This window comes from Nocardia sp. NBC_01009 (assembly GCF_045208035.1).
Lineage (GTDB): Bacteria > Actinomycetota > Actinomycetes > Mycobacteriales > Mycobacteriaceae > Nocardia.
Genome location: NZ_CP108695.1, coordinates 7,409,352 through 7,466,767, shown reverse-complemented (window position 1 = coordinate 7,466,767; position 57,416 = coordinate 7,409,352). Strand labels below are relative to the sequence as shown.

Sequence of the window (57,416 nt, the reverse complement as noted above, 5' to 3'; positions counted from 1 at the left end):
GCGCCGCAGGCTCAGGCCGCGCCGCAGGCTCAGGCCGCGCCGCAGGCTCAGGCCGCGCCGCAGGCTCAGGCCGCACCGCAGGCTCAGGCCGCACCGCAGGCTCAGGCCGCACCGCAGGCTCAGGCCGCACCGCAGGCTCAGGCCGCACCGCAGGCTCAGGCCGCACCGCAGGCTCAGGCCGCACCGCAGGCTCAGGCCGCACCGCAGGCTCAGGCCGCGCCGCAGGCTCAGGCCAACCCAAGGGTACGGAAGATACGGCCCGCACTTGTGCCGAACGCACCACAGGCCGTTCCTGATTCGCCGCAGTCGCAGACATCGCCGCAGTCACCGACTGCGCCACAAGCGCAGGGCACCGCGCCCGGCAAGACAGCGCCAGGTGCGACCACCTCGTTGAGAGGGCTCGTCGGCACGGTCATGCAGATGTTGCTCCCGCTGGCCAGGTCGCTCGGTATGGACAACACGGCGGTCACCTCGGAGCTGATCAACCTGGCCTACACCCTGGCCAGCGTGCTGCTCGGCCCGTCCAAATAGTCCGCATACCGCAGCCGAACGCCACCCCCGCCACTTGCCGGGGGTGGCGTTCGGTCGTGCGGTGATGTGTCGCGGGCGCGCACTAAGGTGGGCCGGGTGGCTGACCGGATTCCAGTTCTGATCGTCGCCGGATTCCTCGGATCCGGGAAGACGACGCTGCTCAACCACCTGCTGCGCAACAACCGGGGCACGCGGATCGGCGTGGTGGTCAACGACTTCGGCGCCATCAATATCGATTCGATGTTGGTCGCCGGACAGGTCGACGCGATGGTGTCACTCGGCAACGGATGTGTCTGCTGTGCGGTGGACGTCAGCGAGCTCGACGAACTGTTCACCCGGCTGGCGGAGCCGCGCGCCCGGATCGATGTGATCGTGGTCGAGGCCAGTGGTCTCGCCGAACCGCGCAACCTCATTCGGATGGTGGTCGGCAGTGAGAACCCGCGTATCCGGTACGGCGGGCTCGTCGAGGTCGTCGATGCCGAACAGTTTCCGGCCAGCCGGGCACAACACCCCGAGCTCGCCGCACATCTGCGGCTCGCCGATCTGGTCGTGGTCAACAAAGCCGATCGGGTGCCACGGGCGGACTTGGAGCAGTTGCGGCAGGAGATCGCCGAGCAGATCGGGCACGTGCCGGTGTACGCGACCACCCACGGCCGCATAGATCCCGGGCTGCTGTTCGACGAGCCGATGCGCGAAGCACCGCGCGTCGCCGAGCAATTGAGCTTCGACGAGCTGCTTCTCGACCACGACCACGACCACGACGCGCACGACGACCACCGGCACCTACACGACGACTACACCAGTGTGAGCTTCACCAGCGAACGGGAACTGGACCCCCGCCGCCTCATCGGATTCCTGGAGGACCCGCCACCCGGCCTGTTCCGCGCGAAGGGCTTCGCCGCGTTCGGCGTCGCCGCGGAGCGCCGGAAGTTCGTCCTGCACATGGTGGGCAACCACATCGTGTTCGAACCGGACACCTGGCGCCGCGGCGAGCCGCGCACCACCCAGTTGGTACTCATCGGCGCGGGGCTGCCCACCGAGACGGCGCTGCGGCGATTGCACGAGACGGTGCACACGGCCGCGGAGCCGCTCGATCCACAGACCATGCTCGGCGTCTGGCGCTACACGCCGCACTGAGTTCATGTCTGCGCGCCACCACATCCAGCGATACATTCCGGTCCGCGAGCGCGTCAGCCAGGGCGGACGCGACTCGCTGCGGCCACGCGCTCGCCAGCGGCGGCGGTGGTGGCAGCGCTTCGGCGAGCGGTTGCAATACCGCGGCAAGTATGGGGTCGCTGGTGGTCAGCGGTATTTCCATGTCGGTGGCCCGCAACGTCATCGCCTCCGCCGGGGCATCGAATTCGATGGCGGTGGTGCCGAATACCTCGGTGAAGGTGTCCATCTTGCTCGGCGCCGTTAAATCCGGGACCACTCACCCGCAGGCGTTGACCCATTCCGATAGGCCGTCGGCAAACAACTGGCGCTTCCAGATCGGTACCTCGTGTTTGATCCGGTCCACCAATTCCGCACAGGCGGCGAACGCCTCGGCGCGATGCGGCGCCGCGACCGCGACGACGATCGCGAGATCGCCGACGGCCAGCGCACCGATGCGGTGCACGGCGGCGACCGGAAGGCCGGAGGATGCGGCCAGCTCGGTGCAGCAGTTCCGCAGGAACCGTTCGGCTTCGGGATGGGCCGAGTATTCCAGCGCGGAAACGGCTTGTCCGCCATCGTGATTGCGGACCTTGCCGGTGAACACCACGACGGCCCCGTGCTCGGGTCCCGTGACCGCCGCCTCGACCTCCGCGGGATTCAGCGGCTGATCGCTGATGGCCGCGAGGCGCACGGCCGCGTGTTCACTGGTTGTCATGGCTGCCGCCTCCTGCGACTTGCGCGAGCAGATGATCCAAGAGCGGCTCGAGCACCGCCATACCGTCTTTCACTCCGCCGGGCGAACCGGGCAGGTTCGCGATCACCGAGCGGCCCGCCAATCCCGCGACGCCGCGACTGAGCGCGGCGAGGGGAAATTTCGCCGTGCCGCGCTGCCTGATCGCTTCGGCAACACCGGGTAGTTCGCGATCGATGACGGCCAGCGTCGCCTCCGGCGTCGCATCGGTGGGGGAGGCGCCGGTTCCACCGGTGGTGATCACCAGCGCCGGCGCGAGGCGCAGCGCGTCGGCGAGGCCGACGGCGATCTCGGCGTCGGCGTAGACCAGTGGTCCGCGTACCGCGAAGCCGAGTTCGGTGAGCCATTGCATGAGCACGGGCCCGGTAGAGTCGATTCGGCTACCCGCCGCGACGCCGGTCGAGGCGACCACCACCACGGCCGAGCGGGGCTCGGCATCCGAAATAGCTTGCTGCGCTGTGTCACTCGGAATCTCGGTCGCGTGGGCTGTGTCGGATACCTGCTGCAGGTCGCTTTCAGCGGGCGGGACCGGTCCTGCCGCACGGGATTGCGCCGCTTCGTCATCGGCACGTACCCAATGTCCGTGCTTCCCACCTTCTTTGGTGAGTAGTCGCACGCCGTTGAGGGTCGCGGCGGGGTCGACCGCCTTCACCATGTCGTGCAGGGTGAGCCCGGCGACGGCGACCGCAGTGAGGGCCTCCATCTCGACGCCGGTGGGGCCCTTGGTCTTCGCGGTGGCCTCGATCGTGATGGTGGTGTCGGTGAATGCGAACTCGACCTTGACCGACGAGAGCGCGAGCTGATGGCAGAGCGGGATGAGCTCCGAGGTCTTCTTCGCGCCCGCAATGCCCGCGATCCTGGCCGTGGACAGCACATCGGCCTTCGGCATGTCGTCGGCTCGCACCAGCGCCACCACCTCGGCAGTGGTCTGCAGCTCACCGGCCGCGACCGCGATCCTGGTGGTGTCGGCCTTCGCGCTCACATCGACCATGCGGGCGCGGCCCTCGCGGTCGACATGGGACAACTCACTCATGATGTCCACATTGACACAGCGGTGCCGCGGCGGGCGAAGGGACCTCCGCGCCACCGTCTCGTGACCGGGCGTCGGCGTTCACAGCGATCGGACGAGTACGGTCGCGCCGGCCGGGACCGAGGTCGCCTCCGCCGGGATATCGATCAGTACCTCCGCCCATGCCATTCCGGCGATGAGGTGCGATCCCGGGCCGGAGACGGCCTCGACGCCCGCGTCGGTCACCCGGCCACGCAGGAACTGCCGCCGCCCCGACGGCGATTTCACCGGTTCCAGCAGCGGCAATTCACGGGTGCAGACCTCGGGCAGTCCCGCAAGCCGGCGCAGGATCGGCCTGGCGAACACCTCGAAGGACACCATGGTGCTGACCGGATTGCCGGGGAAGCTCAGTATCGGAACGCCGTCGACGACGGTCAGGCCCTGTGGGCCGCCCGGCTGCACCGCGATCGAGCCGAATTGCCCGCCGAGCGGTTGCAGCACCTCCTTGACCACTTCGAAATCGCCCTTGGACACGCCGCCGGAGGTGAACACGATATCGGCGGATTCCGTTGCGGCAGTAAGCAATCGGCGGAACGCTCCGGGGTCGTCGGTACTGTGCTCGACGGCGGTGACCAGCACACCGTTCGCGGTCAGCGCCGCGGCGAGTGCGATGCCATTGGAGTTGTAGATCTGCCCCGGCTGCAGTGGCGTCCCGGCGGGGACGAGCTCGTCGCCGGTGGTCAGCACCGCCGCGCGGATGGGCCGCAATACCGGCACCGAGGGCAGACCGACGGCGGCAAGTGCCGCGATATGCCTGGGTGCGAGCCTGGTTCCGGCCGCAACCAGCAGCTCGCCGGTGCGCACGTCGGTGCCGGGCTCCCGCACGAATTCGCCTGCGCTGCGGCCGCGTTCGATGGTCACCGTCGCGCCGTCGGCGTGCACGTCCTCCACCGGAACCACGCAGTCCGCGCCGGGCGGAATCGGCGCACCCGTCATCACCTTCATCGCGGCGCCGGGTGGCAACGGCGTCGCACCGGGATTGCCTGCCGCGACGACACCCGCGACCGGCAGTACCACCGGGGCGACCACGACGGACTCCGACCGCACCGCGTACCCGTCCATAGCGGAGTTGCGGAAGACCGGCAGGTCGACCGGCGAGTGGACATCCGCGGCCAGCTGCCTGCCCAGCGCCGCGGGCACTGGGGCGGATTCGGCCGTGCGCGCCGCCAGCGGTCGCAGCAGCTGTTCGATGGCGTCCCGGTAGTCGTCGACGGACCGGACCTGGGACGTGGCGGGCCGAGAGGTCATGCGGTCAGCCTAATCGCCGACCCCATCGAGTTCTCTTGTCGCTTCGCACGAACGCTCACGCGCTGATCTCGGTGTTTGTGAGGTCGAGTTGGTGTGGTCCGGCCCTAGGCGACGCTGGTAGAGCGGTCATAATAGAGAGGTGACGTTGGTCCAGATGGGGATTCCCGCCGTGCGGTCTGGGCGGCCCTCGCTCGATGGACGCCCCGACACGCCGTTCCTGGTGGACCGATTCGGTCGTACCGCCCGCGATCTGCGGGTGTCTATCACCGAGAAATGTTCACTGCGCTGCACATATTGCATGCCCGAGGAGGGGCTGCCGGCGATTCCGCACGAGGAGTTGCTGACCGTCGAGGAGATCGTGCGGCTGGTCGCGCTGGCCGTGCGGGAACTCGGGGTGCGCGAGGTGCGCTTCACCGGCGGCGAGCCGCTGCTGCGGCGCGACCTCGAACGGATCATCGCCGGGTGTCATGAACGCTTACCCGGGACCCCGCTGGCCATGACGACCAACGGTGTCGGTCTCGCCCATCGCGCGCGCGGTCTGGCGGCGGCCGGGCTGAGTCGGGTGAATGTTTCGCTGGATACCGTCGACCGGCTCGGCTTCGCCAAGCTGACTCGCCGCGACCGCCTCGAGTCGGTCTTCGCAGGCATTCGCGCGGCACGGGACGCGGGCCTGGCACCGATGAAAGTGAACGCTGTTCTGATGCGCGAAACCCTGCCCGGTGCGGCCGATCTGCTGCGCTGGTGTCTGGACGAGGAGTGTGAGCTGCGCTTCATCGAGGAGATGCCGCTCGACGCCGACCACGAGTGGGCGCGCGCCAATATGGTGACCGCCGCCGAACTCCTCGATGTGCTCGGCGCCCGCTTCGACCTCACCGCGGCAGGCCGGTCGGACCCGTCGGCCCCCGCCGAAACCTGGCTGGTCGACGGCGGCCCCGCGACAGTCGGCATCATTGCCACCGTCACCCGCAAGTTCTGCGACACCTGTGACCGCACCCGCCTCACCGCCGACGGCATGCTCCGTTCCTGCCTGTTCAGCGACCAGGAATTCGATCTGCGCCAGGCATTGCGCTCCGGCGCCGACGATATCGAGATCGCCACCATCTGGCGCGGTGCCATGTGGAACAAATGGGCAGGCCACGGCATCGACGCCGACGACTTCGTCCCCCCGGAACGCACGATGGGAGCCATCGGTGGTTGAGATCCGCTATTTCGCCGCAATCGCCGACGCCGTCGGCAAAGACAAGGAAACCCTCGACTTCCCCGCTGACGCAACCATCGCGGACCTGCGCACCACCCTGGCCGAGTCCTACGGCCCCAACCTGGACAAAATGCTCGCCGTCTGCGCCTACCTGATAGGCGACGAACTAACCCGCGACCCCTCCACCCCCCTCACGCCCCGCGTGGATGTCCTGCCCCCCTTCGCAGGCGGCTGAAAGCCCGCCCCCCACTCTCACCCCAGCACGAGCCACCAACCGGCCCCGCCCCCACCCGCATCATTCCCCGCTGATGGCAGTCACAACATTCACAAGCCGCGCGAGCGCAGTGAAATGGCGGCTCCCACCCCCCGAACCAACCACCATTCGACTACCCTCGCCACCGAAAATGCTTGGAACGCAACCACAGCCAGTCCTCGGCTTCCAGCGTGAGGACTGGCTGTGGTTGCGTTCTCGGACCTTCCTGACCCGGCAACCATCAGCCATTCCCCGATCTCGGCGGCCGCCGCGTCCGTGTCGGAGCTGTGGAATGCGGTGTGGTTGTCAGCGCCACCAGGTGTCGAGGGGGGTGACCGGGACGGTGCGCTTGTGGTGGGTGTTCTGGAAGATCGTTTCCAGTTTGGCGGCGACCTCGGGGGTGACGTCTTTGCCTTCGAGGTAGTCGTCGATCTCGGTGTAGCGCAGGCCGAGCGCTTCCTCGTCGGGGAGGGCGGGGCGGTCGTCTTCCAGATCGGCCGTGGGGACCTTGGACCAGATGCTGGCGGGTGCGCCGAGCTCTTGGAGGAGGGCGGCGCCCTGGCGTTTGGTGAGGCCGGTGAGTGGGGTGATATCGACACCGCCGTCGCCGTATTTGGTGAAGAAGCCGGTGACCGCTTCCGCGGCGTGGTCGGTGCCGACGACAAGCAGGTTCTGCTGGCCCGCGATGGCGTACTGGATGACCATGCGTTCGCGCGCCTTGATGTTGCCGCGGACGAAATCGCGCAGGTCGGGCACACCGAGACTGCGCGCGGTCTCGGCGGCGACCGCATTCGCGCCGGGTCGGACATTGACCGCCACCGAGCGGTCGGGCTGCACGAACTTCATCGAGATCCTGGCGTCGGCCTCGTCGGCCTGCACACCGTAGGGCAGCCGCACCGCGACGAAAGTGGCCTCGACGCCATCGGCGCGCAGCTCCTCGGCGGCCAGCTGGCACAGCCGCCCGGCCAGCGCGCTGTCCTGGCCGCCACTGATGCCGAGCACGAAACCTGTTGCGGGGGTAACACGCAAGTAGTCCTTGAGGAAATCGATGCGGCGACGCACCTCGATCTTCGGTTCGATGCTCGGTTGGACGCCTAGTTCAGAGATGATCTGTTCACGCAAGGACTGCATGGCAGCTCACTCTACTGGTGATTGCGGTGTGACAACCCGCCGAACGAGCGCTGCCCAGTTGTCGCCGATCTGTTCGCGCGAGTAGCCGAGGGCGTGCATCTGGTGCATCACCAATGCCGCGCTGAGCGCACCGAGTAGCGCGTCGGCGAGCAGTGGGATGTCGCCGGTGACCTCGGCCTGCCGCAGCAGCATCGACACGTGGGCCTTGAGCAACAGGTAGGGCGGTCCGGAGAACCGTTCGCCGGTCTCGGCCGCGCGATACAGCTCGCCCTCGACCTCGATGTCGAGTAGTCGAGCCCGGCCGAAGGCGATCAGCCGGTCCTGCGGTGGTGCGCCGGGCCCGAGGGGCGGGGGCCCGTACATGAACCCCTGCTGATACTTGACCTCGGAATGGTCGAGCAGGGCCGTCATGAGCCCCGCCCGGTTGCCGAACCGGCGGAAAACGGTGCCCTTTCCGACGCCCGCCCGTTTGGCGAGCGCGTCCATGGTGAGGCTGTCCACCCCTTGTTCGCGCACCAGTTCTTGTGCCGCGTCCAGCAGTAGTCGCCGGTTACGGGCGGCATCGGCGCGTTCGGTCGGCTCGAGCGTGCCGAGCAGGGGCGCGCCGACGCCGAGCAGCGGACGCTCGGGCATCGACCCGCTCGGCGGGTGTGTGCTGTAGCTCACAAAACCCTCATCGTCTCCAAGGAATGAAATCGGACCGTGGTCCGGTTAGTGTCTCATGAAAGCCCGGACACCAACATTCAGTACACCAGGAGTCGTCATGAGTCAGACCCGGATCCTTACTCTGGTCGGCAGCCTTCGTGCCGCATCCATCAATCGGCAGGTTGCCGAAGCTGCGGTGCAGACCGCGCCTGAGGGTGTCGAGGTCGCCATCTATGAGGGCCTCGCCGACATCCCCTTCTACAACGAAGATCTCGATGTTCCCGGTTCGGTGCCCGCCGCTGCCCAGGCGTTGCGTGACGCGGTCGCCGCATCCAACGGCCTGCTGCTGGTGACGCCCGAGTACAACGGCACACTGTCGGCCGTGTTGAAGAACGCGATCGACTGGGCTTCCCGTCCATACGGCGCGGGTGCACTGAAGGATCGGCCGGTGGCCGTGGTGAGTGGATCGATCAGCCCGAACGCGGGGCAGTGGGCGCACGCTGACGCGGTCAAGGCGCTCGGCGTCGCGGGCGCCAAGGTCGTGGAATCCGCACACCTGCACTTCGGCACCTTCGGCCAGCGGTTCGGCGATGCGCACCCGCGCGAGGATGCCGAGGCGCTCACCCAGCTGGCCGGCACGGTGCGCGAGCTCGTTGTCGCCGCACGCGAAGCGCTGGTTTCCGCCTGAGCTGCGGTAAGTCCGCAAGCTTTCCGAAAGGCCACCCTCCACTCGGTGGAGGGTGGCCTTTCGGTGTGTAAAGAAATGTTTGCTGAAAGAGAGCTACGGTACAAAATTGTGATCTGCGCCACGGTCGTGTCGGGTTGTGAATCGAGTGTCCTGGTACTTACCGCGTAGGAATTTCATCAATGTGGTTCGCAACATGTCGTGTTGTATGAATCTGTCGGCCACTAGGTGTAGTGTCTTCCGTACTGGAGAACGGCGCGAGGCCCGAGGCGAAAAGCATCGGTGCGAACCGGCTGAGCAGGGCTTTCGAAATCGGATCCAGGAGTTTGCGCAGCGTACGTCGGATCATGCACTGCATACGGATCACAGGCTGTGGATCAGGCATAGGAGAGAGGGACACCATTGACCATCACCGTGTACACCAAGCCCGCTTGCGTCCAGTGCAACGCGACCTACAAGGCCCTCGACAAGGTCGGGGTCGACTACGAGGTCATCGACATCTCCGAGAACGACGAGGCGCGTGACTACGTCATGGCCCTCGGCTACCTGCAGGCGCCGGTCGTCGTTGCCGGTGAGGATCACTGGTCGGGCTTCCGGCCGGATCGCATCAAGTCGCTCGCCACTGTCGCGGCCTGACGCTACCGATCGTTTTCCGTTCATCCGAATGATGGAAGAAGGGAGTCGGCCATGTCCGAAGGGACAGCGCTCGTCTACTTCTCCAGCGCTTCGGAGAACACACATCGTTTCGTCGAGAAGCTGGGTATCCCGGCAACTCGTATACCACTGCACACCGCCGATTCGCTGCGCGTAGACGAACCCTACGTGCTGATCGTCCCCACCTATGGGGGCGGTCGGCACGTACTGGGGGGAAACAGATCCGACAAGGATTTCGTGCCTCGGCAAGTCGCCAAGTTCCTCAACGATCCGCACAACCGCGCCCTGCTGCGCGGTGTCGTCGCGGCGGGAAACACGAACTTCGGCGATACGTACTGCTATGCGGGAGAGGTGATCTCACGCAAGTGCGGGGTGCCGTATCTGTATCGCTTCGAACTCATGGGAACCGCTGAGGACGTCGAGCGCGTCCGCGAGGGATTGGGATTGTTTTGGCAACAGCAACGACAGCACCGGCCGGAAAAACGGCTCGCTTAGAGCAGCCCCCGGTACGGGGCACGGAAGCCGGCGAGGTCATGGACTACCACGCCCTCAACGCGATGCTGAACTTGTACGGCCCGAACGGCGAGATCCAGTTCGACAAGGACCGCGAGGCCGCACACCAGTACTTCCTGCAGCATGTCAACCAGAACACCGTCTTCTTCCACAACTTGGACGAGAAGCTGGACTACCTGGTCGAGGAGAACTACTACGAGGCAGAGGTTCTCGACCAGTACAGCCGCCCGTTCATCAAGTCGCTGTTCCAGCAGGCCTACGCCAAGAAGTTCCGGTTCCCGACCTTCCTTGGCGCGTTCAAGTACTACACCTCGTACACGCTGAAGACCTTCGACGGCAAGCGCTACCTGGAGCGGTTCGAGGACCGCGTCTGTATGGTCGCGCTCACCCTCGCCGCCGGTGACGAGGTGCTCGCGGGCAAGCTGGTCGACGAGATCATCGACGGCCGCTTCCAGCCCGCCACCCCGACCTTCCTCAACTCGGGCAAGAAGCAGCGCGGCGAGCCGGTGTCCTGCTTCTTGCTGCGCATCGAGGACAACATGGAGTCCATCGGGCGCTCCATCAACTCCGCGCTGCAGCTGTCCAAGCGCGGCGGCGGTGTCGCCTTGCTGCTGAGCAATATTCGCGAGCACGGCGCGCCGATCAAGAAGATCGAGAACCAGAGTTCGGGTGTCATCCCGATCATGAAGCTGCTCGAGGACTCCTTCTCCTACGCCAACCAGCTCGGTGCGCGTCAGGGTGCGGGCGCGGTGTACCTGCACGCGCATCACCCCGACATCTACCGGTTCCTGGACACCAAGCGCGAGAACGCGGACGAGAAGATCCGCATCAAGACCCTCTCGCTCGGTGTGGTGATTCCGGACATCACCTTCGAGCTGGCGAAGAAGAACGAGGACATGTACCTCTTCTCGCCGTACGACGTGGAGCGCATCTACGGCAAACCGTTCGCCGATATCGATGTCACCGAGAAGTACTACGAGATGGTCGACGACAAGCGGATCCGCAAGTCGAAGATCAAGGCGCGCGAGTTCTTCCAGACCATCGCCGAGCTGCAGTTCGAATCCGGTTACCCCTACATCATGTTCGAGGACACGGTGAACAGGGCCAACCCGATCGCGGGCAAGATCACCCACTCGAACCTGTGCTCGGAGATCCTGCAGGTCTCCACGCCGTCGGTGTTCAACGACGACCTGTCCTACGCCGTGGTGGGCAAGGACATTTCGTGCAACCTCGGGTCGCTGAACATCGCCAAGACGATGGACTCACCCGACTTCGCGCAGACCATCGAGACCTCGATCCGGGCGCTGACCGCCGTGTCGGATCAGACGCACATCTATTCGGTGCCCTCGATCGAGCAGGGCAACAACCAGTCCCACGCCATCGGCCTCGGCCAGATGAACCTGCACGGGTACCTGGCTCGCGAGCGGGTTCACTACGGTTCCGACCAGGGCATCGACTTCACCAACATCTACTTCTACACCGTGGTCTACCACGCGATTCGGGCGTCGAACCTGATCGCCAAGGAGCGCGGGACATACTTCGGCGGGTTCCCCGAGTCCAAGTACGCGTCGGGCGAGTACTTCGACAAGTACACCGATCAGGTGTGGGAGCCGAAAACCGAACGCGTGGCACAGATCTTCGCCGACGCGGGCGTGCACATCCCGACCCAGGACGACTGGCGTGAGCTGAAGTCCTCGGTCATGGAGCACGGCATCTACAACCAGAATCTGCAGGCGGTCCCGCCGACCGGCTCGATTTCCTACATCAACCACTCGACCAGCTCCATCCACCCGGTGGCTTCGAAGATCGAGATCCGCAAGGAAGGCAAGATCGGCCGCGTCTACTACCCGGCGCCCTATCTCGACAACGACAACCTCGAGTACTACGACGACGCTTACGAGATCGGCTACGAGAAGATCATCGACACCTACGCCGCGGCCACCCAGCACGTGGACCAGGGCCTGTCGCTGACGCTCTTCTTCAAGGACACCGCAACCACCCGTGACCTCAACCGCGCCCAGATCTACGCCTGGCGCAAGGGCATCAAAACCCTCTACTACATCCGCCTGCGCCAAATGGCCCTGGAGGGAACCGAAGTAGAGGGCTGCGTTTCCTGCATGCTGTAGTCGCGCTGCCGAAAGGGCGGTCTCCATGGGAGACCGCCCTTTTGCGTTCTTCGGGTCGGCCGTCGCTTCGCGTTCGAATCCCTTGTCTCGTGGTTAGAGTGGTCGCACTACGGTGAGTGCGGGGCGACTGGAGGGGCAGTGATGAGTGACGTTGTGCTGGTGATCAATTCCGAGCGGCGTCGAGATCCTGAGTGGCTGGACCAACTGGCCGACGAGCTACAGGAGGATCTGCGCCAGATCAGGGGACTGGCCGTTCGAAAGGCGACCACGTCGGCCGCAACGGGCGCGAAGTCCGGTGCGCTGGAGCAGATCGGCCAGCTCGTTGCCTCCGGCGGGGCGATCGGAACCACGGCGTGGGCAATCCGGGACATAGTCATCAAGTTCCTCGATCGGACCAGGGCGACGTCGGTCACCGTCAAACGCGGTGACCGGGAGGTCACTATCCTTCGACCGAAGGACGGCCAGGTCGACGAGATCGTCGATCGAATCCGCGCCGTGCTCGACGATGAATAGTCCGACCGGTCGGCGGTTGGCACTGTTCATTGCCAACGACACCTACCATTTCGAGGGTCTGCCTCGGCTGTACGCGCCGGTCTCCGATGCCGAACAGCTGCGAGAGTTGCTGCGCGACCCCGAAATCGGCGGCTTCCGGCCGACCGAAATACTGACCAACGAATCCAAGGCCGAGATCGAACGCAGTATCGAGCGACTGTTCCGCGGTGCGGAGCCGGAGGATGTTGTCCTGCTCTACTTCTCCGGCCACGGTCTGCGGACCAGACAGAACCTGTATCTGGCGACCAGCAACACCGACCCGCAGTTGTTGAGCAGCACCGCGGTGTCCTCGACATTCATTCGAGAACTGATCAGGGAGTCCGCCGCCGCGGCGAAGATCATTCTGCTGGACTGCTGCTACAGCGGCGCGTTCCTCGGCGCGGACGTGGTCAAGTCCGCACCGAACATCGACGACGTCGGCCGGGAACTCGCCGCGGGCGACGGTATCTGCGTGCTGACCGCCTCCAGCGCCGTCGAGACGGCCGAGGACGGGCGCGCCGGCTCGGATAAGTCTGCACCGCTTTCGGTGTTCACTTCGGCCTTGGTGAAGGGCATCGGCACCGGACTTGCCGACAACGGCAGCGGCCTGATCGGCACGCACGACTTGTGGACCTATGTCAGCGCCGATGTGCGCAGCCGGACGAGTAGACAGACCCCGAACCACTACGGCGTCTTCAAGGACGAGGTCTACGTCGCCCGGGTCCGGCGGAAGTACTCCGCCGTTCTCGAGGTAGGTGACCGAGTGCAGCTCGGTGCTCTGCTCGGTCGGCTCGAACGCGATCCGGCCACCGGCCTGCGCGCGGAGAACTGGTGGGGGACAGGAAGACTCAAGGTTCCGATCGGTCAGGAGCGGCGCGCGGACGGCGCTCCAGGCGAGACGGTGTGGCTGGACCTGGCCGGCGCAGACGGCAATCTTCTCGTCGTCGGCCGCGCGGGCTCAGGAAAGAGCACGCTGCTGCGTACGCTTGCCGGATCGCTTGCCCTGACCCACACCTCGACCGAGGCGCAGATCTACGTGCTGGAGTCGAGTAACCGCCTGGGCTCGATGAGCGCGCTGCCGCACGTCGCGGATGTGGCGGGCGACGATGAACCCGAGCAGGTGCGGATGCTGCTGGAAACGATCACCGGCGCCATCCGCAGTCGCAAGAAGCTGTACCGGGACAACAGCATCGATTCCCCGGCCAGCTTGCGCGCCGCGCGGTCGCTGCTGACCGATGGTCCGGTCGCCGATGTGTTCCTGCTGATCGATCGGTGGGGCGACTTCCGCGAGCACATACCGGAATTCGACAACACGATCCGGCAGGTGGCCAGCGCGGGACCGGAGTACGGCGTGCACGTGGTCGCGACGGTCCGCGATTGGAGTGAAGCTCCGGACTGGCTGGGCGATCTGCTGCCCGCACATGTCGAACTGCGGTTGCACCGCCCGGCCGAGTCGCGGATCAACACCGAGCGTGCCGCGCGGCTGCCCGACGGTCCCGGCTGGGCGCTATACGGCCAGCGGCCATTTCGCATTGCCATGCCGGATCTGCGTGAACTGCAACCCGATTCGGTAGGCATGTCGGATATGACCGATGGCGCGGCCGAGTTGGTGAGTCGAGTGGTCGGCGCGTGGCCGACTCCGGCCGGCGCGTCCGGTCCGCAGCGTTCGCCGCTGGACGGCGAGGTCGACTTCGCTGCCCTCTTCGGCATCGGCCAGGACGACCGGATCGTCCTCGATGAGGCGTGGCGTTCCAGGACCGGTCGCGACCGGCTCAGAATTCCCATCGGGGTCACGCACACCGGTGAAACCGTGGAGCTGGATCTCAAGCAGGCCGCTGAAAGCGGCATGGGCCCACACGGTTTGGTGGTCGGCGCCGTCGGATCGGGCAAGTCGACGCTGCTGAAGAATATCGTCGCCGGACTCGCGGTGCGCCACTCACCGGATATCGTCAACTTCCTGCTGATTTCATTCAAGGGCGCGGAGACGTTCGAGGGCTTGGCCGACCTGCCACATGTTTCGGCGATGGTCGACGATCTCGAAGCAGATCTCTCACTGGTCGATCGGCTCGGCGAAGCGATCACCGGCGAGGTGCAACGCCGACAGCAGTTGATCCGGTCGGCGGGAAACTTCAATAATGTCGATGATTACGAACGAGTACGGGCGACGGGCTCGCTACCGGACCTGGTGCCGCAGGAGCCGCTGCCCGCTCTCATCATCATTGTCGACGAGGTCGCCGAACTCCTTTTGCAGAAGTCGGGATTCGGCGATGCCCTCGGTATGGTTGCCCGACTGGGCCGGAGGTTGCGGATGCATCTGCTGCTGGCGACCCAACGTCTGGACGGGTATCGGCTCGGGGCGATCGAGAACCACCTGTCGTATCGGATCGCCTTGCGAACCTTCTCGGCCAATGAATCCCGTTCCGTGCTGGGCACACTGGATGCGTACCAATTGCCGAGCACGCCGGGGCTCGGCTACCTGAAATACGATTCTTCCGACCCTGTCCGCTTCAAGGCGCCGTACGTGGCGCGGCCGGAACGTGATGTACACGGTGCGGGCACCGGTGCGACCGTACAGCGTACGTTGCTCGACGCTCTGGTCGAATACTTGCGCACGAGAGCGCCACGTGCGCACCAGGTATGGCTGCCGCCGTTGACAGTACCGGCTACGATCGGCACGCTGGTGCAGAACTCCGGCGTTCCGCACGGCCGACTTCGCGTGCCGGTCGCCGTCATCGACGATCCGTCCGCCCAGCGGCAGGACGTGCTGACGTTGTCCTTGGACGGCGAGCACGGCAACGTCGCGGTGTTCGGTGGTCAGGGGGCCGGCAAGTCGACCGCGCTGGCGGCCGTTGTCATCGCGGCGGCCGCGACGCATACTCCGGAGCAGGCCCAGTTCTATGTGCTCGATTTCGGTGGTGGGTTGTTCGCCGGTCTCGCGGGCATACCACATGTGGGATCCGTCGCGAGCCGGACGGACGCGGATCGAGTACGGCGCACGATAGCGGAGCTGACCGCACTGCTGCATCGGCGTGAGGAGTTCTTCGCCGCACACAACATCGAGTCGATGGTCGAGTTCCGTAGTCGCAGAGCCGATGTCGATGTGCTGCCCGTCGGGCATCAGGCCGCCTACCCGATTCTGCGGGAACCGTTCGGGGACGTGTTCCTGGTGATCGATGGCTGGCGAGAACTGCTCCAGCAGTTCGAGGCATTGGAACCCGAGTTGAATCTCCTTGCTGTTGTTGGCCTCCAATACGGCATTCACGTGATCCTGTCGGCCGCCAGGTGGGTGGACATCCGCCCGGCTGTCAAGGAGCGAATCGGTATGGAGGTGGAGTTACGGCTCAGCGACTCGAACGATTCCGGTATCAGCAGGCGCGCGGCCGCGCTCGTGCCGCACGTGCCCGGGCGCGCGTTGATTCGAGGGCCCGCTGGAGCTCAGCACATTCTGATGGCGCTGCCACGCCTTGGCTCGAGTACGGACGCCCAGACATTGTCTCTCGGTATCGGTTCGGCAGGCCGGAAACTCAGCGACGCCTATCCCGGCCGACGCGCACCGGAAATTCGGATGCTTCCGGCGCTGATCGATCGATCCGAGATGCTGGCGGCTGCCGACGCACTGGGGATCGAACAGAGCGGGAGCCGCGTCGTCGTCGGCGTGCGGGAGTCCGACCTCCAGCCGCTGGTGCTGGACTTCCAGAGCCAACCGCTGTTGTTGATCTTCGCCGACGCCGGAGCGGGCAAGACGACACTGCTGCGGAACATCGTCGCCGGGCTAACCGAACGGGCCGCCGCAGGACAGGTGCGCATTGTCCTCATCGACCCGCGGCGAACGATGCTGGATGCCGTCGACACCGAATTCCGGTCGGGGTACTCGAATTCGTCTCTGGAAGTGGCCGACATGGCGGCTCAGCTCGCCGATGTCATTGATCGTCGGCTGCCGGGGCCGGGGGTGACGGCACAGCAACTTCGTGAGCGCAGCTGGTGGACTGGTCCCGAAATATTCGTTGTCGTCGACGACTACGACATCGTGGTGACCAGTTCCGCGAATCCGCTGACGCCGCTGGTCGATGTGCTCGCGCAGGCCGGCGACTGTGGTGTCCGTGTGATCGTGGCTCGGCGCACGGCAGGCGCCAGCCGGGCAATGTATGACCCGGTGATCAGCCGAATGCGCGAGCTCGGCGCGGACGCGTTGCTCATGAGCGGGTCCAGAGACGAGGGCAAATTGATCGGTGACGTTCGCCCCTCCCCGATGCCGCCCGGTCGCGGCACTTTCATCACTCGGACCCGCGAGCCGGAGCTGGTCCAGATCTGCGAACTGCCCCGAGAGTGACGGCAGGAGAGGGGATGGTCTCCGCGTTGGAGACCACCCCTTCGAGCGCTCACGCCAGCGCGGGCGCGACCTCGCGCTCGAACAGTTCGATGCCCGAGGTGTCGTAGGCGGCTTCGGGGAAGTTGAAGATGGCGTACCCGAGCCCGAGATCGCGGACCTTGGTGAGGTTCTCGATGATCTGCTCGGGCGTGCCGACCGCGGCGGTGCCCCGGTAGAGGTCGTCGACATGAGTGGCGGCTTGATCGGCGCCGACGAAGGGGCTCAGGCGGGCCTGCAAGGTGGCGAGGCGTGCTTCGACCTCGGCCTCGGTGGACCCGATGGCGACATTGAAGTTGGAGCTCCGCACGATGGCGTCGAAATCGGTGCCGACGTCCGCGCAATGGGCGCGCAGGATTTCCGACTTGTGGGTGAACTCCTCGGGATTGCCGCTGAAATTGGTGTAGTCGGCGTACTTCGCCGCGATCCGCAGCGTTTTCTTCTCGCCACCGCCTGCGATCCAGAGCGGAATCCCGCCCTCCTGCAACGGCAGCGGACGCACGATGGCGCCGTCGACCTGGTAGTGCTTGCCGTCGAGGGTGGCCGTGCCCTCGGTCCACGCCTGCCGGAAGATCCGCACCCCTTCATCGAGGCGTCCGAGACGCTCACCCGCCGACGGGAATCCGTAGCCGTAAGCGCGCCATTCGTGTTCGTACCAGCCGCCGCCGATGCCCATCTCGACCCGGCCGCCGGAGATCAGATCTGTCGTGGCGGCGACCTTGGCCAGATAGGCCGGATTGCGGTAGCTGATCGCAGTACACATCTGCCCCAACCGAATCCGCGACGTCGAGGCCGCGAACGCCGCCATCAACGTCCACGCCTCATGGGTGGCCTCGTCGGTCGGCGTCGGCACGGTGTGAAAATGGTCGTACACCCACAGCGACTCCCAGACGTCACCGACGTCGACTCGTTGGGCGAGATCGCGCATCACCCCCCACTGTGCCGCAGGGTCGATACCGACCAGGTCCAGTCGCCAACCCTGCGGGATGAAGATGCCGAAGCGCACAGATATCTCCTTCATGTGTTTACCCGAAAATCTAGCCGCGATCGGTCACCAGCCGTCGGACACCGGCCGACGGTGTGGCGGCCGCACCAGTCCGCCGACGCCAACGCAACGCGCGCCGGACCCGGCCCACTGTCCCGGGTTACCGGCGGCCGAGCAAGAGTTCGACGCCGCGTGCGTCCAACGTCGGTGCGGTCACAGCGCGGAGCCGGCCGAGTGCCCCTGCAGCACTCGACCGGCTCCGCTGACCGTCGTCGGCTCAGGCGCCGGTGAACTGTGCGCCCGAGATGGACGTCGAGGCCACCCCGTCGACGCCGACCGGGATGTCACCCTCGAGCGTCGTGCGGTACAGCACCCTGGTGACATCGAGATGATCCAGGTCGCTCGGCGCGAGATGCGCGGTGGCCCGGTTGTCCCAGAACGCGATGCTGCCCTGCTCCCAGCGGAATCGCACGGTGTAGGCAGGCTGCGCTATCTCGTCGAAGAGCAGCTTCAGCAGCGCGTCGCTCTGGTTGGGGCTCAGCCCGATGATGCGGGTGGTGAAGCCCGGGTTGACGAACAGCGCCCGTTCCCCGGTTACCGGATGCACTCGAACCACGGGATGTTCGGTGACCAGCGGCGCAGCGGCCACCTTCTTCGCGTAGTCGCTGTCGGTGTTCCACGCCGGCCTGCTACCACCGAACCGGTGCTCGGCGCGCAGGCCCTCGACGAAATGCCGCAGCGATTCCGGCAGGTTCTCGTAAGCGGCGACGAGGTTCGTCCACTGGGTGTCACCACCGTGCACGGGTGCGATGTCGGCGCGCAGGATCGAAGCCGCGGGCGGGTTGATCAGCGGGGACACATCGGTGTGCCAGAAGTTCGTGTAGCTGAATTTCCGCACGCCGAAACGCTTTTCGTACAGCCGGCTATCGACGGCGAGGATCTCCGGGTACTCGGTCGGCGCGTCGTCGTCGTAGGGATGTGAGGGGGTGACCGCGCCGAATCGCCGGGAGAAGGCGATCTGCTCGGCGTGGCCGATGTGCTGGTCACGGAAGAACAGCACCTTGTACTTGTGCAGCGCGGCGGTGATGTCCTCGACCTGCTGGTCGGTGAGGGTCTCGCGCAGGTCGACGCCGGAGATTTCGGCGCCGATGTGTCCGGCGACCGGGGCGATCTGCACGGTGGCGGTGGTTGTGGTGTCGTGTACGGCAGTCATGGGAACTCGCTCTGTGAGTCGGGATGGGGGATGGCTCGGGTCGATCTCCCGTGCAACAGGCGCTGCGGCACACACGCATGAAGTCGATGACGCGCCGTTTCGTCAAGGGCGTCACGGCAATTCCGGTCCGATCGCATAGCGGGCGCCGAGGCGTCCACCACCCCAGCCGAGCGCCTTGCGGTAGCTGCCCAAGAGCTCGCGTTCGATCAGATACGTCTCGTCGCGCTGGATATCGTCGGGCGGCAGTGGCTCGGTGCGCGCCGCGACGAACAACGCGTCCACGGGGCAGTAGGCCTCGCACATGAAGCAGGTCTGGCAATCGGATTGCCGTGCGAGCACCGGGATCCCGTCCGCACCTCGGTCGAAGACGTTGGTGGGGCACACCTCGATGCACTTGTCGCATCCGATGCACCGGTCGACCGAAACCACCTCGATCATGCCGATACCAACTGTGCTCGGGACCTGGCGAGGAAGGCGGGCTCGGGCGCGGTCCACACCTCGTCGAGCCCGCCGGTGATCAGTCGATGGTGCTGGGCCGGATCGAGGTCGGGGAACTCCTGGCGGCGCGCCATGCCCCGGGATTCGGTGCGCGCGAGTGCCGCGGTATACATCCACCGCGCATGCGCGGTCATCGCCGCTGCCGAGCGGATCTTGGCGGTATCGGCGCCGGTCAGGCCCGTGCGCGCCTGCTGCCACAGCTCGTGCAGCGCCGCGAGCGCGGGCCGCAGCCGGTTGCCGTGGCGCAGGTAGTTCTTGTCGTAGGGCAGCACCTCCCGCTGCACCGCGGCGACGAGCTCGGCCGGTCGGAGTCCGGCATCGGGTCGGCCGGTGGGCCGCAGCCCGACACCGCCGGCGCCGAACCGGCGCCGATCGTCGACCGAATTACCGTGGTGCAGTGCGTAGTTCGCCGATGCGGCACCAGCCCAACTGCCCGAGGACATCGCCCACGCGGCGTTGTGGCTGCCGCCGCCGGTGAACCCGCCGCAGATCAGCTCGCGGGTCGCGACATCGCCTGCCACGTAGAGACCGGGAACGCTGCTCGAGCAATCGTGGTCGGCGACGCGCACCCCGCCGGTGCCGCGCACCGTGCCCTCGAGCAGCAGCGTGATCGGGAAGCGGTCGGTGAACGGATCGATGCCGAGCCGGTCGAAGGTGAGGAAGAAGTTCGGCTGCCCGAGTCGCATCGCCCGGCGTTGAGCTTGGTCGGCCTGGTCCAATGTGCAGTACACCGGCTCGCTCAACAGTGCTCGCGCGATCGCGGAGCGACCGCCCTTGCTCGACGCACCCGCCAGCGGCTCTCCGTTGCCCAGATAGAAGGTCGCGAAGGAGTAGTACGCAGTCTTGGTCACCGAGGTGAATTCCGGGGCGATGGCGTAGGCATTGGAGAATTCCATGCCGGAGAGCTCGGCGCCCGCCTCGACGGCCATCAAGGTGCCGTCGCCGGTATTGACGTTGCAGCCCAGCGTTTTCGACAGGAAGGCGCACCCGCCGGTGGCCAGCACGACGGCGCGGGCGGCGATATCGATGTGCGCGCCGTCCGACAGCCGTTGAAGGCGGGCTCCGGCCACTGCGCCGTCGGCGTCGGTCAGCAGTTCGATTGCAGGTGTGTGGTCGAGGATCGTCACCCCGGCACGCCGCACCCGAAGCCGTTGGCGCTTCATGTATTCCGGGCCCTGCACGCCTGTCCGCAGCGGCTGTCCATCGCGGTCGACCGGGAACGGGTAGCGGCCGATCTCGGCGAGTTCGTTCACTCGAGAGTATGTTTCGTCGAGCACCCGTGCCATCCAGCCCCGGTCGGCAAGATAACCGCCGAGAGCCTCGCGGCTGGCCATCGCCTGCTCGCGCAGCTCCGGCTGCGGCCGGACATACCAGATTCCGGTCCCCGCGGCAGCCGTCGCGCCGCTGCTACCACAGAATCCCTTGTCCGCCAGTGTGACCGAGGCGCCTGCGGCCGCGGCCTTCAGTGCCGCCCAGGTGCCTGCCGGTCCGCCACCGAGGACGAGAACATCGAGTTCGGTCATGATGTCACCTTCTGCTGCAGGAGATCCGATTGCCGGAGCCCGGGTTGTTCCGAAGAGTTGTGGCTGCGGTGCAGGTCCCGGTCCACGGCGGGACGAGGCCACGGGACATACTGCGGGATATACCGGCCCATCACCGTCGCGCCGAGCGCGGAAATCCCGCCGATCGTGAGGACCGAGACCGCCAGTGGGGCAGCGGTCGCCAGTGTGGCGATCAGCAGCGGCCCCGCGAAGGCACCGGCATCGTGATTGAGACGCCATGCTGCGAGGAACTCGGCGCGGATCGCGGGGGGCGCGACATCCGCGCCGAGGACCATGATCAGCCCGTTGCTGATCCCGTTGCCGATTCCCATCACCACCGCGACAATCCCCAGTGACGGTGCCGAATGTGTCAGTGGCACAGCGAAATAGGCGATTGCCAGGATCGTGAGCGAGGGAACCGCAATGAAGCCGCGGCCGAAGCGGTCCATCACATGCCCGGCGGGATAGGCGAAGACCACCTCCAGTGCCGCACCGATGCCGAAGATCAAACTGGCTGTCGCCGCGCTCATCCCGATGTGATCGGCCCACAGCGGCAAGATCGCATCGCGGGATGTCCGCGCCACCCCGAGCAGCAGCACACCCGCGCCCAAGGTCGACAGCACTCGCCGATGCAGGCGTGCGACTCCGACGAGTGACAGCGGCGGCTCCTTCTCCTGCACAATGGTTCCCGGCACCGGCCGCACCATCAGCGCGCCCGCGACGGCGAAGGCGACCAGCTCGACCACGAATCCGCCCCTGGCGCCGAGGCCGAGGATGGCCACCGCGCCGAGGAATGGTCCGACGAAAAAACCGAGCCGCATCGAGCCGCCGAACAGCGACATCACGCGCGCGCGGCGCTCGAACGGAATGGCCTCGGCCAGGTAGGTCATCCGCGCCAGACCCCAGACGGCATTGGAGAGTCCGACGATGAGCAACCCCGCGCACAACATCGGAATGTTCTGCGCGAGCAGGCACACCAGCACGCCGACGATTCCGACCGCGGTGCCGCCGATGATCGAGGTTCGCTCGCCGACCTTGGCCACCAACTGACCTGCGGGAAGATCGCCGAGCACCTGACCGAGCCCGACCAGCGCCACCGCCAGTCCCGCGACGGCCGTGGAGGCGCCGAGGTCGAGCGCGGTCAGCGTCATGACCGGTGCGCCCGCCCCCATGCCGATGCCGCGTGCCAGGGTCGGCAGGTAGACCGAGAACATCAGGGGCCGAAGAGAATCCGCGGCGGACGGCCCCGATTCCGGATCGGAGGTCATGCGCTCGCTTCGGTCTGCACCTCGGCGAACTGGCTTTCCACCGATTCGAGTCCGTAGTGCCCGCGCAACGTGTCCGCCTCGTAGTCGGAGCGGAAGAGGCCGCGCTCCTGCAGGATCGGCACCACCCGCTCGACGAAGACCTCGAGTCCACCTGGCAGATACGGCGGCATGATGTTGAAGCCGTCCGCCGCGCCGTTCTCGAACCAGGTCTGCAGCTCGTCGGCGATCTGCGTCGGCGTGCCCGCGAACGAGCGGTGGCCACGACCACCGCCCAATTTGCCGATCAGCTGGCGCACCGTGAGGTTCTCGTTCTCGGCCAATTCCTTCACCAGGGTGAACCGGCTCTTGCCGCCCTCGATTTCGGTCACCGACGGCAGCGGTGGCAGCGGTGCGTCGAGTGCGTGCTCGGTGAGATCGATGCCGAGCAGCCGTGACAGCTGACCGAGCGCGTAATCGGGTGAGATCAGGTCGGTGAATTCCCGCTCCAGCGCCTGGGCCTCCGCCGTGGTGTCGGCAATATAGGGCACTAGTCCCGGCAGCACCTTCAGCTCGTCGGCGGAGCGTCCGTATTTCGGCAGCCGAGACTTGAGATCGCGGTAGAAGGTCTGTCCCTCGGCCAGTGTCCGCTGCGCGGTGAACACCGCCTCGGCGTATTGCGCGGCGAATTCCTTACCGCTCTCCGATGATCCGGCCTGCACAAGCAGAGGCCGCCCCTGTGGGCTGCGCGGCGAGTTCAGCGGCCCGCGGACCTTGAAGCGGGGACCGTCGTAGTCGACGGTGTGCACCTTGTCGGGATCGGCGAAGACCCCTTCCGCTGGGTCGAGGACGATCGCCGAGGATTCCCAGCTGTCCCACAGTTGGATCGTGACGTCGACGAATTCCTGCGCCCGTTCATAGCGGCGGGCATGCTCGGGGATGGCTTCGAAGCCGAAGTTGAACGCCTCCTCCTCGCTGCCCGAGGTGACAATGTTCCAGCCCGCCCTTCCGCTGCTGATGTGGTCGAGCGAGGCGAACTTGCGGGCCAGATTGAACGGTTCGTTGTAGGTGGTGGAAGCCGTGGCGATCAGCCCGACCCGCGAGGTGGCCGCGGCGATGGCGGCCAGCAGCGTCACCGGCTCGAAGACCGCCAGCGTATTGCGCTTGATCCGCGGCCCGACCGCGAGGCTGTCGGCGAAGAACACCGAATCGAGCTTGCCGCGCTCGGCGATCCGCCCCAGCTCTTGGAAGTGCTCCACGTCGAGCACCCGGTGCTCTTCGGTGCGCGGGTGTCGCCACGCCGCCTCGTGGTGCCCGACTCCCATCAGAAAGGCGTTGAGGTGGAATTGTTTACGAGATGCCGACATCGGTGATTGTTCCTTTGGTACGGGTTCGGATGGCTGGGTCAGGCGTTCGATTCGATACGCCAGCGCGAGAAATGGCGTTCGAGGGCGACAAGGACACCGTTGAAGACGAGGCCTAGCAAGGAAATGGCGAGGATTCCCGCGTACATGTCGGGGATCTGGAAGTTCTGCTGCGCCGCGGTAATCAGATAGCCGAGTCCGGCTCGGGCGCCGACCATTTCGGCGGCGAGCAGCACGAGAATCGAGCCTGCCGCGGCCATGCGCAGGCCGGTGAAGATGGAGGGAAGCGCGGCGGGCAGGATCACCTTCTGGAACAGCCGCAGCGGCGACAGCCCCAGCGATACTGCGGATTTGATGAGCAGCGGGTCCACGGTGCGCACACCGGTGATGGTGTTGAGCAGGATCGGGAAGGAGCTCGCATAGACGACGAGCGCTACCTTCGAGGTTTCTCCGATACCGAGGATCAGCACGAACACCGGAAGCAACGCCAGCGCAGCGGTGTTGCGGAACAGCTCCAGTATCGGGTTCAGGAAGTCGGAAACCGGCTTGTACCAGGCGATCGCGACCCCGAGCGGCACCGCGAAGGTCAGCGCGATCGAGTAGCCCGTCAGCGAGCGACCGAGGCTGGTCGACACGTGCGTCCACATCTCGCCGCTCTGCACCAGGTCGATGAATGCCTGCGCGACCGTGGTGAACGGTGGCAGGAATATTTCGTCTACCAGCCCCCAAGCCGGTGCGAACTGCCATATCAGCAGCAATGCGGCAAACGCGGTGGTCGGCTTCAGCACGCGCCAGCCGAGCTTGCCCGTTGCGGCGAGCGCCCGCCAGCCGATCGAGGGCCCGGCCCCGGCCGCGTGGGCCGGGGCGAGCTGGGGTGGCACGGCCACCTGGAGCCGAGCCGGGGGAGCGATGAGTTCCACTGCGCTAGACATGGGCCAGCCTCTCGGTGTCGGATACGACGGGGGTGTGCTCGGGCGCGATCTCGCTCTGTAGCAGCGACCAGATCTGGTGCCGATACCCGCGGAAGAGCTCGGTCGACCGGATGTCTGCGGCGGCGTTCCTGTCGATGTCGACATCGAGCACCGCTTTGATGCGACCCGGTCGCGCGGTCAGCACCGCGACCCGCTGGCCGAGGTACACCGCCTCATCGATGCCGTGGGTGATGAACAGGATGGTCTTGCCGGTTGCTTGCCAGATACGTAAAAGCTCGTCCTGCAACGACTCCCGGGTCTGCGCGTCGAGCGCGGCAAATGGCTCGTCCATCAGCAGTACCTCCGGATCGAAGGCAAGGCTGCGGGCGATGGCGACGCGTTGCTTCATGCCACCGGACAGTTCGTGTGGGAAGCGATCACCGAACCCGCCGAGTCCGACCAAATCCAGATACTCCTCGGCGCGTTCGCGCCGGGCTCTACGCCGTAAACCCTTTGCCTCGAGGCCGAATTCGATATTCGCCCGCGCCGTGCGCCAGGGAAACAGTGCGTATTGCTGGAATACGATGCCCCGGTCGAGTCCTGGGCCGTCGATCGGTCTGCCGTCCAACAGGATTTCACCGGACGTGGGCTTGCTCAATCCACCGAGCAGATCCAGCAGCGTCGATTTGCCGGAGCCGCTCGGCCCGACCAGGACGAGGAACTCGCCCTCGCGCAGGTCCAGCGAGATGTCCTCGATGGCGGTGAATTTCTCGTGTGAACCACGGATCGGAAATTGCTTGTTGACGTGAGTGAGCGAGAGTTTCGCAGTGGCTGTCGTCATTTCGCTGCCACCGCTTCACCGGTCGGTCCGCTCTCCGCCGGGAAGGCGCCATTGGAGTACGGGTTGTACTTATTGGTGAACAGATCGGTGACCTTCAGCTGTCCTTCTTTGAGCTCGCCATTGCGCACCAGCCAGTCGATCCAGATCTGCAGTTCCTTTTCGGCGATCACGCCACCGGGAACGGGAATTCCCGAGCTCTTCCAGTACTTCAGCAGGTCGGTGTTCTCATTGCGGCCGCGCTTCTCGATGATCGTCCTGAATCGCGCGACCACCTCGTCGCGCGGAGTGACCTGCAGCCAGCGGGTTGCCCGCGCGGTCCCCTGGACGAAGTCCGCTACCGCCTCGGTGTTTTTGGCGATGTAGTCGTTTCGGAAAATGTAGGTGCCGTAGTCGAACTGTCCGAAAAGCGCTTTGTCGGTGTAGAGCGGGTGGATGCCGCCGCGTTCGACGGCGGTTTCCCGGAAAACGCCACCCAGGGTGCCGACCTCTACCTGGCCCTTGCGCAGTGCGTCCTCGGTGTTGGCGGGCGGCAGCACAACCAGTTGGACCTGCTTGATCTCGCTGTCGGTGAGGCCCTGCTGATGCAGCCACTCCCGCGTGATGAACTCGTGGTGCGCGCCGAGAGTATTGACGCCGACCTTCTTGCCGATGAGATCGCGTGCCGATGTGATACCGGAATCGTCGCGGACGAAATATCCACTGAACGACTTCTCGTCCGCGCCATAGGAACTGAGCACCGAGGTGACCTTGGCGCCACCCGAGATCAGCTTCACGACGGCGCCGTTGAACGCGCTGCCCACCTCGACCTGGTTGGTCGCCGTCGCCTGAATATTGGCGGGCCCGCTGGTGGTGTCGCCCTCCCAGTGCAGTGCGATCTTGCTGAAGTAGCCGAGGTCCTCCGCCAGCTCGTACGCGGTGACCTGACCGGTGGTGCCCTGATAGCGGATGACGGCCTTGCCGTCGGCAGTTGTGCCCGGTTCGGACTTGCTGCACCCAGTGAGAACGGAAATACCGGTGAGCAGGGTGAGGGCAGCGGCGAACGCTCGGGTTCGGCGGCGCGGGGGTGCGGAGGACGGCATGGTGTTTCCTTCGATGAAAATGCGCTGCGCGGAATGAAATAGGCATGCGGCAGCGACAGTGGAGTCGCTGATATCGCGACTCGAGGATGTGTCGGAATCTCTGAAAGCGCGAGCCGGACCGGTGCGGAACATGTTCCGCCGGGCTCGTCGCTGCGTCAGGGGCGACAGATCCCGTGCGGAACCCGCATGAGGTCGATCGCGCGGCGGCGGATCAGCGCTGTGGGTATCAACACGTCGAGACTTTCTCGAATTCTGGTGTGGGTCGGGCGGTGGCTGTGACTTTCAATGGTGTTGCCCTGCGGACGGGGAAACAACGGCCATTCCACATTGTGAAAATCGGCGTGAGTTTATCTCCGGCACAGTGGTATTCCCGCTGCTCGGGTTTTCGGTGCTCAGCTCGTCGAGCCGGCGCCGTTCTGCACGACCCCGCCGATGCGCACGGCGATCTGACGCATGGCGGGCAGGATTTCGCGGACCAGTTCGTCATTGAGTCGCGCCGAGCGCGCCTGCACGCTCAGCGCGCCCCAGACCTGCTTGTCGGCCCCGAACACCGGCACCGCGATCGAGCGCACCGGATCATCGCTCTCGAGCTCCTCGAGCGCGAAACCCTTGCGCCGCACCAGATCCAAGTCCTCGGCGAGACGTCGGTCCGCAGACGTGTAGGCGAGCAAGGCGCGCCCGGCCGCGCTGGATCGCAGCGGCTGCCGCAGGCGCGGCAGCTGATGGGAACAGAAGAGTACCGGCGGACGCGCGTGGAAGACGGTGACGGCGTCGCTCGAATCGGCGACGCTGAGACTCGCGGTGATCTTGATCCCGGCGGCGAGGGCGTACATATGTGGTGCGGCCGAATCGATGCCGAGCCGAGTCAGCGCCGGCCGCGCCAGCGTGGCAAGGCCCTGCCCGACCCGGTAGCGGTCGTTGGCCGGGTCCTGCTCCAGCAGCCTGCCGCGCACCAGAGCCTGGGCGAGGCGGTGCGCGGTGCTGACCGGAACACCGGCCAGATGCGCCAATTCGCTGATCGAGAGCTCGGGATCGTCACCTTCGAAGCAGTTCAGCAGATGGATGGCCCGCTCGACGGCCTGAGACCCCGAACGCGGCTGATCGGTGGTGCCCATGGTGATTCCTCGCGGTCTGGATGCCGGTCCGGCGGCGGGTGCGGACCTGGCACACACTGTCCTCGGCCGGCTGTGGTCGAGCAATAGTTCGGCGCCGGGTGCGTCTAATGGCGGCTGCGGTGGCGGCGATCACTCGTGGTGAGTTGTTCCACCCCGGCATGTATTCTGCACAAGGACGTAATCGTGTCCTTTCGGTGTTTTCGGTAGATGGCGTGGACGCAGAGATCCGCGGCAACGACTAGAAGGAGGTGGGGTTGCCATGCGCAGCGAACCTCCGAGTCGAAGGCCGCGCGGCGCCGCCCTCTCGCACTCATAGCTCGTACGCGACAGCAGGGACCGGCGCCCGCGGTGTGAATCACACGCGTCTCATTCACCTCCCGCTCTGCTGAGGACTTCCCCATGTCGCAGACCGAACTCATCGATGCACGCTCGACGCTGTCCGAATCGCTGCCCGACGTCGCGTTGCCCGACGTTTCGTTGCAGGATGCCGTCGCCACCCACCGCGTCGACGCCGCGCTCGAATGGCTCGACAACCACCCACCGCACGTCATCGCCGACCAGCTCGCCCGCATGGACGCCGTCCAGGCGGGCATGGCGTTCCGGCTGCTGGACAAGGATCTGGCGCTCGCGGTGTTCGAGGAACTCGAACCGGTGGACCAGCAGCAGATCCTGCAGGGCCTGCGCGACCAGACCTTCCGCGAGCTCGTCGAGGGCATGGACCCCGACGACCGGGCCAGGATGTTGCGTGAGGCGCCGGCCAAGGTCGCCAAGAAGGTGCTCGCGGGGCTGAGCCAGCGCGAGCGCCGGATGACCGCCGCGCTGCTGGGCTACCCCGAGGGCTCGGTCGGGCTGTACATGACGCCGGAAGTTGTTGCGCTGCCGCGCAATCTGAGCGTCGCCGATGCGTTGCAGACGGTGCGGATCAAGGGCATCAACGCCGAGACGGTGTACACGCTGCCGGTGGTGGACTCCGGCCGCCGCCTCACCGGCATCGTGGAGCTGCGTGAGCTCGTGCTGAGCCGGCCGGACACGATGGTCTCCGAACTCGTCGTCACCGAGCCCGCCTTCGTGCGTGCCACCGACTCCGCCGAGAAGGCGGCGCGGCTGATGCGCGAGACCAACGACATCAACTTGCCGGTCGTCGACAGCGAGGACCGGCTCGTCGGTCTGCTCACCATCGACGACGCGGTCGAGGTCATCGAGGCGGCCGACAGCGAGGACGTGGCCAAGCAGGCCGGATCCGCGCCGTGGGAAGGCCACTACATGGCGGCGGGGGTGTTCCAGCTCGCGCGCTATCGCGCGCTATGGCTGCTGCTGTTGCTGCTCGCGGCGACGTTGACCGTGAGCGTCACCGACTTCTTCTCCGGAACTCTGGAGCAGGCCGCGCACCTGGCGCTGTTCATTCCGCTGCTCATCGGTGCGGGCGGGAATGCCGGCGCGCAAGCGGCCACCTCATGCGTGCGCGCGCTCGCCGTCGGTGAGGTACGCGGTTCGGACTTGCTCGAGGTGATCTGGCGGGAATGCCGGGTCGGCCTGGTGCTCGGCGGCATGCTCGCCGGCGCCGGCGTGATCATCGGGGCATTGTTCGTCGGCGCGAAGGTCGCGCTCGTCGTGGGCATCACCCTGATCCTGATCTGCGGCTGGGCCGCCACCATCGGCGGCACTATGCCGCTGCTGGCCAAGCGCCTGCGCATCGACCCGGCCGTGGTCTCCGCCCCCATGGTGACCACTTTGGTCGATGCCACCGGTCTGATCATCTACTTCACGACGGCCAAAATCGTTCTGGGCATCTGACCGAATTGTGAAGGGGCTCTGGGGGTCTCGTCATGGTGCACCCGGCGGCAGCTGTTTTGGTTCGCATCGGCAAAACACTGGCATATGCCAGTGTTGTCGACTAGTGTCGAACACGTTTTCGATGCCGTAGCGAAGAAGGGGAGGGCTCGACCCATGAGTAGCAGCGGGAAACCACTTGAACAGCGTGTGTACGAACTAGAACTATGGCGTGATCACCAGATCACCCGGGATACTGTGACGGTGACGCAAATTCACGAGCAGCTAGCCGCGATCCACACCGGCATCGCCGACATCCACACCGATATCGGTGATCTGGATGGACGCTCGGTCGCCTCGCGGCTTATTTCGATGGGCGTCGACATCGGCAGTATCGCATCTCGTCAGGATGAGATGGCGTCGCGTCAGGATGAGATGGCTTCCGGTTTGGAAGTGATGGCGTCACGTCAGGATGTGATGGCGTCGGGCTTGGAAGTGATGGCGTCGCGTCAGGATGAGATGGCTTCCGGTTTGGAAGTGATGGCGTTGCGTCAGGATGTGATGGCTTCCGGTTTGGAGGCGATGGCGTCGCGTCAGGATGAGATGGCTTCCGGTTTGGAAGTGATGGCGTCACGTCAGGATGAGATGGCTTCCGGTTTGGAGGCGATGGCGTTGCGTCAGGATGTGATGGCTTCCGGTTTGGAAGTGATGGCGTTGCGTCAAGACGCGATGGATCGCAGGCTGATATCGGTAGAGGCAGATGTCAGCATTATCAAGGTTGATGTCGGTGGGTTGAAGACCGACGTTGCTCAAATTCTGCGAATTCTGCAGAAACCCAACGGCGACACGTAATTCAGGGATCGAGAGTGCCGGTACCCTGCCGCTGCTGGAATCGCAGCGGCAGGGTGCGCGGTCAGAACTCCCAGTCGGCGTCTTCGGTGTTGACCGCCTTGCCGATGACGTAGCTGGAACCGGAGCCGGAGAAGAAGTCGTGGTTCTCGTCGGCATTGGGCGAAAGTGCCGACAGGATAGCGGGATTCACGTCCGTCTCGTCCTTGGGGAACAGACCTTCGTAGCCCAGGTTCATCAGGGCCTTGTTGGCGTTGTAGCGCAGGAACTTCTTGACGTCCTCGGTGAGCCCCACCTCGTCGTAGAGGTCCTGGGTGTACTCGACCTCGTTGTCGTACAGCTCGAAGAGCAGCTCGAAGGTGTAATTCTTCAGCTCGTCGCGCTCGGCCTGCCCGACGAGCTCGAGGCCCTTCTGGTACTTGTAGCCGATGTAGTAGCCGTGCACGGCCTCATCGCGGATGATGAGCCGGATCAGGTCGGCGGTGTTGGTGAGCTTGGCCCGCGAGGACCAGTACATCGGCAGGTAGAAGCCGGAGTAGAACAGGAAGCTCTCCAGCAGAGTGGAGGCCACCTTGCGCTTGAGCGGATCGTCGCCGTTGTAGTACTCCAGCACGATCTCGGCCTTGCGCTGCAGGTTTCGGTTCTCCTCCGACCAGCGGAACGCGTCGTCGATCTCACGCGTGGAGCACAGCGTGGAGAAGATGGAGCTGTAGCTCTTGGCGTGCACCGACTCCATGAACGCGATATTTGTGTACACCGCCTCCTCGTGCGGGGTCAGTGCGTCCGGAATCAGGCTCACCGCGCCGACGGTGCCCTGAATGGTGTCCAGCAGCGTGAGACCGGTGAATACGCGCATGGTCAATTGCTTCTCATCGGCGGTGAGGGTGTTCCACGACGGAATGTCGTTGGACACCGGCACCTTTTCGGGCAGCCAGAAGTTGCCGGTCAGTCGATCCCAGACCTCGGCATCCTTCTCGTCGGGCACCCGATTCCAGTTGATCGCCGACACCCGATCGATCAGTTTCATCCTGCCTCCACACCCTTCCCGAGCACGCTGCCGTCACAGAATTGCTACCCACTGAACACTACTCCTAGTGGGTGACAAGTCCATACAGCACAACACCTTGTGTCGCAGCGGTGCATGTCACTGTGGCGCAGATACGCCCATGACCACCGCATGCGCGACCCATTCTCCGTCATGACTCGTGATTCGAGCGCATCGGACCCGGCGCGTTCCGATCGATCGCCGGTGGTTTGCCTACCGCAGTGTTCCGGTGCCGAGTCGTGACGGATCGCATGGTCTGCGCCCCGGTCGTGCCGTTAGCTGTCCTTCGATCGGCGAACGCCGGTGCCGCATTCGCCGATCACGCCCGGCGCCATGGACTCCGGAATACCCCGGCAGTAGCATCGGTGCCAATGTGTGGTGACCGAGGGGGCCCGATGTCCGCACCGACAATGTCTGCACCGACCGATCCCGATATGACCGACCTGGTCGGGAAGCTTGCGCGAATACCGAGCGGTCGCCGCAGCAAGTGGGTGGTCCTCGGGGTCTGGATCATCGCACTGATCGCGCTGGGCTCCTTCGCGGGAAAGCTCACCGGCGCGCAGAAGAACGACAGCGTCGCCTGGCTGCCCGACAGCGCCGAATCGACACAGGCATTCAAGCTGGCCGAGAAATTCGGCAACAGCGAGCATGTTCCAGTCGTGCTGGTCTATGAACGGACCAGCGGTATCACCGATGCGGACCGGGTCGCGGTCGGCGCAGACGCGGCACGATTCAAGCAACTCGAGCACGTCGTCGTCGATAATGTGCTCGGCCCGATCCCCTCCGGAGACGGCCAGGCCGTGGAGATCCTGCTGCCGATCGACATGGGCACCGAAGGCTGGCCCCGGCTGGCCGACGTGGTCACCGAGATCAAGGATGGCGCGGGTGATCGGCCGGAGGGATTGTCCTTCTACGTCACCGGGCCCGCCGGATACGCGGCGGAATTCGGTGCGGTGTTCAAGGGCATCGACGGCCTGCTGCTGTACTCTGCCGCAGCGGTCGTCATCGTCATTCTGCTGCTGACCTACGGGCCGATGCTGTGGGCGCTGCCGCTGATCGCCGCGGGGTTCGCGCTGACGATCGCGCAGAGCGCCGTGTACGGCGCGACCCAACTCGGCCTGACCGTCAATGCGCAGAGCCAGGGCATCCTCACCGTCCTGGTATTCGGCGCGGGCACCGACTACGCCCTATTACTGGTCGCGCGCTATCGCGAGGAACTGCGCAGGCACGCGGACAAACACGCGGCGATGGCCGTCGCGCTGCATCGGGCCGGGCCCGCCGTGCTCGCCAGCGGTTCCACCGTGATCATCGCGATGCTGGCGCTGCTGGTCGCGGAAATGAACTCCACCAAGGGCATCGGTCCGGTCTGCGCGATCGGCGTCGCGGTCGCGCTCGCGGCGATGCTGACGCTGTTGCCCGCACTGCTGGTCATCGCGGGCCGGTGGATCTTCTGGCCGCGCCACCCCGATTTCGGCACCGCCGACCACACCGAATCCGGTCTCTGGGCGCGCATCGGGCTGTTCATCGCGGATCGACCGCGTCCGGTCTGGATTGTCACCGCGCTGGCGCTCGTCGGGCTCGCATTCGGTGTCGTAGGACTGCAGTCCAACGGCATCACGAACAAGGATTCGTTCGTCGGCTCGTCCAACGCGGTCACCGGAACCGCTGTCTTGGAACGCCATTTCGACGCGGGCACCGGTCAGCCGGTCATTGTCATCGCGCAATCCGCACGGGCCGACGCCGTCGCCGCCGCTGTGCGCGCTACACCGGGCATCGCCGCGCCGACGCCGCCGATGATCAAGGACGATCTGGTCTATCTGGAAGGCACGCTGTCCGACCCGCCGGACAGCAAGGCCGCCGACGCGACGGTCGACCGCGTGCGCGCCGCCGTGCACGCGGCGGACGACCAAGCCAAGATCGGCGGTGGCACCGCAGTGGTGCTGGACATCAAACGTGCAGTGGCCCATGATAATCGGGTCATCGTGCCGGTGGTGCTCGCCATCGTGATGGTGATCTTGATGGTGCTGCTGCGCGCGGTCCTGGCACCGATCGTGCTGACCGCGACCGTGGTGCTGTCGTACTTCGCGGCACTCGGGTTGAGCCGCTGGATCTTCGACCTGGTCGGGTTCGTGGGCACCGATGCCGCGCTGCCATTGCTCGCTTTCGTGTTCCTGGTGGCACTCGGCATCGACTACAACATATTTCTGATGTCGCGGGTCCACGAAGAGGCGAAGAAGCACGGCACGCGCCACGGTGCGCTGATCGGTTTGTCGGCGACCGGCGGGGTGATCACCTCGGCCGGGCTCGTGCTGGCCGGCACGTTCGCGGTCTTCGCGACCATGCCGGTGGTGACGTTCGCCGAGATGGGCATCGTCATCGCCGTCGGTGTTCTGCTCGACACGGTGATCGTCCGCTCGATCCTGGTGACCGCGCTGGCCCTGGATATCGGCGACCGCATCTGGTGGCCGAGCGCCCTGGCACGTCCGCGAACAGAAGCAGTGGCCGAATCGGTGGTCAGCGTCGGCAAGTAGCCGCACCGCTGGTGGCTCGCACCGAACTCGCCTCATGGCCTGCGCCGATTTCGGCCGCGCACCGGATACGTTGTGGCGGATAGGCGATTGCCACGCGTTTCGGAAGGAGTGTGTGTTATGACCAGTCCCGCCTCGACCCCGATACGTCCGGTGCTCAATGACATGACGATTTTCGCTGGCACCCTGATCCTGATCACCGGCTTGCTGCACCTGCTGACAGCGATCGCTGCCATCGCCGGGCGCGGCATCTTCGTGGTGACCGAAGACCAAGTGTTCCTGGTCGACGTCTCCACATGGGGATGGGTCCACCTGGTGATCGCGGCGCTGATCATCGTCGCGGGCGTCGGCGTGGTCACCGGTAAGACCTGGGGTTACCTCGCAGGCATCGGGATGGCGTCGGTCAGCATTCTGGACAACTTCCTGTTCGCCCCTATCTACCCGTTCTGGGCATTGGTGATCATCGCCATCGACATCCTGGTGATCTGGGCGCTGGCCCGCCAGCTCGGCGCCGACTAGCGCAGACGCCATCGAATTTCGCGCCTCGGCCCCTGGATGCCGTCGAGTACGGGACCCAGGGGCCGAGTCGTCTGCTCACCTACCTTGTGGCGGTGGGCCACCGGGTCCGCCGGGTGGCCTACCGGGGCCGCCATCGGACCGAGTGTTCGCCGATTTCTCGGCGACACCGACGGTGAGCGCGACCGACATCCCCGACGCGGGCGCGCCTGACACACTGGCAAGTTCGGCATCCCAGCCGTCACCGAAGACGTTATCCGAGGCCAGTGAGGTGGTGGCAAGGTTGGGAATGCTCTTCGCGTAGCCGGAGTCGTAGGCGTACACCGCAGCGCAGGCGTCCTGGGGGAGGGCGATCTGCGAGGTGAGGCGGGCGTTATCACCCGCGACGGCCACCGCGAGCGAGTCGTAGACCTCGAAATGAATATGGGTCCACCGGCCGGAATAGCAACCGGGGAAGACGGATTCGAAGGTGACCTTGCCGGTAGCGTCCGCCACCTGGACACCGCGCAGATAGTTCTGCGTGGTGACTCCGTCGCTGTACAACGAGTACTTGCCGTCCCGGTCGCAGTGCCACAGATACACGGCCATGCCGGAGCCTGCCGCGCCGCTCTTGGCCAGATCTTGCAGCATCAACTCGATCTTCATCGGAACACCATGGGCGACACCGGAATACGACCCGAAACTGCCGGTGATGTCGCGGCGCACAACGCCGGACTCGATGAGCACATTGGGCCCGTTGGATCCGTCGCCCGGATACGGGCCGGCAGTCTCCTGCGCAATCGCGGCGGCTGTCGCGGCCGCCGCGGTGGTGGTGGACGCACCGCTTGTCGCTGTTGTCCCGTTGGTTGCCGCCGCACAGCCCGCCGCGACCGTCGCCGCTCCCGCGACACCGAGGAAGGTCAGTGCTCTGCGCCGCGACAGCATCACCGTCATGTCGTGCGCGAGCCCGAGATCGTGTTCGTGCACTTCGCCGCCGCCGCCGCGGCGCGCGTGGTGTGCGCTCACTGCGTATCCTTCCATCGTCGCAAACTGTTGTCTTGTGCGACGTTATGGCGGAGGGCTCGGTGGTGTCTGGGTTCCCGCTGGGAGACCCCTGTGAGTGCGAGACGAGCCGGGGTCAGTCGGTGACGAATCCGTTGAGCGTGCCGCGGATGTCGGTAAGCAGCGCGCGGGCGGCGCTCAGGCCCCTGCCGTACCAGACGGAGTCCTCGACAGCGAAGACACGGTGGTCGGTGGCGGCGCCGAGTTCTTTCCACGCGTCGCTGCGCAACACGGTTTCCCCGTGCTTCTTGCCTGCTTCACCCGCGAAGATCACGTAGATGAGATCGCCTTCGACCTTGTCGAGATCGGCGGCGCCGATGTCGAAGGAGGGGCCGTGCTGCACGGTCGGGCGCTGCACACCCGCGTCGGCGAGGACTCCGCCCGCGAAGCTGTTGGCGCCCTGGACCTGGTCCGGGTCGGCGGTGAACCGGACGACCGAGGCCTGAGTCTGGTTGGCGATGACCGCTTTACCGGTGTCGACGGCCTCGGTGCGGTAGTTCTCCAACGCAATGTTCGCGGCGTTACTACGGCCGAGACCCGCTGCGAGCCCGGTGAATTCGGCCTGCCAGCCGCTGGTGGTGCCGGCCAGGACGGTGGGTGCGATGGCCTGCAATGCCTCGAAACCGGCTGTGCCCGAAGGCAGGTCGCCGATGATCACGTCGGGGCGCAGCTCGGCGACCTTGGCGAGATCTGGCTGCGCGGCGGTGCCGACGCTGGGAATCTTGTTGACGCCGTAGCCGAGATAGGCCGGGTGCGGGGTCGGTCCGTCATCCGTGGTCGCACCGACGACGCGCTCCCACAGACCGAGCGCGCAGGTCGCGTCCAGGGCCGAGGTGGTGAGCACCACGATGCGTTGCGGGTCCGCGGGCACCTCGGAGATGCCCGCGGCATGGGTGACGGTGCGGGTACCGCTCGCCGCATCCGGCGCGCTCGGCAGGGGGCAGGCCGTGGTGGTGTCGCGCTCCAGCCCCACCACACCCGCGCCTGCAATGTTCGTCGTGGTGCGCACGATCGAGGCGGCATCGTCGGTTTGGCTGCTACAACCTGCCACGAGGACGGCCGTGCACAGCGCGGCGACGGCCGCACTTCGGCGACCGAGCGTGCCGTATCGGGTCGAGTCCATGTGGTTTCGGGTGCGAACAAGGGCGCTCACCGGCATGCGGGTGAGGGTACATGCGTCGGCGTCGGCGCGGTGCGAGGCCACCACGCGACGTGGCCGCAGGACACCGCGGCACGGATTCCTACGGCCGGCGGCCGAGTGTCTCGCGCTCAGGCCGTTTCGCCGCCGATGCTGAATCGAGCGCCGGTCGGATCGGCGACCCCGACCATGCGTCCATAGGGCGAGTCCATGGCCGGGACCAGCACCGCGCCACCCAGTTCGACCACCCTCGCGGCGGCCGCGTCGACGTCATCGGCGCCGAAATACACCTTCCAGCCTGCGGGTGCGCCCTCGGGCAGGAACGCCGACGCGTCCATCACACCGCCGAGCATCGGGCTGGTCGAATGGATGGTGGTGTAGCGGAACTCCGGTGTGTCGGCGATGGTGAACGGGTCCTGCCAGCCGAACACGTCGCGGTAGAAGGCCAGCGAGGTGTCGTAGTCGCGGGTATGCAGCTCGAACCAGGACGGGACGCCCGCATGGTCGCTCCATTTACCGCCGGTGACGAGGCCGAGTGTCTCGAAGCCGCCGAAGGTGCCGGTCTGCCAGATGCCGACGCCTGCGCCGCCGACATCGCCGAGCACCGCCATCACGCCCAAATCGCCCACATCCATGGGCGGTACGACAACGGTGCCGCCATGGGCCACCGCCGCGTCGGCTGTCGCCTTGGCATCCGCGGCGGCGAGGTAGACCGTCCACTGGTCGGGGCCCTCGACGCCGCCCGCCATCTTGCCCATCGCGCCCGCGACAGCCTGGCCGTCTTTGCGGAAAGTGATGTAGCCACCGAATTCTTCGCCTGCCCGCTCGGCGCTCCAACCGAACAGCTCGCCGTAGAAGGCGATCGCGCGGTCGGGATCGGCGGTGTAGAGGTCGACCCAGGTCGGGTCGCCGGGCTTGGTGGTCGCGTTGTCTGTCACGAGTGATCTCCTGGCCAGCGGGTAGGAACACCTGTCACTGATGCAGACGTGTGCCGCATCCGGAATTCATCGGTGCGGCAGTGCGGGTAGAGCGAGATTCCGGCGCAGGGCAGCGGGTGGGCGGATCAACGAAATACGACAGAGAGTAGGACCCGTGCGGACGGCTGCGGCAGCACCGTTTACGATTCCATGAGCGCAAGCGAACCGTCGTCTGTCTCGGCACCGAGATCGGCGCATGAAGCGGAGCCTGCGGAGCGACCTAAAGGCACCTTTCAGGAGGATCAGTGACTGCCGTAGAGCCAAAGCCAGTCCCTCAGTTGGAAGCGACTCGGCCGTATCCGGCTCGGACCGGGCCGAAGGGCTCGTTCCTCTACAAGATGGTCACCACCACTGACCCCAAGGTCCTCGGCACCATGTACTTGGTGACGGCGATGAGCTTCTTCCTCGTCGGCGGTCTGATGGCGCTGATGATGCGCGCCGAGCTGGCGCGTCCGGGCCTGCAGTTCCTCTCGCCGGAGCAGTTCAACCAGCTGTTCACCATGCACGGCACCATCATGCTGCTGTTCTATGCGACCGCGATCGTGTTCGGCTTCGCCAACATCGTGCTGCCGCTGCAGATCGGTGCACCCGACGTCGCCTTCCCGCGGCTGAACGCGTTCAGCTACTGGCTGTACCTGTTCGGCGGCAGCATGGCGACCGCGGGCTTCATCACCCCGGGTGGCGCTGCGGACTTCGGCTGGACCGCCTACACCCCGCTGACCGACATTCTGCATTCGCCGGGTGTCGGCGCCGACCTGTGGATCCTCGGCCTTGCGGTGTCGGGCCTCGGCACCATCCTCGGTGGCGTCAACATGCTGACCACCGTCGTCTGCCTGCGTGCCCCCGGTATGACCATGTTCCGGATGCCGATCTTCACCTGGAACATCGCCGTCACCAGCGTGCTCGTCCTGCTCGCTTTCCCCCTGCTGACCGCAGCGCTGTTCGGCCTCGCCTACGACCGGCATCTCGGCGGGCACATCTACGACCCCGCCACCGGCGGCATCCTGCTCTACCAGCACCTGTTCTGGTTCTTCGGCCATCCCGAGGTGTACATCATCGCGCTGCCGTTCTTCGGCATCGTGTCGGAAATCTTCCCGGTGTTCTCACGTAAGCCGATCTTCGGTTACACCACGCTGGTCTACGCAACGCTGGGCATCGCCGCGCTGTCGATCGCGGTGTGGGCCCACCACATGTACGCGACCGGCGCCGTGCTGCTGCCGTACTTCTCGTTCATGACCTTCCTGATCGCGGTTCCGACCGGGGTGAAGTTCTTCAACTGGATCGGCACCATGTGGCGCGGTCAACTGACCTTCGAGTCACCGATGCTGTGGTCGATCGGCTTCCTGGTGACCTTCCTCTTCGGTGGTCTCTCGGGTGTCATCCTGGCCAGCCCGCCGCTGGACTTCCACGTCACCGACTCGTACTTCGTGGTCGCGCACTTCCACTACGTGCTCTTCGGCACCATCGTTTTCGCGACCTTCGCGGGCATCTACTTCTGGTTCCCCAAGATCACCGGTCGCATGATGGACGAGCGTCTCGGCAAGTGGCATTTCTGGACCACCTTCGTCGGGTTCCACACCACGTTCCTGGTGCAGCACTGGCTGGGCGCCGAGGGCATGCCACGTCGCTATGCCGACTACCTGCCCAGCGACGGTTTCACCACACTGAACACGATCTCGACCATCGGTGCGTTCATCCTCGGCGCTTCGATGCTGCCGTTCGTGTGGAACGTCTTCAAGAGCTTCCGCTACGGCGAAGTGGTCACGGTGGACGATCCGTGGGGCTATGGCAATTCGCTGGAGTGGGCGACGACCTGCCCGCCGCCGCGGCACAACTTCTACGAGCTGCCGCGTATCCGGTCGGAGCGTCCCGCGTTCGAACTGCACTACCCGCACATGGTCGAGCGAATGCGCGCCGAAGCCCACGTGGGCTGGGGCTCGGGCAAGCACGCCACCGAGGTGCACGAAGGCGCCCTGGCCAAGAACTAGCCGCTGCATTGGCATAGCAGCAACGAAGTAGCATTCTCGAGTGTGCACCTGCTGGTGACCAGCGGGTGCACACTCGTTTGTGGAGCGCGTCCCGCTTCGGCGGCGATGTATACGGCAAGCGACAATGCGGTCGGCGCAGCGACAACGAGGTCGAGCACAGCGACGGCAAACACTCGAACTTGGAGCACATCAGTTGGCCGACACCACAGTTCTCGTCACCGTCACCGGGCCAGACCGGCCCGGCGTGACCTCCGTGCTGCTCGCGGCGATGTCGCGGCACCAGGTCAGCCTGCTGGACGTGGAGCAGGTGGTGATCCGTGGCCGCCTGACGCTCGGGGTACTGGTCACCTGCCCGAATGACCCCGAGGCATTGCAGGACGAGCTCGAAGAGGCGATGAACACCGTCGGCATGCATGTCGATGTGGAGGTCGACGCCGAGATCGGCAGGCAGCCGATGTCCACGCACGCGGTGGTGATTCTCGGTAGCCCGGTGACCGCGCGCGCGTTCAGCTCGGTGTCGCGCCAGCTCGCGGCGCTCGGCGCCAATATCGACACCATCCGTGGCATTGCCGACTACCCGGTGACCGGCATGGAGCTGCTCGTCACCGCGACCGAAACCGATGCCGACGCCGACGCACGGCTGCGCACCGCGCTGGCCGAGGTCGCCGTCGCCGAACAGGTCGACGTCGCGGTGGAGCGCGCGGGCCTTGCGCGTCGCGCCAAGCGGCTCATCGTGTTCGACGTCGACTCGACCCTCATCCAGGGCGAGGTCATCGAGATGCTCGCCGCGCACGCGGGGGTCGAGGAAGAAGTCCGCAAGGTCACCGAGGCCGCCATGCGCGGTGAGATCGACTTCGGCGAATCGCTGCGGCAGCGGGTGGCGACGTTGGAGGGGCTGGATGCCTCGGTGATCGATGAGGTAGCCGACCGGATCGAGCTGACGCCGGGCGCGCGCACCACCATCAGGACGCTGCGCAGGATCGGTTTCCGCTGCGGCGTGGTGTCGGGTGGCTTCCGTCAGGTGATCGAACCACTCGCCCACGAGCTGGAATTGGACTTCGTGCAGGCCAACACCTTGGAGATCAAGGACGGCAAGCTGACCGGCCGGGTCGTCGGCGAGATCGTCGATCGGGCGTTCAAGGCGACCGCACTGCGCAAGTTCGCCGCGGAGGCCGGAGTGCCGATGGAGCAGACGGTGGCGGTCGGCGATGGCGCCAACGACATCGACATGCTCAATGCGGCGGGCCTCGGCGTCGCCTTCAACGCCAAGCCCGCGCTGCGCGAGGTTGCCGACGCGGCGCTCTCGCATCCCTACCTGGACGCGGTGCTGTTCATCCTCGGCGTCACCCGCGACGAGGTGGAAGCTGCCGATGCTCGCGACGGCGGTGTGCGCCGGGTGCCCCTCATCGGTAGGTGAGCGCTGTCGTCGGTGCCTCGACCGAGACTCCGACGACTCGCTGGATATGTCCAACACTCGCCCGTGCCTGTACACGTGCAGGTGTCAGTGGCCGGGGACAAGCAGCTCGTGTCGGTAGGCTCGCAGAAGTTGATCATTCGTCGATCGGAGGCTGCGGTGCGAAAGTTCCTGCTGGTGCTCGTTCTCGGCGCGACACTCGTCGCGTGCGGTACGAACGACTCCGACCCGGAGACGAAGGGCACGTCCTCGACTCGGCCGACCGAGCACACGGCGCATGACGCACTCGCGATGACCGATTCGAACAACGGCCAGGAGCGGACGCTGCGGATCGGCCAGCAGCTCGTCGTGTCGCTGCCCGCGAATCCGTCCACCGGCTACACGTGGGGGCTGGGGGAGCTCGAGCAGCAAGTGCTACGGCAGGACGGCGAGCCCGACTACCGCCCCGATCCGAATGTTCCGGTGGCACCGGGGTCCGGCGGTACCGCAGTGTGGACCTTTGTCGGAAACAGCGCGGGGGTGGCGCAGCTGACGCTCGACTACACGCGACCGTGGGAGCAGGGCATCGACCCGGCGCAGAAGTTCTCGTTGACGATCAAGGTGGAGTGATGACGGGTTTGCCGGAATGTGGTGCCGATGTCCGGGACGGCAGCGAAACAGACACCGGTGCAGCAGGATTCCATTTCCGGCATGCGGAGCTCGCACAGGGCTACGGTGGCGCGGGCGATCCGGACGATCCGGCCATGGTGCAGGCGATGCAGATGGTGTTGCACATTCCGAAGGCCGATCCGCCGCGCCGCAGCGCGCTGCTCGAGGCGGCCGCCGCCGCGAGCGTGGCACTGTGCCTGGACGAGCGGGTCGGGCCCGGTGGCGAATGGGAGCAGCCCTACCTCGGGTGGAAGCGATCGCGGATCCGCAAGGTGGCCCGCCGTGCCCGCGGCGCGCAGTGGCTGGCCGCCGACGAGGTGCCCGGGGTGACCGTCGAGGTCGACGGCGCTCAGGCGCGAGCGCTGGTGCCGGGACCGGTGGGTGCGGTGGATCCACGGATCAAGCGCCTGCAGATCGGCGGCACCGATCTCGAACACGACGATCCTGGTCCCGCCGATCCCGGACTACCGACGCTGTGGGTGAATTCGGAGCTCGGCATGACTCTGGGTAAGGCCGCCGCGCAGGTCGGGCATGCCAGCATGCTGCTAGCGGGCGCGTTGCCCGAGGCGCAGGCCTATCGATGGTCGCAATGCGGATTCCGGTGCGCGGTAAGGGAAGCAGACAAGGATCGGTGGGTGGCGCTGGTCGACCAGGTGCGACTCGGCACCGCGGTCGCTGTACGCGATGCCGGATTCACCGAGGTCGCGCCGGGTTCTATGACGGTTATCGCGGTACCGGGATCGAAATGAACTGTCCCGGGGCCTGGACGGTACAGCCATCCGAAAGTATTGACGTCGTCCGCAGCCGGGACGACAGTGGGATGGCCCGGTGTCCAGGCGAGCGCCGGGACCTGGTTTGCTCGCTGCTTGCTTCGATGCGGGGCGAAACCGATTTCGGGGCACTACCGATCCCGGTTTTCGGCACAGTGGGGTTCGCATCACGCATATCTGGGTATTGAGACGGAACAGGACCGCCCGCACGTAACTCGCCGGAGGACCGCATGATGACAACGCTGTTGGTGATTCTCGCCGTATGGGTAGTCTGCTCGATTCCGCTAGCACTGATCTTCGCTCGGCTGTTCCGCTCGACGAAGTCCACGCCGCTCGATCCGTCGAAGGCTGCCGCCCGGCAACTCTCGACCGTGCGTCGTCGCAAGATCGCCAGGTCGGCGAATACGCCATGGGTCGGTCGTACGAGCGCAGCACATTTGGTCCAAGATGGAGCCCGTGCCGCAACCGGATCCCGATCTGCTCATTGATTTCACCGACGTGACCATCCGACGCTCGGGTCACACCCTCGTCGGTCCGGTCACCTGGCAGGTCGAGTTAGACGAACGCTGGGTCGTGCTCGGCCCCAACGGCGCCGGCAAGACCTCCCTCCTGCGGATGGCCGCCGCCGAAGTACATCCGACCTCGGGGATTGCCCACTTACTCGGTGAAGTGATCGGCAAGACCAACGTCAGCGAACTACGCCCGCGGATCGGCCTGTCCTCGGCCGCGGTGGCCAGCCGCATTCCGCGCGACGAAAAGGTCAGCGACCTGGTGGTGTCCGCGGGCTACGCCGTGCTGGGTCGCTGGCGAGAGCGCTACGACGACCTGGACACCGACCGCGCCATCGACATGCTGGAAAGCCTCGGCGCCGAACACCTTTCCGATCGCACCTACGGCACCCTTTCCGAAGGTGAACGCAAGCGGGTGCTCATCGCCCGCGCGTTGATGACCGACCCGGAACTGCTGCTACTGGACGAGCCCGCTGCCGGACTCGATCTCGGTGGTCGCGAGGAACTGGTGGAACGCCTCGGCGACTTGGCCGCGGACCCGGACGCACCCGCCATCGTGCTGGTCACCCACCACGTCGAGGAGATCCCGCCCGGCTTCACCCACGGCTTGCTGCTCAACGAGGGTGCGGTGGTCGCACAGGGCCTGCTACCGGAGGTGTTGACCGCCGACAATCTGAGTGCGGCCTTCAGCCAGTCCATCGCCCTCGACCGAGTCGACGGCCGCTACTTCGCCCGCCGCTCGCGCCGCTTGGGGCGGCACCGCTCACGGCAGTAGATCGAGCACTTCGCTGCATCTTCGGCCCGCCGATGTTCGCCGCGTCGGCTGTTGGTTGGCCGCGAACTCTGCGGCGTCGAGCCCGAACTGCTCGGCGCGATCGGCATTCGACCTGCCTGGGAACGTCCTTCGACTCGTGATCAGTGCCGAATGCGAGCTGCGATCGCCGCACACGATCGGCGGCGCGGAGCTGCGCTCGATGAGCTGGCCCGGATGGGCAGGCGACCCAGCACCAAGCAGGCGCTAGGGTGCAAGGGTGAGTGAGACAAACGCGCAGGCTGACTCTCAGCCGCAGGTGCCGTCGCCCAAAGACGCGTCGACGGTCATGGTGGTGCGAGACGGTGCCACGGGACCAGAGGTGTTCCTGCAGCGCCGGGTGGGCGCAATGGCGTTTGCCGCAGGGATGACGGTTTTCCCCGGCGGTGGCGTCGACCCCTCCGACGGGACCGCCGACATCGAGTGGGCCGGGCCCGAACCCGCGTGGTGGGCTGCGAAATTCGGTACCACAGAGGCGCGTGCCAAAGCGCTGGTGGCCGGTGCGGTGCGCGAGACATTCGAAGAATGCGGAGTGCTGCTTGCGGGGCCGACCGCTGACAGCGTCGTCTCGGACACGGCAGGCTACCGCGATGCCAGAGGGCGGCTGGAACGCCGTGACGTGTCGCTCGCCGCCTTCCTCGCCGAGGAAAAACTCGTGCTGCGCGCGGATCTGCTGCGGCCGTGGGCGAATTGGATCACCCCGGTGATCGAGCCACGCCGCTACGACACCAGGTTCTTCGTTGCGGTGCTGCCCGAGGGGCAATTGGCTGACGGAGCCACCTCCGAGGCCGAGGAGGTGCAGTGGCGTACGCCTGCCGAAGCGCTGGATCGCTGGCGGTCGGGCGCCGACATTCTGCTGCCACCCACCTGGGCGCAGCTCGTCGCACTGAGCGAGTTCGCTTCCACCGCAGACATTCTCGCCGCCGAGGTGGTCATCGACCCGATCATGCCGGTGCTGTCGGCAGTCGAAGGACGTCAGGTGCTGAGCTTCCCCGACAATCAGCGCTACTTCGCCGACCTCCCGGATCAGAGTCGACTCAAGGGATCCGTGCGCAAGTGAGGAAACCGACGGCTACCCGGTAGCGTGGCGTTCCATGGCCGAATTCGTGACCCTGGATCTGCCCGAGGGTGATGCCGCGCGTGGCGTGGCCGTGCTCCGGATCGCCCGCCCGCCGATGAACCAGTTCACCGTGCAGTTGGTGCGGGAAGTGGCCGCGGCAGCCGAAACGGTCGCCGCCGACACCCGTGTCGCGGCGCTGGTCGTCTACGGCGACGAGCGGGTGTTCTCGGCGGGCGACGACCTCGCCGAACTGTCCGGGCTCGACCCCGATCAGGCCGCCGCCATGGCAGCCGATCTGCAGACCGCTCTCGGTTGCCTGGCCAAGATCGGGCAACCCACGGTCGCCGCGATCAGCGGCTACGGCCTCGGCAGTGGGCTGGAACTGGCGCTCGGCGCCGACCGGCGCATCATCGGCGACAACGTCAAGCTCGGGTTGCCGCAGATCCAGGCCGGCTTGATTCCGCTCGCGGGCATCCGCAGGCTGTCGCTGTTGATCGGCCCCGGCCCCGCGAAGGACCTCGTCTACACCGGCCGTTTCGTCGAAGCCGAAGAGGCGCTCGCGCTCGGTCTCGTCGACGAGGTGGTCGCCCCCGATGACGTGTACACCGCCGCGCTGCGCTGGGCCGAGCAATTCATCGGCGGCCCGGCTCGTGCGCTGGCGGCCGCCAAGGCGGTCTTCGAGGCGGGTCCGCACGGCCTCGACCGCGCGTGGACGGAGTGGGCCGATCTGTTCACCACCGAGGACCGGGAAATTGGAACGCGTTCCTACCTGGCTGACGGGCCCGGATCCGCGGCGTTCGTCGGCCGCTAGCCCGGCGGATCCCCAGCTCCCTCAGCGCGACAGCCAGTGGCGATTGCACGCAGGTAGCTCGCCGAGCGCCCCCGAAACCGGACCGGGTTCTCGACCGTGGACCCGCACTGCGAATTAGGCGGCACTCACTACTCCGCTGACGACCGGCACCGGCGGGTTAGCTAGGCTAGCCGACCATGACGGTACGTTCCGACGACCCCGCGCCGAACCCGCATGCCACCGAGGCCGAGGTCGAAGCAGCACTCAAGGATACAAAGCTCGCCCAGGTCCTGTACCACGACTGGGAAGCCGAGACCTATGACGACAAATGGTCGATTTCCTATGACGAGCGCTGTATCGAATACGCCCGCGGTCGATTCGACGCCGCCGTGGGTCCCGCCCCGCTGCCGTACGAGCGGGCGCTGGAACTCGGCTGCGGCACCGGCTTCTTCCTGCTGAACCTGATGCAGGGTGGCATCGCGAAGTCCGGTTCGGTCACCGACCTTTCGCCGGGCATGGTGAAGGTCGCGCTGCGCAATGCGCAGAACCTCGGGCTCGATGTCGACGGCCGCGTTGCCGACGCCGAGACCATCCCGTACGACGACGACACCTTCGACCTGGTCTGCGGGCACGCGGTGCTGCACCACATCCCCGATGTGGAGCTGGCGCTGAAGGAATGCCTGCGGGTGCTCAAGCCGGGCGGGCGTTTCGTCTTCGCGGGCGAGCCGACCACGGCGGGCAACTTCTACGCACGCTGGCTGGGCCGGATCACCTGGAAGGCCACCACCACGGTCACCAAGCTGCCCGCGCTGGCGGGCTGGCGGCGGCCGCAGACAGAGCTGGACGAGTCGTCGCGTGCCGCGGCGCTGGAAGCGGTCGTCGATCTGCACACCTTCGACCCGCGCGAGCTGGAGGCCATGGCGTCCTCGGCGGGCGCGGTCGAGGTGAAGGCGACCACCGAGGAATTCGCCGCCGCACTGTGGGGCTGGCCGGTGCGCACCTTCGAGGCCGCGGTGCCCGAGGAGAAGCTCACCATGGGCTACCGCCTGGCGATGTACAAGGCGTGGCTGGGGCTGAGCTGGGTGGACGAGAACGTCATGCGCCGTGTGGTGCCGCGCCAGTTCTTCTACAACGCGATGATCACCGGCGTGAAGCCCGGCGCTTCCGCGAAGTAGTGGGGTACAGCTTCGGCACCGAGGATGTCACCTTCCTCGGCAGTGCGGCGGGTATCGCCGCGCTGGCCGAGGTGGACGGGCTGGAGTTGACCACCACGACGCACCTGCGCGATCTCGAGCGGGTGCGTCGTGCACACGGCGACCGCGCCGCCGCCCTTGTCGAGACCGTGCGGCTGCGCCGAAGAGCCGCAACGAAGCTCTCCGATGCCGGGGCCTGGCTGTTCACCGATGACGCGCTGCAGCAGGCCACTCCGACCTTGGTGGCCAGGCACCGCGCCGCGCGGCTGGCCGATCGGGCCGTGCACGATGTGACCTGCTCCATCGGCGCCGACCTCGCCGAGCTGGCTCGTGCCTGCCCGGCGGTGATCGGCAGCGATCTGGACGATGTTCGACTCTCGATGGCCGCGCACAATCTGGCAGGCGCACGCAATGTGCTGCTGGCCAAGGCGGATGCCCTGGTGTCGTGCAGTGTCGGCACGGTCGTCGTCGCCGACCCCGCCCGGCGGGCCGATGGTCGCCGCACCCACGATCCGGCCAAGCTGCAACCACCGCTGCCCGATCTGCTCGCCGCCTACCCAGGGCGCGATCTCGCCGTGAAGTGTGCGCCCGGACTGGATTTCGATCGACTCGACTGGTCGGGTGAGGTCGAAGTGGTGTCCTTGGACGGGGCGGTGCGCGAGGCCTGCCTGTGGTCGCCGGGGCTGGCCGCGACCGGCACCCGCCGGGCGACGGTGCTGAACTCCACTGGCGAATCCTGGACGCTTACCGACGCTGAGCCCGACGAGATTCCCGAACAGGATCCGGGGGAGTGGATCATCGACCCGGACGGCGCCGTCGTACGCGCCGGCCTGGTGCGTCACTACGCGGCGAAACACGGTCTATGGCAACTGGACCCGCGCATCGCCTACCTCACCGGCGACCAGGTGCCCGACGGGGTGCGCGGCTTTCGGATCATCGATCGGCTCGAATACCGGGAGAAGAGCCTGCGCACCGAACTGCGCAAGCGCGAATGCGGGCCGCTGGAGATTCTGGTGCGCGGTGTCGATGTCGATCCCGATCAGCTGCGCCGCCGACTGAAACCGTCCGGCTCCCAGCCTTATACGTTGGTCATTACGCGAATCGGCCGTACCGCGGCCGCTTTCCTGTGCACCGCGCACGGTGCTCGGCAGGCGACCGCGTCCCCTACTGTTCGGGCTTGAAGACGAACAACTCGCCGATGCGCGTGGCGAGCACGACCTCGCCCTTGGCTCCGATCGAGGTGCCGGTGGTACGGCCCTTGGCGCCCGGAAGCACGTCCGAGTCGACTGTCGTTCCGGTCTTGGTGTCGAAGGTGATGAGGTTCAGGCCGTCGCCGATGGCGGCGGCGGTGTAGCCGGTGCCGCCCGCGGTCTGCACCGGAATGCCGCGCAGGGCGAGATCCTTACGCTCCCAGACGACCTCGGCGGTGCTGCCGGTGTCCCGCAGCGCGACCAGATAGCCGTCGTCGCCCGCGGGGATAATCAGTCCGTCGCCGGAGACCGAGATCCCGCCGCGCGGCGCCCATTCGAGAGCGTGCACCCATTTGGTGCGGCCGTCGGCGGCGTCCATGGCGATGAGCCGGTTGCTGTTGTCACCCACATAGACGGTCGCGCCGTCGGCGGACAGGGCGGGGCTGGTTGCGCTGCCGTCGGTGAGTATGTCCGCGCGCCACTGCTGCTCGATCTTGTTGTTGCCGTAGCGCAATGCCACCAAGGCGGCGGTGGGCGCGCCCGGCTTCCACACCGTGACGAAGAAACGGCCGGTCGACACGTCCATCGCCGAGATATTCGCGACGGGGCACTGCGGGCCGCCGGTGGAGCAGTCGTCGAGACCTTGGCCCGAAGCCGGGCGGGTGAGATCCGGATATTCGAGGAAGTCGGGCTCACCGAGCAGCTGCACCGTGGGGACCACACGCTCACCTGTCTGGCGCGAGAGCACGTCCACCTGGCCGGACTGCGTCACCGACAGCAGATCGCCGTCACCGGTGAACTGCACCGAAACCGGAACCCCCGCAACCGGAGTGCGCCAGCGTGGCTGACCGAGATAGTTGAAGGCATTCAGCGCGCCGTCGTCCCCGACGTACACATTGGTGCCCCCGTCGACCACCGACGGTGCGGAGGCCGCGTTCGGGCCGAGCTGCTGGTTGCAGAAACGCTTACGGCCGCTGCGCATCTGGAAGGAGAAGATCACACACCCCGAGGGCGTCCGCGCGGTGACGAACATCTGCCCCTCCGGGCCGAGCGTGACGCCCTGCTCGATCGGACCGCCGAGCGGGCGCGACCAACTCAGCATCATCTTCCGCGACCCGGTGACCGGGCTCGTTCCGTCGTTGCGGCCGTCGTGATGCGCCGCGGGCCAGCCCGTGCCCGGACCGACGGTGATGTCGTCGACATCGGTGCCGCAGCCGGTCAACGCCAGCGCGCCGACCGCGGCCAGCGAGATCACTGCCCGCCGCCGCACCGGACGCCACCTGGATGTAGCCAGTACGCCGCCGCTTCGCACCTGCTGCTCTCCTCCGTTTTCGGCCGCTCGCACGAACTAAAAGCGTGTCGAACCTCAGCTCGTTCCCCACCCGAGCCGGGTGTCCGCGTGCGGGTTCGGAGTCACTGTACGGGAGGGCCATCGACGGGTGTGCGGGTCCCGGGGGTGTCATGACGGGCTCACCGCGTCCTACTCCGACGCAGGCAGATAGGCTCTATCTGTTACGGCCGGGTCGGACGCGACCCGAAGAACCACGAAGGAGACCGTTCGTGACGAGCATGTGGGGCGCACCGTTGCGCTCGCGGTGGCGCGGATCGCGCCGTCGGGATCCGCTGCAGGCGCGTTTTCTGACCGTAGCTTCGCTGCGCTGGGTGCTCGCCAACCGGGCGTACACGCCTTGGTATCTGGTGCGCTACTACCGGCTGTTCAAGTTCAAGGCGGCCAATCCGCACATCGTGCTGCGCGGCATGGTCTTCCTGGGTCGCGGGGTGGAGATCCACGCGACACCCGAGCTCGGCCGGATGGAGATCGGTCGCTGGGTGCACATCGGCGACGGCAATGCCATCCGCTGCCACGAGGGATCGCTGCGCATCGGCGACAAGGTGGTCTTCGGCAAGGACAACGTCGTCAACACCTACCTCGACATCGAGATCGGTGAGTCGACACTGGTCGCGGACTGGTGCTACATCTGCGACTTCGACCACCGCATGGACGACATCAACATGCCGATCAAGGATCAAGGCATCGTGAAGAGCCCGGTGCGCATCGGTCCGGACACCTGGATCGCCGCGAAGGTGACGGTGCTGCGCGAGACGCGCGTCGGCCGCGGTTGTGTGCTCGGTGCACACGCGGTGGTCAAGGGTGAGATCCCCGACTACAGCATTGCCGTCGGGGCCCCGGCCAAGGTGGTGAAGAACCGCAAGGAAACGTGGGAAGCGGGCGCTGAGGAGCGCGCGAAATACGTTGCCGCGTTGGAAGATATCGCGCGCAAGAAGAACGGCGTCACGCAGTCGGCGTAGCCGTGTCGCTGTCCGCGCTCGACCCGTCGGCCGGGCGAGCCGGTGTTTGTCGGTCGCGATGGGTACGGTCGGCGCTATGAACAGGTACGCGGCGTTGTTGCGCGGGATCATGCCGACCAACCCGAACATGAAGAACGAGAAGCTGCGCGCGGTGTTCGAGGGTCTCGGGTTCGAGAAGGTCGCGACGTTGCTGTCGAGCGGCAATGTGGTGTTCCGCAGCACCGACACCGACATACCGGAGTTGGAAGCGCGCGTTCAGGACGCGTTGAACAGCGAACTCGGCATTCCGGGCGGCACGATCATCCGCAGCTACGAAGAACTGCGGGGTCTGCTCGAAACCGATCCGTTCCCCGGCCTGACGCACGGCCGCGAAACCTATCTGACCGCGACCTTCCTCAAGCAGCCGCCGCCGAAGATCACCGAGGAGCTGCTGAAGCACGGCGAGCCCGGCGTCCGCATCGTCGGCTACGACGAGAAGGCCCGCGTCGTCCTCTCGGTCATCGACAACACCGAGCCGCGCACCCCGAACTTCATGGCCTGGATGGAGAAGACCTACAGCAAGGAGATCACCACGCGCACGTGGCTCACCATCCAGAAGGTCGTGAAGAAGCTGGAAGCCTAGTCGCGGCGATCAGACGGGCTGGTTCGGATCGCGTTCGGGGAGTGGGCGTTCCACGATCGTCGGCCGGCCCATCGGGTTGCGGACGCGGCGTTTCGCAGACTGGTAGACCTGGATCGTCTCGGCGGCGACGACGTCCCAAGCGAAGTCGGCGGTGAGACGTTCGCGGGCGGCGTAGGCGCGATCCTGGGCCGCTGCGGGGCCGTCGAGCACGGCACGGACCGCGTCGACGAGGCCGTCCACGTCGGCGGGTTCGAAGGACGCGCCGGTGACACCGTCGACGACAAGTTCGCCGAGACCGCCAGCAGTGGAAGTGACCAGCGGGATACCCGCCGCGGCCGCCTCCAGAGCGACGATGCCGAAGGGTTCGTAGCGGCTCGGCAGCACGATCGCGTCGGCGCCGTGCAGCCAGCCCAGCAGCTCCTCGTGGCCGAGCTGTCCGGCGAAGGTCACCGCGCGCGCCACCCGGTGCACCCGGGCCCGCTCGCGCAACCACTCGAACTGGGTGCCGACACCGGCGACGGTCAGCGTGGTGCCGGGGTGCGCGCGCCGGATCCTCGGCAGCGCCGCGATCGCGTCCTGCACGCCTTTTTCGTACTCCAGTCGCCCCACATACAACAGCCGTGGCGGGCCGGTGCGCGGTGCGCGCGGACGAAAGGTCCATGCGCCGACGTCGATGCCGTTGCGGATCACCCGCAGCGGGATCCGCTCGGGCCCGTAGAGCCGTTCCACCTCGTCCTGCATCGAGGCCGAGCAGGTGATGAGCGCGTCGGACTCGTTGGCGAGCCACCACTCGACCGAGTGGACCTGCTTGTTTACCCGGCCCGATACCCAGCCGCTGTGCCTGCCCGCCTCGGTCGCGTGCAGCGTCGAGACCAGCGGCACGTCGTAATACTCGGCGAGGGCGATCGCGGGATGGGCGACCAGCCAATCGTGCGCGTGCACGACGTCGGGGACCCAGCCGTCACCGATGCCAGGCTTGCCGAGCGCGACACCGGCCCGCACCATCGCGTGCCCCATCGCCAGCGTCCAGGCGAGCATGTCGTCGCCGAAGTCGAAGCACGGCGGATCCTCCGCGACCGCGACCACCAGCACACCATCGGCGATGAAGGAGTGGGTGGGATGGGTCGAGGAGTCGGTGCCGGTGGGGCGGCGCGACAGCACGACGACCTCGTGGCCCGCGGTGGCAAGCTCGATCGCCAGGTGATGCACGTGCCTGCCCAACCCGCCGACCACAACCGGCGGGTACTCCCACGACACCATCAAAATCTTCATGCATGTCCTTCTGAGGCGGAGCCTTGGTCCGCGGCGGGGCCTGGTCGCGGCGCAATTGCGTGATGACCGGACCCTGAGTAGGCAAGTCGCCGTGCGTCCAAACCGGGGAAGAATCCGTCAGCCGCACCCCATCCTGCCGCCAACTGCTGTGCTTTGGCGACTTGACCCGCCCCGACTGCGGCCGCGATCTCGCGCACGGCATGTGCGTGCCGGTGCGCTCGATCCCTCGCGTAACCCGCCGCCGAGTCCTTGCTGACCATGAAGGCCCAGTCGCTGGACACGGTGAGAATGGCCTCGCGCAGCAGCTGGTCGGCGACCTGGTCGCGCAGTTCGACGCCGCCGTCCACGGAGCGCATCTTGTCGACCGTGTCGAGGGTGAGCCGCACGACGTCGTCGTTGAGTTCCACCAGGTCACGGACCTGGTCGCCGGCCCAGACCCGCCAGTCCTTGCCGGAGCCCCACGACGAATCCGCCAGCGGCACCGGCTCGCCGACGAACCCGCGTTCGCGGGCATCGGCGAGGGTGCCGACCTGCACGCCTGCCTCGGGCAATGCGCGCAGCACCTGCTCGAGCCACTGCGGACCCTCGTGCCACCAATGGCCGAACAGTTCGGTATCGAAGGCAGCCACGACCAGGGCGGGACGGCCGATCCGCTCGGATTCGGCGATCAGCCGCTCACGCACGGTCTGCACGAAATCGTCGACATCGCGGGTGATCGCGGCGGCGGCGAGCTCCGGGTCATACGATGCCTTGTCCGGGCCCGCCACCGTCTTGCCGGTGACACGGGAGGGCTTGAGACCCGTCGCGTGGTCATAGTGATGAAAGTCACGGTAGGCGCTGTGCCCGGGGTAGCCGGATTTGGGCGACCACACTCGGTAGCTCACCTGGAGATCGCGCCCGAAGGCCACCACATCGGACTCGCGAACGGGTCGTCCGAGCGAGGTGTCGCCGCGCAGCGCGGGACCGTCGACCATGAAATGCGTCACACCGGCGTCGGCGTATCCGGTCTCCATGCCGGCGGTGTAGCCGCATTCCGGCGCCCAGATGCCGGCCGGGGTGTGGCCCCAGCGCTGCTGTGCGTCGGCAAGGCCCTCGGTGAGCTGGAAGGCGCGCAGCCGTGGGTCCAGCAGCGGCTGGAACGGATGCGCCAGCGGACCGCCGAGCAGCTCGATCGCGTCGGCGTCGATGAGGGCCCGCCAGACCGGGGCTGCGCCGTGCCGCCAGCGCTGTTCGAAGTCGGCCAGTGCGGTGGCGGCCAGCCGGTGTTCGTGCCTGCCGAGCGCGGTGTTTCCGGCCACCGCGGCCTCGTCGGCACGCAGTTGCCAGTTGCCCAGCCAGTGGTGCATGCCGGACAGGCTGTGCGGATCGTCGAGCTGGGCGGCGAGTACCGGCGTGATCCCGAGGCTCAACAGATGCGAACGGCCCTCGGCGGCAAGGTTTCTCAATACCGCGGCGACCGGAAGGTAGGACGCCGCCCAGGACTGATAGAGCCATTCCTCGCCGACCGGCCAGCGGCCGTGATGGGCGAGCCAGGGCAGGTGTGAATGCAAGACCAGAGTGAACTGGCCGGGTACGGCCGAGCTGCTCAAGGCTTCACCGCGATGGCGACCAGGTCGAGGCTTGCGTCGATGTCGTCGGTGATCAATGCGAAATCGTCGATGCCGACAGCCGCGACGTCGGCGGTCAGCTCGGCGGGCCACGGCTCTCCGGCAAGCGCGCGTTCGATCTGGGCGTCGATGAACGAGCCGCCGTGCTTGGCGTCCAACGCTTTCAGGCTCGGGCCGTGGTGCACACCGGTCATCAGCGTGACCTCGAATCCGGCCTCGACCAGCAGTTCGGTCAGCTCGGCGGCATTCAGTTCTCTGGTGTGGAACGGGTTGAGCGGGGTGTCGCGACCCGGCGAGAAGGTGATCCGGTTGGGGGTGCTGATGAGCAGCTCGCCGCCCGGCCGCAGCACCCGAAGGCATTCGCGAATGAACTGGCCCTGGTCCCAGAGATGTTCGATGACTTGGAAATTCACCACCACGTCGACCGCGGCGTCGTCGAGCGGGAGCGCGGCGAGATTGCCTTGGAGCATCTCGACGCGTGGGTAGCGGGCGCGCACATGCGCGACCGCGCTGCTGTCGTAATCGAGGCCGATGACCTTGGTGGCCACGTCGGCGATCATGTTCGCGCCGTAGCCCTCCCCGGATCCGGCCTCGAGCACCGTCTTTCCCGCGCATCGCGCCAGCAGGCGCGCGTAGACGATCTCGTGCCTGCGGAACCAGTAGTTCTCCTCGGCTATGCCGGGTACGGTGCGCTCGCCGGTCAGCGGCAGCGGCTCGAGGTCGCCGGTGGTCGACTCGGGAATAATGCCCGGTGGGGTGCCCACTGCGGCAGGGATCACAGCCTCGCTCATCCGTCCGACGTTACTGGTACAACCGGCGCACGATATCGCCCGGACCGGTGTTGTGAGAGAGAAGCAGGTAAGTTACCCACGAGTAACTTAACGTAGGGTAGTGTCACGCCCTGAGCTACTCAATGGACGTACGGCCCGCTCGTGCGACCACCACAAACGTGCCCCCAGAACAGGAGGTCGACGAAGACCAATGCCGAACATCGTCGTACTCATCAAGCAGGTTCCCGACACTTGGTCCGAGCGCAAGCTGACCGATGGTGACTTCACGCTCGACCGCGAGGCTGCCGACGCCGTCCTCGACGAGATCAACGAGCGCGCCGTCGAAGAAGCGCTGCTGATCAAGGAGGCCCAGGGCGGCGAGGTCACCGTGCTGGCCGCCGGTCCGGACCGTGCCACCGAGGCCATCCGCAAGGCGCTGTCCATGGGCGCCGACAAGGCCATCCACGTCAACGACCCGGCGATCCACGGCTCCGACGCCGTGCAGACCGCCTACGTGCTCGCCGCCGCGCTCGGCCAGGTCGAGGGTGTCGAGCTGGTCATCGCGGGCAACGAGGCCACCGACGGTCGCGCGGGCGCCGTGCCCGCGATCATCGCGGAGTACATCGGCATCCCGCAGCTGACGCACCTGCGCAAGCTGGTCGTCGACGGCGACAAGATCACCGGCGAGCGCGAGACCGACGAGGGTGTCTTCAAGCTGGAGGCCACCCTCCCGGCCATCGTCAGCGTCACCGAGAAGATCAACGAGCCGCGCTTCCCCTCCTTCAAGGGCATCATGGCCGCGAAGAAGAAGGAAGTGCAGACCCTCACGCTGGCCGACCTCGGTGTCGACCCGGCGACCGTCGGCGTCGCGAACGCGGGCAGCACCGTCACCGCGGCCACCCCGAAGCCGCCGCGCACGGCGGGCGAGAAGATCGCGGACGAGGGCGACGGCGGCACCAAGATCGCCCAGTACCTCGTCGGTCAGAAGATCATCTGATCCCGCTCGAGACTGCTTAGGAGAGAACACAAAATGGCAGAAGTACTTGTGCTCGTCGAGCACGCCGACGGTGCGATCAAGAAGGTCAGCACCGAACTGCTCACCGCCGCCCGCGCCCTCGGCGAACCGGCCGCCGTCGTGCTCGGCTCGGCCGGGACCGGCGAGAAGCTGGCCGACGCGCTGGCCGCGGCAGGCGCCGAGAAGATCTACATCGCCGAATCCGACGATGTCGAGAACTTCCTGGTGACCCCGAAGGTCGACGTGCTCGCCGCGCTGTCGGAGTCGGCCTCCCCGGCCGCCGTCATCGTCGCCGCCACCGCCGAAGGCAAGGAAGTGTCGGGTCGCCTCGCCGCCCGCATCGGCTCCGGCCTGCTGGTGGACGTCATCGATGTCAAGGCCGACGGCTCGGCCGTGCACTCCATCTTCGGTGGCGCGTTCACCGTCGACGCCAAGGCGACCGGCGACGTGCCGGTGATCTCGGTGCGCCCCGGCGCCATCGAGGCCTCGGCGCAGGCCGGTGCCGGCGAAAAGGTGACCGTCGAGGTCCCGGCTCAGGAAGAGGGCGTCGTGCGCGTCATCTCCCGCGAGCCGATCGTCGGTGGCGACCGTCCGGAGCTCACCGAGGCGAGCATCGTCGTCTCCGGTGGTCGTGGTGTCGGTTCCGCCGACAACTTCGCGGTCGTCGAGGCGCTCGCCGACTCGTTGGGCGCCGCTGTGGGCGCCTCGCGTGCCGCGGTCGACTCGGGCTACTACCCGGGTCAGTTCCAGGTCGGCCAGACCGGTAAGACGGTCTCCCCGCAGCTGTACATCGCCCTCGGCATCTCCGGCGCGATCCAGCACCGCGCGGGCATGCAGACCTCGAAGACCATCGTCGCGGTCAACAAGGACGAAGAGGCCCCGATCTTCGAGATTGCGGACTACGGCATCGTCGGCGACCTGTTCAACGTCGCCCCGCAGCTGACCGAAGCGGTCAAGGCGCACAAGGGTTGATAGCTCCGCGCTGAGCGTTTCGCAAGTGGCCCCGGCTGGAAACAGCCGGGGCCACTTGCATTTTCGTGAAGCGCATTCATGTGCCGATGCGGCTACCGGCGCACCCGGTACTGCCGCGGCGCCCGCATCGGGTGTCGCCGCGATGCCTAGTTCGGCGTCCGCTAGGTGGCCCTCATTCGGCGATCGAGGTGCGGTAGGCCCACTGGTAGACGCGTAGCGGCCCGTCGGCGGTGTCCTGTAGCCGAGGAGTTGCCTCGAAATGTTCGTAGCCGCCTCTGAACGGCACCTTGATTTCGGTCCCCGGCGGGGTGATGGGAACAACCCGGTCCGACAGATCCGCCGGTCCGCCCTCCAAGACAGCTTTCGCAGAGTTGCTCATTCTCCGATGCTAGGCAAGCTGCCGCCCAGGTCCAGGGATTTCGGCGCAACACAAACCGAAACTCTCAGGTGTTTCAGGTCGTGTCGGGGGCGTCGCCGGGGTGGGCGGTCCGGGCGGGGATGACTGCACCGGCCCCGACCGGACCAGAGGCCCACGAGGCGCCGTGGCCTCGAGGGCCGTTCGTCGTTCGGGTCGGCTGGTCAGGCGAGCCTGAGCGGGGTGTTCGCACCGAATATCGCCACGATGGAACCGTATCCGGGGATGGTGCGTCCATGACTAGTGTGAGTGATTTCTGCCGACCCGAAACCGGGTCGCGTCCGGTGAGCCGGCAACCAGCGGTGGAGATCTCGTCGGTGGATGGGTATGTGACTGTGTGTGAGGGAGTGCGTTGATTTGGCCGGTTTTCTCAGTGTGGACATCGATGTATTGAGTAAGACGGTGCAGTCGCTGCGCAGCGCCGAGCAGGTCCTCAACGATGCGATGAAGGGGATGACGCAGGACGGGCATGGCGACATCGGGACGAAGGTGCTCAACGATGCTGCCGAAAGTTTCCAACGCCGATGGCATTTCGGTATCGAGCGGATC

The 57,416-nt window shown here is 66.3% G+C and carries 52 protein-coding genes (2 of these 52 cut by a window edge); 28 read left to right on the top strand and 24 right to left on the bottom strand.

The annotated features are described in order from the left end of the window. Together OHA42_RS33660 and OHA42_RS33655 are read left to right on the top strand one after the other, a co-directional pair. On the top strand, positions 1–531 hold the 3' end of the coding sequence (locus tag OHA42_RS33660; protein WP_406231932.1) for an N-acetylmuramoyl-L-alanine amidase. The gene continues 1,224 nt to the left of window position 1, outside the view; the window shows 531 of its 1,755 coding nt (coding positions 1,225–1,755); the start codon falls outside the window, past its left edge; the stop codon is at positions 529–531. 96 nt (positions 532–627) lie between these two features. Beyond that, positions 628–1,668, top strand: a complete 1,041-nt coding sequence (locus OHA42_RS33655; protein WP_406231930.1) for a CobW family GTP-binding protein — start codon at positions 628–630, stop codon at positions 1,666–1,668. A gap of 295 nt (positions 1,669–1,963) precedes the next feature. On the opposite strand, the gene OHA42_RS33650 is transcribed toward OHA42_RS33655, so the two are convergent. The 3 genes from OHA42_RS33650 to glp form a co-directional block, all read right to left on the bottom strand. Further along, positions 1,964–2,401, bottom strand: a complete 438-nt coding sequence (locus OHA42_RS33650; RefSeq protein WP_406231928.1) for a molybdenum cofactor biosynthesis protein MoaE — start codon at positions 2,399–2,401, stop codon at positions 1,964–1,966. Further along, on the bottom strand, positions 2,388–3,470 hold the full coding sequence (gene moaCB / locus OHA42_RS33645) for a bifunctional molybdenum cofactor biosynthesis protein MoaC/MoaB (protein WP_406231926.1): 1,083 nt from the start codon (positions 3,468–3,470) through the stop codon (positions 2,388–2,390). The genes OHA42_RS33650 and moaCB overlap by 14 nt, the downstream gene beginning before the upstream one ends. Positions 3,471–3,548: 78 nt before the next feature. After that, positions 3,549–4,754, bottom strand: a complete 1,206-nt coding sequence (glp, locus tag OHA42_RS33640) for a gephyrin-like molybdotransferase Glp (RefSeq protein ID WP_406231925.1) — start codon at positions 4,752–4,754, stop codon at positions 3,549–3,551. A 139-nt stretch (positions 4,755–4,893) separates the two neighbouring features. Here glp and moaA point away from each other — a divergent pair, with 139 nt between their 5' ends. After that, on the top strand, positions 4,894–5,952 hold the full coding sequence (gene moaA / locus OHA42_RS33635) for a GTP 3',8-cyclase MoaA (RefSeq protein WP_406231923.1): 1,059 nt from the start codon (positions 4,894–4,896) through the stop codon (positions 5,950–5,952). After that, on the top strand, positions 5,945–6,187 hold the full coding sequence (locus tag OHA42_RS33630; RefSeq protein ID WP_328404515.1) for a MoaD/ThiS family protein: 243 nt from the start codon (positions 5,945–5,947) through the stop codon (positions 6,185–6,187). The genes moaA and OHA42_RS33630 overlap by 8 nt, the downstream gene beginning before the upstream one ends. Before the next feature lie 324 nt (positions 6,188–6,511). Here OHA42_RS33630 and nadE read toward each other — a convergent pair whose 3' ends face one another. Continuing rightward, a complete protein-coding gene (gene nadE, locus OHA42_RS33625; protein ID WP_406231921.1) occupies positions 6,512–7,336 on the bottom strand; it encodes an ammonia-dependent NAD(+) synthetase in 825 nt (274 codons plus the stop codon). A gap of 6 nt (positions 7,337–7,342) precedes the next feature. After that, positions 7,343–7,969, bottom strand: a complete 627-nt coding sequence (locus tag OHA42_RS33620; protein WP_406239790.1) for a TetR/AcrR family transcriptional regulator — start codon at positions 7,967–7,969, stop codon at positions 7,343–7,345. Between the two features lie 130 nt (positions 7,970–8,099). On the opposite strand from OHA42_RS33620, the gene OHA42_RS33615 reads away from it, so the two are divergent. From OHA42_RS33615 to eccCb, 6 genes are all read left to right on the top strand, one after another. After that, entirely contained in the window at positions 8,100–8,669 is a 570-nt protein-coding gene (locus OHA42_RS33615; protein WP_406231920.1) for an NAD(P)H-dependent oxidoreductase, read from the top strand. 399 nt (positions 8,670–9,068) lie between these two features. Next, positions 9,069–9,302, top strand: a complete 234-nt coding sequence (nrdH, locus tag OHA42_RS33610) for a glutaredoxin-like protein NrdH (protein ID WP_328404509.1) — start codon at positions 9,069–9,071, stop codon at positions 9,300–9,302. A gap of 51 nt (positions 9,303–9,353) precedes the next feature. Continuing rightward, positions 9,354–9,815, top strand: coding sequence for a class Ib ribonucleoside-diphosphate reductase assembly flavoprotein NrdI (nrdI, locus tag OHA42_RS33605; protein ID WP_379061380.1), 462 nt, complete (start codon positions 9,354–9,356; stop codon positions 9,813–9,815). Between the two features lie 38 nt (positions 9,816–9,853). Next, positions 9,854–11,959 (top strand): class 1b ribonucleoside-diphosphate reductase subunit alpha, encoded by a 2,106-nt coding sequence (gene nrdE / locus OHA42_RS33600; protein WP_406231917.1) that lies wholly within the window; start codon positions 9,854–9,856, stop codon positions 11,957–11,959. A gap of 141 nt (positions 11,960–12,100) precedes the next feature. Next, a complete protein-coding gene (locus OHA42_RS33595) occupies positions 12,101–12,472 on the top strand; it encodes a hypothetical protein (RefSeq protein ID WP_406231915.1) in 372 nt (123 codons plus the stop codon). Further along, the gene (gene eccCb, locus OHA42_RS33590) at positions 12,465–16,820 is read left to right on the top strand and encodes a type VII secretion protein EccCb (protein ID WP_406231914.1); all 4,356 of its coding nucleotides are present in this window, start codon (positions 12,465–12,467) and stop codon (positions 16,818–16,820) included. The genes OHA42_RS33595 and eccCb overlap by 8 nt, the downstream gene beginning before the upstream one ends. A gap of 49 nt (positions 16,821–16,869) precedes the next feature. On the opposite strand, the gene OHA42_RS33585 is transcribed toward eccCb, so the two are convergent. From OHA42_RS33585 to OHA42_RS33540, 10 genes are all read right to left on the bottom strand, one after another. Next, complete coding sequence (locus tag OHA42_RS33585) at positions 16,870–17,862, bottom strand: LLM class F420-dependent oxidoreductase (RefSeq protein WP_406239788.1); 993 nt, start codon at positions 17,860–17,862, stop codon at positions 16,870–16,872. A gap of 256 nt (positions 17,863–18,118) precedes the next feature. Then, positions 18,119–19,054: a TauD/TfdA dioxygenase family protein gene (locus tag OHA42_RS33580; RefSeq protein ID WP_406231912.1), complete on the bottom strand. Its 936-nt coding sequence runs from the start codon at positions 19,052–19,054 to the stop codon at positions 18,119–18,121. Between the two features lie 111 nt (positions 19,055–19,165). Next, complete coding sequence (locus OHA42_RS33575; RefSeq protein ID WP_379061390.1) at positions 19,166–19,492, bottom strand: 4Fe-4S binding protein; 327 nt, start codon at positions 19,490–19,492, stop codon at positions 19,166–19,168. Beyond that, positions 19,489–21,075: an FAD-dependent oxidoreductase gene (locus tag OHA42_RS33570; RefSeq protein WP_406231909.1), complete on the bottom strand. Its 1,587-nt coding sequence runs from the start codon at positions 21,073–21,075 to the stop codon at positions 19,489–19,491. Before OHA42_RS33570 ends, OHA42_RS33575 begins: the two co-directional genes overlap by 4 nt. After that, the gene (locus OHA42_RS33565; protein ID WP_406231907.1) at positions 21,072–22,361 is read right to left on the bottom strand and encodes an MFS transporter; all 1,290 of its coding nucleotides are present in this window, start codon (positions 22,359–22,361) and stop codon (positions 21,072–21,074) included. The genes OHA42_RS33570 and OHA42_RS33565 overlap by 4 nt, the downstream gene beginning before the upstream one ends. Next, complete coding sequence (locus OHA42_RS33560; RefSeq protein ID WP_406231905.1) at positions 22,358–23,704, bottom strand: LLM class flavin-dependent oxidoreductase; 1,347 nt, start codon at positions 23,702–23,704, stop codon at positions 22,358–22,360. Before OHA42_RS33560 ends, OHA42_RS33565 begins: the two co-directional genes overlap by 4 nt. A gap of 38 nt (positions 23,705–23,742) precedes the next feature. Then, the gene (locus tag OHA42_RS33555; RefSeq protein ID WP_406231903.1) at positions 23,743–24,633 is read right to left on the bottom strand and encodes an ABC transporter permease; all 891 of its coding nucleotides are present in this window, start codon (positions 24,631–24,633) and stop codon (positions 23,743–23,745) included. Next, entirely contained in the window at positions 24,626–25,453 is an 828-nt protein-coding gene (locus OHA42_RS33550; RefSeq protein ID WP_406231901.1) for an ABC transporter ATP-binding protein, read from the bottom strand. Before OHA42_RS33550 ends, OHA42_RS33555 begins: the two co-directional genes overlap by 8 nt. After that, entirely contained in the window at positions 25,450–26,532 is a 1,083-nt protein-coding gene (locus tag OHA42_RS33545; RefSeq protein WP_406231899.1) for an ABC transporter substrate-binding protein, read from the bottom strand. The genes OHA42_RS33550 and OHA42_RS33545 overlap by 4 nt, the downstream gene beginning before the upstream one ends. A gap of 392 nt (positions 26,533–26,924) precedes the next feature. Then, the gene (locus tag OHA42_RS33540; RefSeq protein ID WP_406231898.1) at positions 26,925–27,647 is read right to left on the bottom strand and encodes an IclR family transcriptional regulator; all 723 of its coding nucleotides are present in this window, start codon (positions 27,645–27,647) and stop codon (positions 26,925–26,927) included. A 399-nt stretch (positions 27,648–28,046) separates the two neighbouring features. On the opposite strand from OHA42_RS33540, the gene mgtE reads away from it, so the two are divergent. Continuing rightward, complete coding sequence (gene mgtE, locus OHA42_RS33535; protein WP_406231897.1) at positions 28,047–29,441, top strand: magnesium transporter; 1,395 nt, start codon at positions 28,047–28,049, stop codon at positions 29,439–29,441. 240 nt (positions 29,442–29,681) lie between these two features. After that, positions 29,682–30,269 carry a hypothetical protein gene (locus OHA42_RS33530; protein ID WP_406231896.1) on the top strand — a complete coding sequence of 196 codons (588 nt, stop codon included), beginning with the start codon at positions 29,682–29,684 and terminating at the stop codon, positions 30,267–30,269. Between the two features lie 61 nt (positions 30,270–30,330). On the opposite strand, the gene nrdF is transcribed toward OHA42_RS33530, so the two are convergent. Further along, positions 30,331–31,293, bottom strand: a complete 963-nt coding sequence (nrdF, locus tag OHA42_RS33525; RefSeq protein ID WP_328404477.1) for a class 1b ribonucleoside-diphosphate reductase subunit beta — start codon at positions 31,291–31,293, stop codon at positions 30,331–30,333. 413 nt (positions 31,294–31,706) lie between these two features. Here nrdF and OHA42_RS33520 point away from each other — a divergent pair, with 413 nt between their 5' ends. After that, complete coding sequence (locus OHA42_RS33520; RefSeq protein ID WP_406231895.1) at positions 31,707–33,842, top strand: MMPL family transporter; 2,136 nt, start codon at positions 31,707–31,709, stop codon at positions 33,840–33,842. A 117-nt stretch (positions 33,843–33,959) separates the two neighbouring features. Beyond that, positions 33,960–34,358, top strand: coding sequence for a hypothetical protein (locus OHA42_RS33515; RefSeq protein ID WP_406231894.1), 399 nt, complete (start codon positions 33,960–33,962; stop codon positions 34,356–34,358). 75 nt (positions 34,359–34,433) lie between these two features. Here OHA42_RS33515 and OHA42_RS33510 read toward each other — a convergent pair whose 3' ends face one another. From OHA42_RS33510 to OHA42_RS33500, 3 genes are all read right to left on the bottom strand, one after another. Next, positions 34,434–35,375, bottom strand: coding sequence for a dioxygenase (locus tag OHA42_RS33510; protein WP_406231892.1), 942 nt, complete (start codon positions 35,373–35,375; stop codon positions 34,434–34,436). Between the two features lie 97 nt (positions 35,376–35,472). Beyond that, positions 35,473–36,555, bottom strand: coding sequence for an ABC transporter substrate-binding protein (locus tag OHA42_RS33505; RefSeq protein WP_406231891.1), 1,083 nt, complete (start codon positions 36,553–36,555; stop codon positions 35,473–35,475). Between the two features lie 110 nt (positions 36,556–36,665). Further along, the gene (locus OHA42_RS33500; protein ID WP_406231889.1) at positions 36,666–37,472 is read right to left on the bottom strand and encodes a VOC family protein; all 807 of its coding nucleotides are present in this window, start codon (positions 37,470–37,472) and stop codon (positions 36,666–36,668) included. A 284-nt stretch (positions 37,473–37,756) separates the two neighbouring features. Here OHA42_RS33500 and ctaD point away from each other — a divergent pair, with 284 nt between their 5' ends. From ctaD to OHA42_RS33455, 9 genes are all read left to right on the top strand, one after another. After that, positions 37,757–39,499 carry a cytochrome c oxidase subunit I gene (gene ctaD, locus OHA42_RS33495; RefSeq protein ID WP_406231887.1) on the top strand — a complete coding sequence of 581 codons (1,743 nt, stop codon included), beginning with the start codon at positions 37,757–37,759 and terminating at the stop codon, positions 39,497–39,499. 193 nt (positions 39,500–39,692) lie between these two features. Then, the gene (gene serB, locus OHA42_RS33490; RefSeq protein WP_406231885.1) at positions 39,693–40,916 is read left to right on the top strand and encodes a phosphoserine phosphatase SerB; all 1,224 of its coding nucleotides are present in this window, start codon (positions 39,693–39,695) and stop codon (positions 40,914–40,916) included. A gap of 156 nt (positions 40,917–41,072) precedes the next feature. Then, complete coding sequence (locus OHA42_RS33485; RefSeq protein WP_406231883.1) at positions 41,073–41,522, top strand: protease inhibitor I42 family protein; 450 nt, start codon at positions 41,073–41,075, stop codon at positions 41,520–41,522. Continuing rightward, the gene (locus OHA42_RS33480; protein WP_406231881.1) at positions 41,522–42,310 is read left to right on the top strand and encodes an aminoacyl-tRNA hydrolase; all 789 of its coding nucleotides are present in this window, start codon (positions 41,522–41,524) and stop codon (positions 42,308–42,310) included. Before OHA42_RS33485 ends, OHA42_RS33480 begins: the two co-directional genes overlap by 1 nt. Before the next feature lie 468 nt (positions 42,311–42,778). Then, positions 42,779–43,615 carry an ABC transporter ATP-binding protein gene (locus tag OHA42_RS33475; RefSeq protein ID WP_406231879.1) on the top strand — a complete coding sequence of 279 codons (837 nt, stop codon included), beginning with the start codon at positions 42,779–42,781 and terminating at the stop codon, positions 43,613–43,615. 256 nt (positions 43,616–43,871) lie between these two features. Continuing rightward, entirely contained in the window at positions 43,872–44,711 is an 840-nt protein-coding gene (locus OHA42_RS33470; protein WP_406231877.1) for an NUDIX hydrolase, read from the top strand. A 34-nt stretch (positions 44,712–44,745) separates the two neighbouring features. Beyond that, the gene (locus OHA42_RS33465; protein WP_406231876.1) at positions 44,746–45,522 is read left to right on the top strand and encodes an enoyl-CoA hydratase-related protein; all 777 of its coding nucleotides are present in this window, start codon (positions 44,746–44,748) and stop codon (positions 45,520–45,522) included. A gap of 176 nt (positions 45,523–45,698) precedes the next feature. Beyond that, entirely contained in the window at positions 45,699–46,676 is a 978-nt protein-coding gene (locus OHA42_RS33460; protein WP_328404449.1) for a class I SAM-dependent methyltransferase, read from the top strand. After that, positions 46,676–47,875: a THUMP-like domain-containing protein gene (locus OHA42_RS33455; RefSeq protein WP_406231874.1), complete on the top strand. Its 1,200-nt coding sequence runs from the start codon at positions 46,676–46,678 to the stop codon at positions 47,873–47,875. Before OHA42_RS33460 ends, OHA42_RS33455 begins: the two co-directional genes overlap by 1 nt. On the opposite strand, the gene OHA42_RS33450 is transcribed toward OHA42_RS33455, so the two are convergent. After that, positions 47,859–49,154 carry a PQQ-binding-like beta-propeller repeat protein gene (locus OHA42_RS33450; protein WP_406231872.1) on the bottom strand — a complete coding sequence of 432 codons (1,296 nt, stop codon included), beginning with the start codon at positions 49,152–49,154 and terminating at the stop codon, positions 47,859–47,861. The two genes, OHA42_RS33455 and OHA42_RS33450, sit on opposite strands and share 17 nt — an antisense overlap. Before the next feature lie 290 nt (positions 49,155–49,444). Here OHA42_RS33450 and OHA42_RS33445 point away from each other — a divergent pair, with 290 nt between their 5' ends. Then, positions 49,445–50,194: an acyltransferase gene (locus OHA42_RS33445; protein ID WP_328404443.1), complete on the top strand. Its 750-nt coding sequence runs from the start codon at positions 49,445–49,447 to the stop codon at positions 50,192–50,194. A 76-nt stretch (positions 50,195–50,270) separates the two neighbouring features. Next, the gene (locus tag OHA42_RS33440; protein ID WP_406231870.1) at positions 50,271–50,816 is read left to right on the top strand and encodes a DUF1697 domain-containing protein; all 546 of its coding nucleotides are present in this window, start codon (positions 50,271–50,273) and stop codon (positions 50,814–50,816) included. A gap of 9 nt (positions 50,817–50,825) precedes the next feature. Here the strand turns inward: OHA42_RS33440 and OHA42_RS33435 are convergent, their stop codons facing one another. The 3 genes from OHA42_RS33435 to OHA42_RS33425 are packed head-to-tail and all read right to left on the bottom strand — an operon-like array spanning position 50,826 to position 54,486. Continuing rightward, on the bottom strand, positions 50,826–52,088 hold the full coding sequence (locus OHA42_RS33435) for a glycosyltransferase family 4 protein (RefSeq protein ID WP_406231868.1): 1,263 nt from the start codon (positions 52,086–52,088) through the stop codon (positions 50,826–50,828). After that, a complete protein-coding gene (locus OHA42_RS33430; protein WP_406231866.1) occupies positions 52,085–53,677 on the bottom strand; it encodes a 1,4-alpha-glucan branching protein domain-containing protein in 1,593 nt (530 codons plus the stop codon). Before OHA42_RS33430 ends, OHA42_RS33435 begins: the two co-directional genes overlap by 4 nt. Further along, positions 53,674–54,486, bottom strand: coding sequence for a class I SAM-dependent methyltransferase (locus OHA42_RS33425; RefSeq protein WP_406231864.1), 813 nt, complete (start codon positions 54,484–54,486; stop codon positions 53,674–53,676). The genes OHA42_RS33430 and OHA42_RS33425 overlap by 4 nt, the downstream gene beginning before the upstream one ends. Before the next feature lie 190 nt (positions 54,487–54,676). On the opposite strand from OHA42_RS33425, the gene OHA42_RS33420 reads away from it, so the two are divergent. After that, positions 54,677–55,462: an electron transfer flavoprotein subunit beta/FixA family protein gene (locus tag OHA42_RS33420; protein WP_328404433.1), complete on the top strand. Its 786-nt coding sequence runs from the start codon at positions 54,677–54,679 to the stop codon at positions 55,460–55,462. A gap of 33 nt (positions 55,463–55,495) precedes the next feature. Beyond that, positions 55,496–56,452 (top strand): electron transfer flavoprotein subunit alpha/FixB family protein, encoded by a 957-nt coding sequence (locus tag OHA42_RS33415; protein ID WP_328404431.1) that lies wholly within the window; start codon positions 55,496–55,498, stop codon positions 56,450–56,452. Between the two features lie 172 nt (positions 56,453–56,624). Here OHA42_RS33415 and OHA42_RS33410 read toward each other — a convergent pair whose 3' ends face one another. Then, positions 56,625–56,831: a DUF5988 family protein gene (locus tag OHA42_RS33410; RefSeq protein ID WP_328404429.1), complete on the bottom strand. Its 207-nt coding sequence runs from the start codon at positions 56,829–56,831 to the stop codon at positions 56,625–56,627. 438 nt (positions 56,832–57,269) lie between these two features. Between OHA42_RS33410 and OHA42_RS33405 the strand changes: the two genes are divergently transcribed. Further along, positions 57,270–57,416, top strand: partial view of a hypothetical protein gene (locus tag OHA42_RS33405; RefSeq protein WP_406231863.1) — the start only. It continues 156 nt past the right edge of the window; only the first 147 of its 303 coding nucleotides appear in the window; its start codon is at positions 57,270–57,272; the stop codon falls past the right edge of the window.

Bases quoted from the DNA above. Each gene is read 5' to 3' on its own strand.
- OHA42_RS33545 (WP_406231899.1), bottom strand. From the start codon at position 26,532: ATGCCGTCCTCCGCACCCCCGCGCCGCCGAACCCGAGCGTTCGCCGCT.
- OHA42_RS33515 (WP_406231894.1), top strand. From the start codon at position 33,960: ATGACCAGTCCCGCCTCGACCCCGATACGTCCGGTGCTCAATGACATG.
- OHA42_RS33460 (WP_328404449.1), top strand. From the start codon at position 45,699: ATGACGGTACGTTCCGACGACCCCGCGCCGAACCCGCATGCCACCGAG.
- nrdI (WP_379061380.1), top strand. From the start codon at position 9,354: ATGTCCGAAGGGACAGCGCTCGTCTACTTCTCCAGCGCTTCGGAGAAC.
- OHA42_RS33565 (WP_406231907.1), bottom strand. From the start codon at position 22,361: ATGACCTCCGATCCGGAATCGGGGCCGTCCGCCGCGGATTCTCTTCGG.
- OHA42_RS33580 (WP_406231912.1), bottom strand. From the start codon at position 19,054: ATGACTGCCGTACACGACACCACAACCACCGCCACCGTGCAGATCGCC.
- OHA42_RS33435 (WP_406231868.1), bottom strand. From the start codon at position 52,088: ATGAAGATTTTGATGGTGTCGTGGGAGTACCCGCCGGTTGTGGTCGGC.
- nrdE (WP_406231917.1), top strand. From the start codon at position 9,854: ATGGACTACCACGCCCTCAACGCGATGCTGAACTTGTACGGCCCGAAC.
- nadE (WP_406231921.1), bottom strand. From the start codon at position 7,336: ATGCAGTCCTTGCGTGAACAGATCATCTCTGAACTAGGCGTCCAACCG.
- OHA42_RS33575 (WP_379061390.1), bottom strand. From the start codon at position 19,492: ATGATCGAGGTGGTTTCGGTCGACCGGTGCATCGGATGCGACAAGTGC.
- OHA42_RS33440 (WP_406231870.1), top strand. From the start codon at position 50,271: ATGAACAGGTACGCGGCGTTGTTGCGCGGGATCATGCCGACCAACCCG.
- OHA42_RS33520 (WP_406231895.1), top strand. From the start codon at position 31,707: ATGTCCGCACCGACAATGTCTGCACCGACCGATCCCGATATGACCGAC.
- OHA42_RS33420 (WP_328404433.1), top strand. From the start codon at position 54,677: ATGCCGAACATCGTCGTACTCATCAAGCAGGTTCCCGACACTTGGTCC.
- OHA42_RS33615 (WP_406231920.1), top strand. From the start codon at position 8,100: ATGAGTCAGACCCGGATCCTTACTCTGGTCGGCAGCCTTCGTGCCGCA.
- OHA42_RS33570 (WP_406231909.1), bottom strand. From the start codon at position 21,075: ATGACCGAACTCGATGTTCTCGTCCTCGGTGGCGGACCGGCAGGCACC.
- eccCb (WP_406231914.1), top strand. From the start codon at position 12,465: ATGAATAGTCCGACCGGTCGGCGGTTGGCACTGTTCATTGCCAACGAC.
- OHA42_RS33595 (WP_406231915.1), top strand. From the start codon at position 12,101: ATGAGTGACGTTGTGCTGGTGATCAATTCCGAGCGGCGTCGAGATCCT.
- OHA42_RS33480 (WP_406231881.1), top strand. From the start codon at position 41,522: ATGACGGGTTTGCCGGAATGTGGTGCCGATGTCCGGGACGGCAGCGAA.
- OHA42_RS33415 (WP_328404431.1), top strand. From the start codon at position 55,496: ATGGCAGAAGTACTTGTGCTCGTCGAGCACGCCGACGGTGCGATCAAG.
- OHA42_RS33620 (WP_406239790.1), bottom strand. From the start codon at position 7,969: ATGCCCGAGCGTCCGCTGCTCGGCGTCGGCGCGCCCCTGCTCGGCACG.
- OHA42_RS33465 (WP_406231876.1), top strand. From the start codon at position 44,746: ATGGCCGAATTCGTGACCCTGGATCTGCCCGAGGGTGATGCCGCGCGT.
- OHA42_RS33550 (WP_406231901.1), bottom strand. From the start codon at position 25,453: ATGACGACAGCCACTGCGAAACTCTCGCTCACTCACGTCAACAAGCAA.
- glp (WP_406231925.1), bottom strand. From the start codon at position 4,754: ATGACCTCTCGGCCCGCCACGTCCCAGGTCCGGTCCGTCGACGACTAC.
- OHA42_RS33410 (WP_328404429.1), bottom strand. From the start codon at position 56,831: ATGAGCAACTCTGCGAAAGCTGTCTTGGAGGGCGGACCGGCGGATCTG.
- nrdF (WP_328404477.1), bottom strand. From the start codon at position 31,293: ATGAAACTGATCGATCGGGTGTCGGCGATCAACTGGAATCGGGTGCCC.
- OHA42_RS33505 (WP_406231891.1), bottom strand. From the start codon at position 36,555: ATGCCGGTGAGCGCCCTTGTTCGCACCCGAAACCACATGGACTCGACC.
- OHA42_RS33560 (WP_406231905.1), bottom strand. From the start codon at position 23,704: ATGTCGGCATCTCGTAAACAATTCCACCTCAACGCCTTTCTGATGGGA.
- OHA42_RS33650 (WP_406231928.1), bottom strand. From the start codon at position 2,401: ATGACAACCAGTGAACACGCGGCCGTGCGCCTCGCGGCCATCAGCGAT.
- OHA42_RS33540 (WP_406231898.1), bottom strand. From the start codon at position 27,647: ATGGGCACCACCGATCAGCCGCGTTCGGGGTCTCAGGCCGTCGAGCGG.
- OHA42_RS33425 (WP_406231864.1), bottom strand. From the start codon at position 54,486: ATGAGCGAGGCTGTGATCCCTGCCGCAGTGGGCACCCCACCGGGCATT.
- mgtE (WP_406231897.1), top strand. From the start codon at position 28,047: ATGTCGCAGACCGAACTCATCGATGCACGCTCGACGCTGTCCGAATCG.
- OHA42_RS33475 (WP_406231879.1), top strand. From the start codon at position 42,779: ATGGAGCCCGTGCCGCAACCGGATCCCGATCTGCTCATTGATTTCACC.
- OHA42_RS33510 (WP_406231892.1), bottom strand. From the start codon at position 35,375: ATGGAAGGATACGCAGTGAGCGCACACCACGCGCGCCGCGGCGGCGGC.
- moaCB (WP_406231926.1), bottom strand. From the start codon at position 3,470: ATGAGTGAGTTGTCCCATGTCGACCGCGAGGGCCGCGCCCGCATGGTC.
- OHA42_RS33555 (WP_406231903.1), bottom strand. From the start codon at position 24,633: ATGTCTAGCGCAGTGGAACTCATCGCTCCCCCGGCTCGGCTCCAGGTG.